General features: G+C 45.6%; 36 protein-coding genes. 12 read left to right on the forward strand and 24 right to left on the reverse strand.

All coding sequences use genetic code 11. The features are described 5' to 3' along the window. Nucleotides 1–706: 706 nt before the first annotated feature. Nucleotides 707–1,000, forward strand: a complete 294-nt coding sequence (locus B0180_RS09370) for a 4a-hydroxytetrahydrobiopterin dehydratase (protein ID WP_078256671.1) — start codon at nt 707–709, stop codon at nt 998–1,000. Nucleotides 1,001–1,094: 94 nt separating this feature from the next. Continuing rightward, complete coding sequence (gene parC / locus B0180_RS09375) at nt 1,095–3,320, forward strand: DNA topoisomerase IV subunit A (RefSeq protein ID WP_078256672.1); 2,226 nt, start codon at nt 1,095–1,097, stop codon at nt 3,318–3,320. A 63-nt stretch (nt 3,321–3,383) separates the two neighbouring features. Here the strand turns inward: parC and B0180_RS09380 are convergent, their stop codons facing one another. From B0180_RS09380 to B0180_RS09390, 3 genes are all read right to left on the reverse strand, one after another. Further along, nucleotides 3,384–4,190, reverse strand: coding sequence for a putative RNA methyltransferase (locus tag B0180_RS09380; protein WP_078256673.1), 807 nt, complete (start codon nt 4,188–4,190; stop codon nt 3,384–3,386). 98 nt (nt 4,191–4,288) lie between these two features. After that, nucleotides 4,289–5,158, reverse strand: a complete 870-nt coding sequence (locus tag B0180_RS09385) for a DMT family transporter (RefSeq protein ID WP_078256674.1) — start codon at nt 5,156–5,158, stop codon at nt 4,289–4,291. A gap of 99 nt (nt 5,159–5,257) precedes the next feature. Further along, nucleotides 5,258–5,620, reverse strand: coding sequence for a helix-turn-helix domain-containing protein (locus B0180_RS09390; protein ID WP_078256675.1), 363 nt, complete (start codon nt 5,618–5,620; stop codon nt 5,258–5,260). Between the two features lie 481 nt (nt 5,621–6,101). On the opposite strand from B0180_RS09390, the gene B0180_RS09395 reads away from it, so the two are divergent. Then, nucleotides 6,102–6,569 carry a DUF2846 domain-containing protein gene (locus tag B0180_RS09395; protein ID WP_078256676.1) on the forward strand — a complete coding sequence of 156 codons (468 nt, stop codon included), beginning with the start codon at nt 6,102–6,104 and terminating at the stop codon, nt 6,567–6,569. A 39-nt stretch (nt 6,570–6,608) separates the two neighbouring features. Here the strand turns inward: B0180_RS09395 and B0180_RS09400 are convergent, their stop codons facing one another. Next, the gene (locus tag B0180_RS09400) at nt 6,609–8,192 is read right to left on the reverse strand and encodes a peptide chain release factor 3 (protein WP_078256677.1); all 1,584 of its coding nucleotides are present in this window, start codon (nt 8,190–8,192) and stop codon (nt 6,609–6,611) included. 240 nt (nt 8,193–8,432) lie between these two features. Here B0180_RS09400 and B0180_RS09405 point away from each other — a divergent pair, with 240 nt between their 5' ends. Continuing rightward, entirely contained in the window at nt 8,433–8,756 is a 324-nt protein-coding gene (locus B0180_RS09405) for a hypothetical protein (RefSeq protein WP_078256678.1), read from the forward strand. Nucleotides 8,757–8,858: 102 nt separating this feature from the next. Beyond that, nucleotides 8,859–11,747 (forward strand): DNA polymerase I, encoded by a 2,889-nt coding sequence (polA, locus tag B0180_RS09410; RefSeq protein ID WP_078256679.1) that lies wholly within the window; start codon nt 8,859–8,861, stop codon nt 11,745–11,747. A gap of 321 nt (nt 11,748–12,068) precedes the next feature. On the opposite strand, the gene topA is transcribed toward polA, so the two are convergent. From topA to B0180_RS09435, 5 genes are all read right to left on the reverse strand, one after another. Further along, nucleotides 12,069–14,696 (reverse strand): type I DNA topoisomerase, encoded by a 2,628-nt coding sequence (topA, locus tag B0180_RS09415; protein WP_078256680.1) that lies wholly within the window; start codon nt 14,694–14,696, stop codon nt 12,069–12,071. 159 nt (nt 14,697–14,855) lie between these two features. Continuing rightward, on the reverse strand, nt 14,856–15,452 hold the full coding sequence (locus B0180_RS09420) for a hypothetical protein (RefSeq protein WP_078256681.1): 597 nt from the start codon (nt 15,450–15,452) through the stop codon (nt 14,856–14,858). A 9-nt stretch (nt 15,453–15,461) separates the two neighbouring features. Further along, entirely contained in the window at nt 15,462–18,074 is a 2,613-nt protein-coding gene (locus B0180_RS09425) for a DNA translocase FtsK (protein ID WP_078256682.1), read from the reverse strand. 197 nt (nt 18,075–18,271) lie between these two features. Next, nucleotides 18,272–18,676, reverse strand: a complete 405-nt coding sequence (locus B0180_RS09430; protein WP_049236961.1) for a carboxymuconolactone decarboxylase family protein — start codon at nt 18,674–18,676, stop codon at nt 18,272–18,274. Nucleotides 18,677–18,713: 37 nt separating this feature from the next. Then, nucleotides 18,714–20,003 carry a glutamate-5-semialdehyde dehydrogenase gene (locus B0180_RS09435; protein ID WP_078256683.1) on the reverse strand — a complete coding sequence of 430 codons (1,290 nt, stop codon included), beginning with the start codon at nt 20,001–20,003 and terminating at the stop codon, nt 18,714–18,716. A gap of 223 nt (nt 20,004–20,226) precedes the next feature. Here B0180_RS09435 and B0180_RS09440 point away from each other — a divergent pair, with 223 nt between their 5' ends. The 7 genes from B0180_RS09440 (at nt 20,227) to glmU (ending at nt 26,584) form a co-directional block, all read left to right on the forward strand. Further along, nucleotides 20,227–21,000: an ABC transporter ATP-binding protein gene (locus tag B0180_RS09440; RefSeq protein ID WP_049236955.1), complete on the forward strand. Its 774-nt coding sequence runs from the start codon at nt 20,227–20,229 to the stop codon at nt 20,998–21,000. Nucleotides 21,001–21,041: 41 nt separating this feature from the next. Continuing rightward, nucleotides 21,042–21,818 (forward strand): transporter substrate-binding domain-containing protein, encoded by a 777-nt coding sequence (locus B0180_RS09445; protein ID WP_078256684.1) that lies wholly within the window; start codon nt 21,042–21,044, stop codon nt 21,816–21,818. Nucleotides 21,819–21,899: 81 nt separating this feature from the next. Then, entirely contained in the window at nt 21,900–22,700 is an 801-nt protein-coding gene (locus B0180_RS09450; protein ID WP_078256685.1) for a transporter substrate-binding domain-containing protein, read from the forward strand. An 84-nt stretch (nt 22,701–22,784) separates the two neighbouring features. Next, complete coding sequence (locus B0180_RS09455; protein ID WP_078256686.1) at nt 22,785–23,582, forward strand: transporter substrate-binding domain-containing protein; 798 nt, start codon at nt 22,785–22,787, stop codon at nt 23,580–23,582. A gap of 182 nt (nt 23,583–23,764) precedes the next feature. After that, on the forward strand, nt 23,765–24,487 hold the full coding sequence (locus tag B0180_RS09460; protein ID WP_078256687.1) for an ABC transporter permease: 723 nt from the start codon (nt 23,765–23,767) through the stop codon (nt 24,485–24,487). Beyond that, nucleotides 24,484–25,209: an ABC transporter permease gene (locus B0180_RS09465; RefSeq protein WP_078256688.1), complete on the forward strand. Its 726-nt coding sequence runs from the start codon at nt 24,484–24,486 to the stop codon at nt 25,207–25,209. Before B0180_RS09460 ends, B0180_RS09465 begins: the two co-directional genes overlap by 4 nt. Before the next feature lie 13 nt (nt 25,210–25,222). Continuing rightward, a complete protein-coding gene (glmU, locus tag B0180_RS09470) occupies nt 25,223–26,584 on the forward strand; it encodes a bifunctional UDP-N-acetylglucosamine diphosphorylase/glucosamine-1-phosphate N-acetyltransferase GlmU (protein WP_078256689.1) in 1,362 nt (453 codons plus the stop codon). An 81-nt stretch (nt 26,585–26,665) separates the two neighbouring features. Here the strand turns inward: glmU and mscL are convergent, their stop codons facing one another. The 15 genes from mscL to B0180_RS09545 all read right to left on the reverse strand — a co-directional run bounded on the left by mscL (nt 26,666) and on the right by B0180_RS09545 (nt 45,371). Beyond that, nucleotides 26,666–27,100 carry a large conductance mechanosensitive channel protein MscL gene (gene mscL, locus B0180_RS09475; RefSeq protein ID WP_078256690.1) on the reverse strand — a complete coding sequence of 145 codons (435 nt, stop codon included), beginning with the start codon at nt 27,098–27,100 and terminating at the stop codon, nt 26,666–26,668. 137 nt (nt 27,101–27,237) lie between these two features. After that, the gene (gene typA / locus B0180_RS09480; RefSeq protein WP_078256691.1) at nt 27,238–29,082 is read right to left on the reverse strand and encodes a translational GTPase TypA; all 1,845 of its coding nucleotides are present in this window, start codon (nt 29,080–29,082) and stop codon (nt 27,238–27,240) included. Between the two features lie 218 nt (nt 29,083–29,300). Next, nucleotides 29,301–30,593: an OmpA family protein gene (locus B0180_RS09485; protein WP_078256692.1), complete on the reverse strand. Its 1,293-nt coding sequence runs from the start codon at nt 30,591–30,593 to the stop codon at nt 29,301–29,303. 254 nt (nt 30,594–30,847) lie between these two features. Next, on the reverse strand, nt 30,848–31,597 hold the full coding sequence (gene pdxJ / locus B0180_RS09490; protein ID WP_078256693.1) for a pyridoxine 5'-phosphate synthase: 750 nt from the start codon (nt 31,595–31,597) through the stop codon (nt 30,848–30,850). 24 nt (nt 31,598–31,621) lie between these two features. Continuing rightward, nucleotides 31,622–32,431, reverse strand: a complete 810-nt coding sequence (gene recO / locus B0180_RS09495) for a DNA repair protein RecO (RefSeq protein ID WP_078256694.1) — start codon at nt 32,429–32,431, stop codon at nt 31,622–31,624. Nucleotides 32,432–32,454: 23 nt separating this feature from the next. After that, a complete protein-coding gene (era, locus tag B0180_RS09500; protein ID WP_078256695.1) occupies nt 32,455–33,450 on the reverse strand; it encodes a GTPase Era in 996 nt (331 codons plus the stop codon). Between the two features lie 45 nt (nt 33,451–33,495). Further along, nucleotides 33,496–34,284, reverse strand: coding sequence for a ribonuclease III (gene rnc, locus B0180_RS09505; protein ID WP_078256696.1), 789 nt, complete (start codon nt 34,282–34,284; stop codon nt 33,496–33,498). Between the two features lie 17 nt (nt 34,285–34,301). Continuing rightward, the gene (gene lepB, locus B0180_RS09510; RefSeq protein ID WP_078256697.1) at nt 34,302–35,396 is read right to left on the reverse strand and encodes a signal peptidase I; all 1,095 of its coding nucleotides are present in this window, start codon (nt 35,394–35,396) and stop codon (nt 34,302–34,304) included. 56 nt (nt 35,397–35,452) lie between these two features. After that, complete coding sequence (gene lepA / locus B0180_RS09515; protein WP_049236924.1) at nt 35,453–37,267, reverse strand: translation elongation factor 4; 1,815 nt, start codon at nt 37,265–37,267, stop codon at nt 35,453–35,455. Nucleotides 37,268–37,537: 270 nt separating this feature from the next. Next, entirely contained in the window at nt 37,538–38,755 is a 1,218-nt protein-coding gene (locus B0180_RS09520) for a capsule biosynthesis protein (RefSeq protein WP_233424966.1), read from the reverse strand. Nucleotides 38,756–38,843: 88 nt separating this feature from the next. Then, nucleotides 38,844–41,057, reverse strand: coding sequence for a capsular polysaccharide biosynthesis protein (locus tag B0180_RS09525; RefSeq protein ID WP_078256699.1), 2,214 nt, complete (start codon nt 41,055–41,057; stop codon nt 38,844–38,846). 20 nt (nt 41,058–41,077) lie between these two features. Then, complete coding sequence (locus B0180_RS09530) at nt 41,078–42,787, reverse strand: polysaccharide biosynthesis/export family protein (RefSeq protein WP_078256700.1); 1,710 nt, start codon at nt 42,785–42,787, stop codon at nt 41,078–41,080. A gap of 9 nt (nt 42,788–42,796) precedes the next feature. Further along, nucleotides 42,797–43,900: a KpsE/RkpR family capsule polysaccharide export protein gene (locus B0180_RS09535; RefSeq protein ID WP_078256701.1), complete on the reverse strand. Its 1,104-nt coding sequence runs from the start codon at nt 43,898–43,900 to the stop codon at nt 42,797–42,799. Next, entirely contained in the window at nt 43,878–44,549 is a 672-nt protein-coding gene (locus B0180_RS09540) for an ABC transporter ATP-binding protein (protein WP_078256702.1), read from the reverse strand. Before B0180_RS09540 ends, B0180_RS09535 begins: the two co-directional genes overlap by 23 nt. Nucleotides 44,550–44,558: 9 nt before the next feature. After that, a complete protein-coding gene (locus B0180_RS09545; RefSeq protein ID WP_078256703.1) occupies nt 44,559–45,371 on the reverse strand; it encodes an ABC transporter permease in 813 nt (270 codons plus the stop codon). Nucleotides 45,372–45,460 lie beyond the last annotated feature (89 nt).

A 45,460-nucleotide genomic window follows, 5' to 3' on the forward strand; every position in this document is an offset into this window, starting at 1 on the left:
TTGAGCTATGTATAGTTGGTCAACAATGCCTAAATTTCCAATAGTTAAATTAAAAGTAAATATCGGGCATATGAAGGGTTTTGAAATTGGCTTAGTAGAGGATAACAAGATCTAAGCCTGTATCGGCAAAATGAATGTCATTGATAAGAAGTGTATAAAATATTCTTTTTTATAAACAAGTCAACCATTATTTTGGAGCATTTTAATTAAAATTTTAATTTTTTTTGGTTGAATTTTGCCTTGGGCATATTGTAGTATATTAAGTTGGGTAAATCTAGTACCAAAAGTTAAAAAAATATACTTTTTTAAGTCCTTTTTGTTATGAATTGTTTCAAGCCATGCTAATGAGCAATAATTAAATTAAAATCAGTCTCTTAACTGAAACAAATCAATCGACTCCATTTTCATATCTTAATTTCTTAAATCATAAGCCATCAGATCAGCAGTTAGAGCCTGGCTTATGAATGACAGATTGATGCATTAGCACAAAACCCCACATCAACCCTATTCATTTTAATAGGGTGTTTATTCTTATCATCCTAATTCCCTTAAGATTTAAGCATAAAAAATAGATGGTTTTTAAGCCAGTAACTCATTGTTGATGACTATTATAAAAGGCTTCTCACTCATCAGTAAATATTATGATACATATTGCTACATCTGTGTTAAACTTAAGTCATTATCTGTGCTTATTTTTGGAGTTATTATGAGCAGTCTTACCTCAGATCAAGTCGCCCTTCAGCTCGAGGGCTTGCCAGGATGGTCACTTGATGGTCATAGCCTGGTAAAAACCTTTCATTTTGAAAGCTTTGCCGACGCCATCAGCTTTATGGTGCGTGTGGCATTTTATGCTGAGATACTTGAGCATTATCCAGTTTGGCAAAATGACTACACCGCACTTTCTGTGCGTATCGGTGCCGCAGATCAGCGCGCTGTCCAAAGCCGCGATGTACAGCTTGCCAAGCGAATGCAAAGCGCCTTATCCGCTAATCCTGTCTGATTGACACCCATTCAAAGCAATGATCCTGAGCCGTCATTGCTTTTTTATTGTCAATCTTGCTATCATAGCCGATAAATTTTGACCAAAGTATGTTATGACAACACAGATTGACACTCGTTCGGTGAGTGATTTTACCGAATATGCCTACCTAAACTATGCCATGTATGTGATCATGGATCGTGCCCTGCCGCACATCGCCGATGGGCTCAAACCCGTGCAGCGGCGCATCGTCTATGCCATGAGCGAGCTTGGGCTCAAGCATACCGCCAAGCCCAAAAAAAGCGCACGAACGGTTGGTGATGTTTTGGGTAAGTATCATCCGCACGGCGACAGTGCTTGCTATGAAGCGATGGTACTGATGGCGCAGCCTTTTAGCTATCGCTATCCGCTGATCAGCGGTCAAGGCAACTGGGGTTCGCCTGATGACCCCAAGTCGTTTGCAGCGATGCGCTATACCGAAGCTAAGATGAGTCATTACGCCAACACGCTATTAAGCGAGCTTGAGCAGGGCACAGTGGATTGGCAGGATAATTTTGATGGCTCACTGTCAGAACCTGTCACCCTACCTGCACGCCTGCCCAACATCTTATTAAATGGTACGACAGGCATCGCAGTCGGTATGGCGACAGACATTCCGCCGCATAATTTGAACGAAGTGGTCAAAGCCTGCGTGCGTTTACTAAAAAATCCTGACTTATCCGTTAAGCAGCTTGCACAGACCTTGCCTGCCCCTGATCTGCCGACCACAGCTGAGATCATCACACCCAAAGATGAGCTGATCGCCTTATACGAAACTGGCAAGGGCAGCTATAAAATGCGCGCCACTTACCAAATTGACCCAAAACAAAAAAACTGGATCATTGTCAATGCTCTGCCTTATCAAGTCTCAGGCAATAAAATCGTCGAACAAATCGCCAAACTGATGACCGACAAAAAACTGCCGTGGGTTACCGAGATTCGCGATGAGTCGGACAATAATAACCCCTGCCGTATCGTGATTGAGCTTAAAAAAGGCAAGCTTGACAGTGATACAATCATGAGTCATCTGTTTGCCAATACCGATCTTGAGACGAGCTATCGAGTCAATATGAACATGATCGGCGTCAACGGCAAGCCTGAAGTCAAAAACCTAAAAACCATCCTAACCGAATGGCTGTCGGTGCGTAGAAGCGTGGTGACTCGCCGCCTAGAGCACCGCTTAGATAAAATTGATCAGCGGCTACATATCTTGGCAGGCTTATTAATTGCGTATTTAAATATCGATGAAGTGATTCGCATCATTCGTGAAGAAGATGATCCAAGGCTTGAGCTGATGACGCGTTTTGGGCTGACCCAAATTCAAGCTGATGCAATTTTAGACATCAGATTGCGTCAGCTTGCCAAACTCGAAGAAATCGAACTCAATGCTGAGCGTGATCGCCTAGACGCCGAGCGTGCGCTGATCAGTGAGCAGCTGAATAACCCCGATGCGCTCACCAAGCTACTCATCGACGAGCTGACAGCGGATGCCAAAGAGCATGGCGATGCTCGCCGCTCGCCTGTGGTTGAGCGTGAAGAAGCAAGCAGTCTAAAAGCGGTGGACTTGATTGCCAGTGAGCCGATCACCGCCATCTTATCTCAAGCAGGATGGATTCGTGCTGCCAAAGGTCATCACACAGACCCTGCCGAGATGAATTACCGTGCAGGCGACGGCTACCTGACCCATGCGCTTGGCAAATCCACTGATCGGCTTATTTTGATTGATAATACTGGTCGCAGTTATGGGCTTGATAGCGTGCATCTGCCTTCGGCGCGTACCCAAGGCGACCCAATCACCAGTTTATTGAACTTGCCTGCAGGTGCAAAGATAGATCAGCTGCACTTTAGTCATGATCAAAATATTTTGATGGCAAGCAGTGCAGGCTATGGATTTATCAATCAGTTAAGTAATTTGGACACTGCCCAAAAAGCAGGTAAAGCCAGTATCAATCTTGGCGAGGGGGCGCTGCTGCCCATTGTGCCGATGGCAGATGATGATACTTTGGTGGCGGTCAGTCTGTCTAATGGTAATTTACTGGTGTTTGGGCGTGATGAGCTGCCCACGCTCGCCAAAGGCAAAGGCAATAAACTTGCCAATCTAAAACAAGGCGAAACCATCACAGCCATCACTGCTCTGTCTGACTCTGACAGCTTGGTCATCACCGCAGGCAAGCGGACTTTGACGCTCAAGCCCAGCGATGTTGCCAATTATATCACTCGCCGTGCCAGCCGTGGTAGCGCCTTACCAAAAGGTTTTGGCAAAGTATCGCAGATGGCAAAGCTTCAAAAAGACAGCGAATAGTCCCATTTGGCACCGCTTAACTTTCCCGTATTGCACTTAGGCGGTGCTCATCACCAACAAGGATCATTTCACCTTTTGAAAGACAAAAAGGCAAAATTCGCCCTGCACCGAAAAACGCTCCAAGCTTTCAAGCATGGCACGGCGATCAGCTTTTGCCTTATAGGCATAAGGTGTCATGGCGATTAGCTGTTTGAGTGCGGTATTATCAAGCTGCATCGGCGCGATGATGTGCGCTTGATCGATGAGCTCAAACTCAGGCGCAAGTTTTTGGATGGATTTGGCAGGCTCATGCACGATGACCGTCCCAAAAAGCGCCTCTCGCATGGCATACAGATGATTAGGCGCCGCTGACGCCACCATCAGATAGCCACCATCACGGAGCACTCGCAGCATCTCATCTTTGGGCAGTGGGCTAAAAACACTGGTGCACAGATCCACCGATCCATCCGCCACAGGCAGCACAGCACCTGTGCCCACCACCCAAGTGATGCGATGGGCTTTGTCGGCTTTGGCAGCAGTTTGGATGGCAGATTTGGCAATATCCAGCCCAATGACCTGACCTGCCTCTTTGATCAGACCTTGGGTGTAATACCCTTCACCGCAGCCGATATCAAGGGCGGTATTTGGATTGAGCTTTTTTGCCATCTGTGAGATCGCATCTTTGAGCGGCTGATAATATCCTGCCGATAAAAACGCTCGCCTTGCCTGTACTGCTTCGGGCGTATCGCCAGGATTTTTACTTTTTTTATGTTGGACGACGTGCAGATTGACGTAGCCTTCTTTGGCGACATCAAAACTGTGCTGATTGGCACATTGGTAGGTTTTATTTGTAAGATTTAGCGGCAGATGACAAATTGGACAAATAAGCATAGCATTGAGAATTGAGGAATGTGGCAGATAGTTTAACACAGTTATCAATAAACAAAAGGCTTAAGCGACTTGGGATTAATGCGCTTAATCTTAAGGGGTTATTTTTTACCTGCCAAAATACCACTGACAATCACAAGCACAATGCCAATAATCGCCATCATCGGCAAAATCTCATCAAAAAACACCACGCCATACAGTGTGGAGAGCACGACAACCAAATAGCCAAGCGCCGATACCATGAATTTGCGTCCGACCTTATAAGCGTGCGTCATCGCCAGCTGACCACCCATGGCTGACAGACCGATACCAAATAAATACGGCAGCATCTGAGCCTGTATGGGCGTCCAGCCCACGATGGTACTGGCGATCGCTGAGATGATCGTTGCAAGTAAAGAAAAATAAAACACGATGCGCCATGACGGCTCACCCAAAAGTGACAGCTCACGCACCTGCAAATACGCATAGCCTGCGATCGCACCACTGGCAAGTCCGACCAAAGTCGGTATCAACCCATGTCCAAGAATACTTGGGCGCAAAATCAGCATGATACCAAAAAGCCCGAGCAGCAGCGCAAACCAAGTCAGGCGGCTGGGCATTTGTTTTAAGAGGATCACTGAAAAAATCGCCAAAAATATCGCTGATGTATGGCTAAATGTGATGGCAGTCGCCAGCGGCAGGTGCACCAGACCAAAAAAGAACATAAATAAGCTGATCGTGCCTGCCAATGAGCGCCAAAAATGCGCTTGTGGATAGCGTGTCGCAAATTGCCGCTTCATCAGCACGGCTTGGGCGCCCAAAACAGCCGCCGCAAATACAACGCGCCAAAACACCAGCTCGTACTCGTGCATCCCAAAGCGTGCGCCTGTCATCTTGACAAGCAGCCCCATGATACTAAAGCAGACAGCGCCTGCCACCATCCATAATGAGCCAGCAAATGAGCCTGTGTCAGTGTGGGGAGTTTTGGGCATGATATTCTTCGATGGATACAATTTGGGGTATTGTATCACAAGCTAGAAGAGTGCGAATTGATAAGATGTTAATTAGGCAGTCAAAAAAACAAAAACACTTTAGGCGTCAAGCAATCGTCTTAGCAGCTCAATTTCTTTGTCTTTTTGTTCAAGCAGTTGTTTTTGGTGGTTGATGATAAGTTGTAATTTTTCAACTTCTTGGGCGTTATCATAGTATTTATTGGCGTAATTACCGTGATTATCTCCAATAAGCAGTGAAAAATCACGCTCTTCTTTTAATAAATCTGCAATATCAATATTAAACACATTGGCGATATTTTGTAAATGCTCTACCGTAATTTTGCTCTCACCACGTTCTAATTTGCCATAGCCGTTTTTTGACATATTCAGCATTTCCGCCATTTGTTCTTGGCTTAAATCATTAAGTTTTCTTAATTTTTGCAAGTTGTCAGAAATTGCCATAAAAGTACCTTTTTGTGGGTTTTGATAACGGATTTGTGATAATTTGTGTCGGATTAGTTGGTTGATCTGCAAGTTATATTTGTTATTATATATTAAACAAATTCCATTTGTTTTTTAAACTTTCAAGGAGCTTTGTAATGAAAAAATCTTTATCCGCAATACTGTTCTCGGTAACTGCCGCAATCACTTGCTCAACTGCTTCAGCCAGTACCATGTGCCCAGATGGTTCTTATGTGTCGGGGACAAGATGTAATTAACACCAAATGGCACTTATGTTGGTAGTGGCAATGGTGATAACAGAATGACTATGTGTCCAGATGGTTCTTATGTTTCTGGAAATCGATGCAATTTAACTCCAAATGGCGGTTATATTGGTGGCAGAAGTTCAAGGAATATGAATTTATGTCCAGATGGATCTTATGTTTCAGGTAACTGTAAATTAACCCCAAGCGGTCGTTATGTTGGCGAATAAGAGGCTATTATGCTAAAAAATATTTTTGCATTAGTATTATTACCTGTTTTGATGGTAGGTTGTGCAACTGTTCCAACTTATACTGGAGCAATAGTAGAAAAAGCAAAAAGCTTTCAAAGTCCGACTAATGGCAATGCAGGTCTTTATGTCTATAGAGATTCAATGATTGGACAGGCTCTTAAAAAAGATGTTTGGGTTGATGGTGAATGCTTGGGAGAAACCGCACCCAATACTTTCTTTTATACAGAAATTACTGGTAATAAAAATCATCGAATCTCAACTGAATCTGAATTTGGTAATAATCACTTGGATTTATACACAAATGCCAATCAAAATTATTTTGTTAAGCAATCTATTAAAATGGGTGTCTTTTCAGGTGGTGCAAAATTAAAAATTGTACCAAGTGATGAAGCAATGCAGGACATTACAAAGCTAAAAATGATACAAATAGGCAATTGTAGCAAAGCATTCAAATAAAAAAATAAAACCGCCTTTGGGCGGATTTATTTTTAAAAATCAATGCTCCCTTGTACTTCTAAACTCCACTTCTGGATATCGCTCTTGCATGAGCTGCAAGTTCACACGGCTGGGCGCCAGATAAGTCAGATAACCACCGCCGTCAATGGATAGCTGGTCGTGGGCTTTTTTCTTGAATTTTTCAAACGCCACTTTGTCATCACAATGCACCCACCGCACCGTGGCGATACTAATCGGCTCAAAGGTGCATTGCACTTTATATTCTTCTAATAGGCGATGTGCCACCACTTCAAATTGCAGCACGCCCACCGCGCCCAAAATCAAATCATTATTAATTTGGGGCATAAACACCTGCGTCGCCCCTTCTTCGGAGAGCTGCTGCAAGCCTTTTTGTAGCTGTTTGGATTTCATTGGGTCTTTTAAGACCACACGGCGAAACAGCTCAGGGGCAAAGTGTGGAATGCCAGTGAAATTCAAGGTCTCACCACTGGTAAAGCTGTCGCCAATTTGTATCGTGCCGTGATTGTGCAGACCAATGATATCGCCTGCATAAGCTTCGTCCAGCGTCTCACGGTCGCCCGCCAAAAACATCAATGCGTCCGATACTCGCACCTCTTTGCCAAGTCTGACATGATTCATCTTCATGCCCCGCTCGTATCTGCCCGAGCACACTCGCAAAAACGCCACACGGTCGCGGTGCTTAGGGTCCATGTTGGCTTGGATTTTAAAGACAAACCCTGTAAAATTTGGTTCATCTGCCTTGACAGTACGCTCTACTGCTGCATGGTCTTTGGGGGCTGGGGCGTATTGGGTGAGCACATCTAGTATCATGTTTACGCCAAAGTTGCCCAGTGCCGTGCCAAATAGCACAGGCGTTTGGCGACCTGCCAAAAACTCATCCACATCCCAATCGCCAAATGCCATTTCGGCAAGTTCCACATTTTCTAAAAATTCATCCCAAAGGATTTGCCCCAGTCGCTCTTTGATGTCATCATGGTCATAGCCGTCACGGCTTTCAATGTCAGTGATTTTTGAGCCAAAGCCTTTTTTATAAAAGTAGGTTTTGCCGTCCACAAAACTATACACCCCCACAAAATCCTGCCCCATACCAATGGGATAAGCAAAGGGCACACATTTGATTTTTAGGACACTTTCAATCTCATCAAGCAAAGCCAGCGGGTTTTGAATCTCACGGTCAAGCTTATTGACAAAGCTGATAATCGGCGTATCACGCATTCGGCACACGTCCATGAGCTTAATCGTCCGCTCTTCGACGCCCTTTGCACCGTCAATCACCATCAAGGCACTGTCCACGGCGGTCAGCGTGCGATAAGTATCTTCTGAAAAGTCGGCGTGCCCTGGGGTGTCTAGCAGATTTACCATGTGGTCTTTATAAGGAAACTGCATGACCGATGTGGTGATAGAAATCCCACGCTCTTGCTCCATACTCATCCAGTCGGACGTGGCGTGGCGGTCGGCTTTACGCCCACGCACTTCACCCGCCACTTGGATAGCCTGCCCCCACAGTAGTAGCTTTTCGGTCATGGTGGTTTTACCGGCGTCAGGGTGAGAGATAATGGCGAACGTGCGGCGAGAATTGATGTGGTCGTGAAAATCGGTCATAATCAGTCTATCAAAATAAAAAGGGGTATTTTAGCAGATTTTGGCTTACTTGAACATGATAATAATGATGCCAACGATGGGAGAATAGTTCATATATTCTAATCGTGTATAAAAATAAATTTAAGAATCTTAAGTTGATTTTGTTACAATTTGACACATATTACAAAAACTTATGTTGTAATTGGCTTATATAATACCGCAACTTTTTTATCATGTTTCATTGAAACTTAAGGTTATGTTATGAATAAATTTGCCCTTATCATCGCCGCCACTTTGGGTCTGTCTGCGTGCGTGGCGCCGATGGATGAGCCCAATGGCGCCGTCATTATCCCTGTGCCAGTAGGCGTGCCTGTCATTATCCACGACAAAACCGACATGACCAACAAAAAAGACACAGAAAAAAACAGCGTCCATGTGTGTAAAATCAAGGCATTCACAGACACTTTTACCGCTGAACATGAAAGCCGCGGTAAAGCACGCTTAGCTGCCAAGAAAAAATGCACCGCCGCTCATCATGAAATGTTTTGCCGCGATGACGACATCGAATGCACCGAGTATAAATAATCCTAAGTCAAAGCCCACCCAAGCGGTGGGCTTTTTGACATCTGATGCCCCAAGCGATGGTTTTTTGGTTATAATAGTTTAAATTCTCATTCAAATACGACCATGACAAATCTCATTTATCCAAACATCGCTGACATCCCAAACCTTGCCAAGCTACCGACCGATCACATTGACCGCTCAAGACCGCCTGTGATTTTGGTGGATGGCTCTTATTATCTGTTTCGCTGCTTTCATGGTCTGCCGCCCCTATCAAACTCCCAAGGACTGCCGACCAATGCCATTCGCGGCGTCCTAAATGCAATCAATAAACTCATCAAAAAATACAATCCTACCTACATGGCGGTTGCATTTGACACCAAAGCGCCCACTTTTCGCCATGATTTGTCCGAAGCTTATAAGGCGCATCGTCCGCCGATGGATGACGATTTGCGCGTGCAGATTCCTTATATCCATGACATGATCGAGAAACTGGGCATTCCACTTATCAAGATCGATGGCTTTGAAGCAGATGACATCATCGGCACACTCGCTCGCCAAGCCTGCCAAAATGGGTATCCTGTGGTCATCTCGACAGGCGATAAAGACATGGCGCAGCTGGTCAATGACTGTGTGATACTTGAAGACAGCTTTACTGGCAAACTAACCGATAAAGCTGGCGTGGTTGAGAAATTTGGTGTCACCAGTGAGCAGATCGCCGATTATCTGACCCTGATGGGCGATGCGTCCGATGGCATCTCTGGCATCCCCAAGGTCGGTCAAAAAACCGCCGCCAAACTGCTCAATGAATATCACGACATCGATGGCATCTTAGCCAATCTTGAGCACATCAAAGGCGCTGTCGGTAAAAGCATCGCTGACAATCAAGACGATATCCCGCTTAATCGCGTACTAGCCACCATCGTCACCAATCTTGAGCTTGCCATCGGTTTTGATGACATCGCACTTGATCACAGCCAAGCTGCCGAGCAAAAGCGCGCGCCTGCGTTATATACACTTTTTCAAGAATTAGAATTTAAAAAAGAAATCGCCGACGCCGCCAAGCTGCTGACTCAGTCCAATAATCAAGCAAACAAAAGCCTTCCGCCGACCGAAGATTTATCATCTGATGCTGACAGCGCCGATACACCAAGCGGCGTGTCAACACTGCCCGCAGGTGAATTGTCCTACCATACCATCACAACGAAAGCTGCCTTTGATCAGCTTGTAAACAAGTTAGCATCAGTGCCGTATTTTGCCATCGACACCGAGACCACTAACATTGACTGGCAACAAGCAAAGCTAGTGGGCATCTCGGTGAGCACTGCCAATTATGAAGGCTATTATATTCCTGTGGGGCATACAGAAGATTTTGATGTATTGATCGATGATCAGCTGCCAATTGATGAAGTGTTATCCGCTCTTAAGCCCATTTTAGAAAATCCAAACATCGGTAAAATCGGACAGCACTTAAAATATGATGCGCATATCTTCAAAAAATACGGCATCACCCTAAACCACTGGGCAATGGATACCATGCTTGCCAGTTATGTCATCAACGCCGCCGCGACACGGCATGGCATGGATGCTTTGGCGGAGCATTATTTGGGCATTCAGACCACTACTTTTGAACAAGTCGCAGGCAAAGGCGCCAAGCAGCTTAGCTTTGATAAAGTCGCCTTAGACGTGGCAAGTCGCTATGCGTGCGAAGATGCGGATGTCACCTTCCGATTGTTCAGTGTCTTTAGCGACTATCTAAGCCGTGATGACGCTGCCGCTAAGCTACTACATCAGCTTGAAATCCCCACCGCGCAGATTCTGACGCAAATGGAGCATGACGGGATTTTGATTGCCACAGATTTTTTGGGGCAACTATCAGGCGAATTTGACAAAAAAATCATGGCGCTTGAAATCGAAGCCGAGCGCATCGCAGGCGAGCAGTTTAATTTGGCAAGCCCAAAACAGCTTGGCGAGATTTTATTTGAAAAATTGGGCATCGCAGGTGGCAAAAAAACCAAAACAGGGCAATATTCCACATCAGAAGCCGTCTTATCAAAAATTGATCATCCGCTGATTGATGTGGTGCTTGAGCATCGCAGCTTATCGAAGCTCAAAAGCACCTATACCGATGCACTGGCAAAAGCCGCCGACAGCCAAGGGCGTGTGCACACCAGCTATCACCAAGCGCTCACCAGCACAGGTCGCCTGTCATCATCAGATCCAAATCTACAGAACATTCCCATTCGAACAGACACAGGGCGACTGATTCGTGAGGCGTTCGTTGCGCCGCCAGGTCGCGTGATTTTGGCAGCGGATTATTCACAAATCGAGCTTCGACTGATGGCGCATTTTAGTGGCGATGAAAGCTTGATCCGTGCTTTTAATCACAATTTGGACATTCACACCGCGACTGCAGCCGAAATCATGGGCAAAGACATCAGCGAAGTTACGCCAAGCGAGCGGCGCGCTGCCAAGGCGGTGAATTTTGGGCTATTGTATGGCATGAGCGCTTTTGGGCTTGCCAAGCAGCTTGGCGTTGATAGACCGGTTGCCCAAGAGTATATCAAGCGCTATTTTGCGCGCTACCCTGCCATCGCAGGCTATATGGAAAATACCAAAGCCATGGCAAAACAGCTGGGCTATGTACAGACGATTTTGGCGCGTAAGCTGTATTCGCCTGACATCCAAAGCAGCAATCGCATGGTCAAAGATGCTGCCGAGCGCGCAGCGATTAATGCCCCGTTGCAAGGCTCAGCAGCTGAGATTATCAAGCTTGCAATGATTGCCGTGGATGAAGTACTGCCAAAAGCGCACGCAAAACTGCTACTACAAGTTCACGATGAGCTGGTTTTTGAAGTTGATGCTGACAAGGCGGATGATATCGGCAAGCTGATCAAAACAGCGATGCAAAATGCCTTGACTGACACCGCCAAGCAGCTGGGCTGGGAAGTTGATTTTGCTGTGCCACTCGTGGTTGAAGTCGGTATTGGCGAGAATTGGGATCAGGCGCATTAAAGCGATTAGCTGAAAGACATACTGTGCGGCTCAATCAGTCGCATATTTTTTTAATTTTAATATGAGCCAAGGCAGGGTTTAATTTTAATCAACACAAAAACAACAAGCTGTACCGTCACCGATACAGCTTGCCATTTTCCATGATTTTACCACCGTAAAATCCGTATCCTTACCAACCTTCCATGAATAGCACTTCATCCTTGCCCTGCTCCATCAGGGTTTTCCTTTGCTATGGGTGTATTATGCAATAAAACCGTGATGATGAAAATACGCCAAAATCGTCAATATTTGTGCGATATTTCCTACAACTTTTATTTAAGGTCATTCTTCCACCCAAGCGCCTTGACGCCAAACGAGTGCAAAGCGTGTCGCCTTGCCGTCTTTTTCTGAGCCGATATATTGCTCTGAATTTTTGCGGCTCCATCGCAAGATCGTCGGATTACCTGCTTCATCTGCATCTGGCGCATCGAACAAATAATGGAATTTAGGCTCAAGCTGATCTTTGATCTCGCGCAGCTCGCTAAGCTTAGGCGGACGAGTTTCACGTACTTTGGGGAATTTGGATGCTGCCAAAAACAGCCCCGCCGCCCCTTCGCGCAGCACATAATGATCATCAAATTTTTGTGAGCGCAGATTAGGCATATCAATCGGCGTCATACGCGGCGGCGCAGCTTGACCATTTTTGAGCACTTTACGGGTATTATCACACTTTCTGCATGCAAAATATGCCCCAAATCGCCCCGTTTTCAGCTCCATTTGACCGTCACACTTATCACAATCAATGGTCGGTGCATCACTGGTCGCACCGCCTACTTCAAACACGCCTTTTTCAAGCACATAGCCATCGCAATCAGGATTATTACCACAGATATGCAGCTTAAGTCCGCCATCGACGATATAGCCATCCATCGCGGTATTGCATTTTGGGCAGCGTTTTTTCTCCATAAGTGCATTGACTTCGGCTGAATCATCATCGGCATCAAACTCAAATGCCGATACAGGCATCAGATTTTTGGTGCCCTTACAGCGCTCTTTGGGCGGTAGATTATAGCCAGTACAGCCCAAAAATACTCCCGTTGAGCCAGTGCGCACCTGCATAGGACGGCTGCACAAATCACAGTGAATATCAGGCACATTGGTCGGATCATTTGGGCGCATCCCATCAGAAGCTTTGGCGCTATCAAGCTTTTGCTTAAAGTCATGATAAAATTGATCCAATACCGCTTTCCAATCTTCATCACCGACCGCCACTTCATCAAGCTTATCTTCTAGCCCTGCGGTGAACGCATAATCCATCAGATCAGGAAAGCTCTCCACCAACCTTTCTGTGACAATGTCGCCCATTTTTTCGGCATATAGGCGTTTATTTTCAAGTCGCACATAGCCGCGCTCTTGGATGGTTGAGATGATTGACGCATAGGTGGACGGTCTGCCAATGCCACGGCTTTCAAGCTCCTTGACCAAGCTTGCTTCGCTGTAGCGAGCAGGTGGACTGGTAAAATGCTGCGTTGGCAAAATCTCAATCAGTGGCAGCTTTTCACCCACTTTGACAGCAGGCAATAAGACATCGTCAGTCTTAGCAGGAGGCTGCACGCGTGTATAACCATCAAACACCAATGTGCGCCCTTTGGCTTTTAATTCCACATCACCAGCGGTGACGATCAGATTCACTGACTGATAGCGAGCAGGCGTCATCTGACACGCCACAAACTGTCGCCAAATCAGTTCATACAGTCGCTGAGCATCACGCTCCATGGCGGTTAGCTGCGCTGATTTGACCGAAACATTTGAGGGGCGAATCGCTTCGTGCGCTTCTTGGGCGTTTTGTTTATTACCATAAAAATTAGGCTTTTGGGGCAAATAAGCGTCACCAAAATTCTCAGTGATATAATCCCGCACAGAGTTCAGGGCATCTTGACTCAAAAAGGTCGAGTCAGTACGCATATAAGTGATATGCCCTGCTTCGTATAGACGCTGCGCTAAGATCATCGTCTTTTTGACACTAAAGCCAAGACGCGTACTGGCAGCTTGCTGAAGCGTTGAGGTGATAAATGGCGCAGATGCCCGTGATTGAGTGGGCTTTTCTTCGATCGCCGAAACTATAAAATCTGATGAATCTAAAGCCAAGACCACTTCGTTAGCTTGATCTTTATTGCCAAGCTTGAGCGTTTTACCGCCGCGTTTTACCGCTTCAAGGTTCAGCGTCTCGCCTGCTGCGGTGTTATTGGTATGAATTTTCCAATATTCAACGGGCACAAAGGCGCGGATCTCACGCTCACGCTCCACCACCAAGCGCGTCGCCACGCTTTGTACGCGCCCTGCTGATAATCCGCGCGCGATCTTCGCCCACAGTAGCGGCGACACCATAAAGCCCACCACGCGATCCAAAAAGCGACGCGCCTGCTGCGCATTGACACGATCGATATTCAGTTGATCAGGATGCTCAAAGGCGGTTTGGATGGCGGACTTGGTAATTTCGTTAAATACCACGCGGCTGTATTTATCATCACTGCCACCGATGACTTCTTTTAAATGCCATGCGATTGCCTCACCTTCTCTATCCAAGTCGGTGGCGAGATAAATTTTATCAGCGTCTTTGGCAAGCGCTTTGAGTTCGCGGATGACTTTGGTTTTATTGGGTAGTACTTCATAGACAGCTGCCCAATCATGATCAGGATCAACACCCATGCGGCGAACGAGCGCCTTTTGGGCTTTTTCTTCACGAGACAGTCCTGCATCCTCGGTCTTATTGGCTTTGGATGTGCTGCCACTGACAGGCAGATCGCGCACATGACCGATACTTGAGCGCACCACATAATCCTTGCCCAAATATTTATTAATGGTTTTGGCTTTTGCAGGCGACTCCACAATCACTAAGGATTTGCCCTTAGCATTGGCTTTGGTCGATGCCGCCTCAGCTTTGGTGGTCGTTTTTTTAGAAGTTGCCATGATTATGCCTTTATTTAAATGTGATAAATGTCTGAAAAATCACCCCACATTCCTTTGGATGATTCTGTATCAATTTGCATTTATAGGGTGCAAATGTGGTTTTGTCAATCATTTTATAAAAATTTGCCCAAAGTTTTATCAAATGACCGATCACGATTATCAAGATGCCATATCGCCATCAATTAATTTCGCCCAAGCTATCAGCTGGGTTTTGATGTCATTTAGGTCAGCTTGGGCTTTTACTTTATCGAGCTTATAGGCTTTGTGGCTGTGCTGATATTTATCATCTAGCCAGTACAGCGAGATGTGATTTGCCTTGACCGACAATCCCAAAACTTGGGTCTTGATGTGATCGGGCAGATGTATGGGCTGCTCATCAAGGTGGCGCACCTGCGTTAGCATCTTTGGTGTATAAAACTGCTGCGGTATCAGCTGCCAACGATCTGCCATGACATGATATTGAGCCATTGGTAGCCGAAGATCTTCTATGATCACAGTGTACTGGGCAATCAAAGGTGTGTTGCCAGCTCTAGCATACACATCTTTTTTGGCAGGTTTGAGCGCATCATACCGATCTTTGAGCCAGACTGGGCAAGCAATGAGCTTAGGAAAAATGCCAAAACCACGTGCCATCAGCCGAAAATCAGCCACTCGCACTTCATTGGCATTGGGGCGCGCCGCCATAAAATTGCCCACCAAAAAACCAGCAACGACAAGCACAACAATAACAGCGATACTTCCGCTTGATAATGACATCACACCATCCTACAAAAGCAGCTGACGCTTACCGCTGTTATCCATCGATGAGACCAATCCACGCTCTTCCATCTGGTCAAGCAGACGCGCCGCGCGATTATATCCAATGCTAAACTTGCGCTGCACTGATGAGATGGATGGCTTTCTGGTCTCCACCACAAAAGCTGCCGCCGCTTCGTACAGCTCATCGCCATCAATGCCGCCGCCCATATCGCCACTGCCTTCGCCCTCAAATGAATAGCTGTCAGATAGATCAATATAGTCAGGCTTACCACGCTCACGCCAAGCATCACAGACTCGATTGACCTCATCATCATCCACATAAGCGCCATGTACACGCTCAGGATGATTTTTACCCGGTCCAATGAACATCATATCGCCATGACCCAGCATATCTTCGGCGCCGCCTTCTTCGATGATGGTGCGGCTATCGACTTTGGAGCTGACGCGCAGCGCAACACGAGAGGGAATATTCGCCTTGATCAAGCCTGTCACCACATTTACCGTTGGGCGCTGTGTGGCAAGCAGCAGATGAATGCCTGCGGCACGCGCTTTTTGAGCCAGACGCACAATTGGCTCTTCGGCAGTTTTGCCAAGCTGCATGATCATATCAGCAAATTCATCCGCCACAATCACAATCGTTGGCAGTGGCTTGAGCTTAGGCGGCTTATCTTGGCTGACACTGTGATTAATATTCCATAAAGGATCATAAATCGGTTCGCCCTCAGCTTCGGCGGCTTCTACTTTTTTATTAAACTCGCTGATTTTACGCACTCTCAGCTTACTCATCAGCTGATAGCGCCGCTCCATTTCATTGACGCACCACGTCAGCGCCGCCACGGCATCTTTCATGTCGGTGATGACAGGGGTCAATAGATGCGGAATATCGCCATAGTTGGCAAGCTCAAGCTGTTTTGGGTCAATGAGTACAAGTTTCAGCTCATCGGGCGTATATTTTAGCAGCATTGACAATAAAAATGAGTTCACCAGTACTGATTTACCCGATCCTGTCGTGCCTGCCACAAGCATGTGAGGTGCTTTGGCTAAATCAGCAATCACAGGCTTACCGCTGATATCTTTACCGACGGCGATGGCGATTTGATTGTTTGGGCTTTTATAATCTTCTGTGTCCAATAGCTCAATCAGATGCACCATCTCACGCTTTTGATTGGGCACCTCGATACCAATATAAGGCTTGCCTGGAATCACCTCAACCACACGCAAAGATGCTTTGGACATCGAGCGTGCCAAATCTTGAGATACGCGCGTGACTCGGCTTGCCTTGACCCCTGGCGCAAGCTCAACCTCAAAGCGTGTCACCACAGGACCCACCATCGCCGAAATCACTTGGGCTTGGATATTAAATTCTTGAAGCTTAATCTCCAAAAGCTCTGAGGCTTGCTGAAGTTCATCCTCACTAACCTTGGGTTTGTTGGATAAATTGGGCTTATCCAACAAGTCTAGCTCAGGAATCGGCGTCAAGCTCAAACGATAGCTTAATGTATCCATCGCACGCGACTGCACAGGCGCTGGGGATTGTTTTGATTTGGGCGCTTGATCAGTCTGCTCTTGGGAAGGCTGCTCATCTTCCAAGATATTGGACTTAGGTGTGGTGTCCTTGATCGCTTCTAGTTTTTCGCTCCGATCTTCATCAAGAGCCGGGGCGACTTTTTGAATCGTTTTAAAGCGCTCCACTGTCGATGGGCTCTTCTGTGCCTGATCGGACGGCTGATTTGGCTCATCCAAACCCTTGGTATCATCCGACTGATGATTGTATGCCATTGGGTCAGTTTTGGCTGCTTGTGCAGTTTCTTGGCGCATTTTTTCTGCCTGTGCTTCGGCAGCTTGTTTATGAGCTTCATTCTCACGCTCAGCGATCAGCTCATCGCGCAGTCCAGAATGGCGCAAAAAGCTCTCAAGGGCGCCGTCATGATTATGTGGCGTGCTCACCACGGCTGGCGCTGCAGGGCTGATCTCTTCATCCAACATGGCGCCGTCTGCATGCTTTGGCTTAGGCTCTGATTCTGTTATAGAGGTATGTTTATCGCCGCCAATCCACTGAAACGCCAGACCCATCAGATGACGCCAACGAATCTCAAAGCTTAGCAAAGATATGATGACAATCATACCAACTAAAAGTAGAGCTGTCACCGTCTCACCAAAGATGGCAGCAAGACTTTTTTGAAGCTCAAATCCAATCGCCCCACCCATCCGCGTAGCAAGTAAAGCATCCGTAATCTCGCCGATATAAGCAAGCAAGGCACTGACAAACAATATCAACAGCCCATAAGCAAATAATCTTAGCACCCAAAATAGCTTCACATGCGTCCACCACAGCCGCACCAACTCATACGCCAGCACAAGCACAGCCACCCACGCCCCAAAACCAAATAAGGTATGCAAAATGTCCGCCACCCACGCACCAAGCGGTCCACCGACATTATTAATGGTCGAATGACTGCCAACATGCGACCATGCCGAATCCGCTGGATCATAAGACAAGAGCGATAAAAATAAAAATACCAACAATACGATACCAAAGATACTAAAAATCAGTTGCTTGATGGTTGGCAGCTTACCCATGAGACGGGTAATGGTCGGATTTTGAAATAGATTACTCATGATGACTCGTCGGCAGGCGATGGGCGTCTTATATTTGACATAACTGTCTATTATAGCGAATTTGATTCAATTAGCCAAACATTTGCAGCTTGTCAAATAAAGCCACGCCTTATTTGACAAGCTTAGGCGGCTGATCGACACACAATAGGCTGACTCTTCAGCCATCTTTAAGATGAGCAGACACGCCCATTGATCATTTAGGGCTTAGGCAACAGACCCATCTCAGTCAAGATTTCATTTGCCGCACGATAAGCCTCTTGGGTGGCAGGTGCGCCGCAATAAGGCAAGCTGTGTAGCAGCACTTCTTGGATTTCTTCAAGGCTTGCGCCATTATTCACCGCTCCGCGAATATGACCTTTGAGCTCGGTTGGGCTTTTTTGAGCAATCAAAAACGCCATCGTCACCAAAGAACGCGTTTTTTTATCAATGCCGCCGCGTTGCCAAGTCGAGCCCCACGCGTGCTCATTGATCCAATCTTGTAAAGGCTCATTAAAAGGCGTCACCTGCCCCATCGAACGCTCAACGTGCGCCTCGCCCATCACTTGCTTGCGCACTGCCACGCCATTTTGATAAGTGCTGTTTTTATCGTTGATACTACTCATGTCATTTCCTTATTGATTAAAATGAATATCAAATATCTTAAGGGCGTATTTCCCCATGCCCAAAGACCACCCATTTTTCGCTCGTCAAACCGTGTAAGCCCACTGGACCACGCGCATGGATTTTATCGGTAGAAATGCCAATTTCTGCACCCAAACCGTATTCAAAGCCATCCGCAAAGCGGCTTGAAGCATTAACCATGACACTGGAGGAGTCGACTTGGCGGATAAATGTATTGGCAGCGCGGTAATTTTCAGTGATGATCACATCCGTATGGTGGCTGCCGTAGTGATTAATGTGAGCAATCGCCGCCGATAAATCATCAACCACTTTCACTGCCAATATCGGCGCCAGATATTCGGTGTACCAATCTTCTTGTGTGGCTTGAACCAAATTCAGCTGGGCATCTTTTAACAGCGCAAGCGATCGCTCACACACGCGAAATTCCATGGCGTCATTGACAGCGTGCATGGCGGACAAAATCTTGGGCAGCGCTTGATCGGCGATTTTTTCATGCACCAGCAGCGTCTCCATAACATTACAAGGCGCATACCGAGATGTCTTGGCGTTCACGGATACCTCGATCGCCATTTTTAGGTCAGCATCTTGATCAATGAACGTGTGGCAATTACCATCTAGGTGCTTAATCACAGGCACTGTCGCACCGCGGCTGATCCGCTCAATCAGACCTTTGCCGCCGCGCGGGATGATGACATCGACCGTTTGTTTCATGGTAATCAGGCTATCGACTGCCGCGCGGTCTGTGGTGGTGAGCACCTGCACAATGTCGGTAGGCAGATTGACCTTTGCTAAGCCTTCATGAATACACAAGGCGATCGCTTGATTTGAGTGATAAGCTTCTGAGCCGCCGCGCAGGATGATGGCATTGCCTGATTTGATGGCAAGACTTGCCGCCTCAAGCGTGACATTAGGACGAGATTCATAAATCATACCAATCACACCAAGCGGCACACGCATCTTACCCAGCTGAATACCCGATGGGCGGTAGGTCAAATCGCTGATCTCCCCAATCGGATCAGGCAGCGTGATCACATCATCCAAAGAAGCGATCATGCCCTCAAAACGCGCATCGTTTAAGATCAGCCTATCCAATAAGGCAGCATCAAGCTCATTATTTTTTCCATTTTGGACATCGATGGCATTCGCAGCCAGCACGTGATCTTTTTGAGTGAGTAGCACTGATTTGATGGCGGTCAGTGCGTGATTTTTTGTTTTGGTATCAGCCGCCGCCAACACAGCAGACGCCTGCTTAGCTTTGGTGCCGACCGATTGCATATAAGCAGCAACATCAAACGATTGAGCAGTCATAACTTTCCCTAATAACAGTGACAACCATCAATTGTAAGCATAAAATTATCAAAATACCACCCCGAATGATTGCAAATCTCAATAAATACAGAAAAAATTGCGAAAAATATTTTGTCTTTATGGCTTTTTGGGGTAAAATTATAGTGCTAAATTTTGTTTTGATGAAATTGTATAGATATTTGCTGGCCTTTTGTGCTGATTTTCACCTGTTTTAGGATTTTTCATGACCGATTCACGCCCCATTGCCCTGGATTTACAAGACATTCATAAAAGCTATGGCTCACTTGAGGTGTTAAAAGGTGTGTCTTTGACTGCGCACGATGGCGATGTGATCAGTATTTTGGGTTCATCAGGCTCTGGCAAGTCCACTTTACTACGCTGCATCAATCTGCTTGAAAAGCCAACGTCTGGCAAAATCATCGTCGGTCAAGAAGAACTAAAACTGAAATCGCACAAAGGCGAATTGGTCGCTGCCGACAATAAACAGCTTGAAAAATTTCGCTCAAAAATCGGCTTTGTGTTCCAAAACTTCAATTTGTGGCCGCACAAAACCATTTTACAAAATATCATCGAAGGTCCCACCCAAGTGCTTGGCATCTCAAAAGCCGATGCCATCAAAGACGCCGAGCGTCTTTTGACTAAGGTCGGGCTTTTGGATAAAAAGGATGCCTATCCTGACAACTTGTCAGGCGGTCAGCGTCAGCGCGTGGCGATCGCTCGTTCGCTTGCGATGCATCCACAAGTACTGCTGTTTGATGAGCCGACCTCTGCACTAGATCCTGAGTTGGTCAATGAAGTGCTGTCGGTGATGCGTGAGTTGGCTGCCGAAGGTCGCACCATGCTCATCGTCACGCATGAGATGCGCTTTGCTCGTGAAGTCTCAAGCAAAGTGGTGTTTTTACATCAAGGTCGCATTGAAGAAATTGGCACGCCTGAAGAAGTGTTTGACCACCCAAAATCAGCGCGCGTACGCGAATTTATGGCATCGCACCGCTAATTTTATTTTTGCCAAATTTTTATTAACCCAAGGAATTTATCATGATGAAACCATTTGCCACTTTGGCAGCTGTTGCCTGTGTTGCTTTGGTTGGTTGCACCAAAGAAGAAGCCAACACCCAAACAGCGGCGCCTGCCGAACAAGCCCAAAAAAGCATTGTTATCGCAACTGAAGCTGCCTATCCTCCCTTTAATGATACCGATGCCAGTGGCAAGATTGTCGGTTTTGATGTGGACGTGATGAATGCCTTGTGTGCCGAGATGAATGCTGACTGCCAAATCATCGCTCAAGATTGGGACGGCTTGATCCCAAGCTTATTGGCAGGTAAATATGACGCCATCATCGCAGGCATGTCTATCACTCCTGAGCGTCAGGCGCAGGTGGATTTTTCGGATTCTTATTTTTCAAATACCATCGTTTGGCTTGCCAAAAATGACGGCAGTTTTGATCCAAATGACATCACCAACAAAACTCTTGCCAGTCAGCGCGGTACCACTGGCGCTGCCTACATCACCGAAAAATATGATGGCAAAGACGGCAACCGTGTTCAGCTACATGACACCTACACCAACTCTTATTTGGATATGAAAGCCGGACGCAATCATGCAGTCATGGCTGAAAAGGTCTCGGCTGCCGATTGGCTTAAGCAAGAAGGCAATGGTGAGTTTGGCTTAATCGGTGAAGAGATTGACAATAACGACCACTTGGGTATCGCCGTGCGCAAAGGCGATAGCCTAAAAGCTGAATTTGATGCAGCTTTAGCCAAAATCAAAGAAAGCGGTAAATTGGCAGAAATTGAAAAAGCGCACTTTCAATAAGCTGATTTTTAGGTTTGGCGCATCTGCCTTTGGGTGCGCTGATTATCCATTCTTACATATTAAGCGTATTAAGGGGTTATCATGAAAACACTGTTAAAATTTACCGCAGCCACACTTTGTGTTTCTTTACTTGCCGCGTGCAGCAACGACCAGCCTGCGGCTAATACCGAAACTGCCACCAATCCCAATAGCTCAACCGCCCAAAGAGAGCTCATCATCGCGACCGAATCTAGCTTTAAGCCATTTAGCTATCTGGACAATCAAGGTCAACTGGTGGGCTTTGAGATTGACTTGGCAAATGCGCTGTGCGAGCAGATGCAAGCCGACTGTCAAATCGTCAGCCAAGACTGGGACAGCCTGATTCCAAGTTTAAATGCCAATAAATCTGATGCCATCATGGCAGGCATGTCCATCACCGAAGAGCGCCTAAATGCAGTGGACTTTAGCGAGCCTTATTTTGATAATACGCTTGTGCTGATTGGCAAAAAAGGCAATGCCGCTACCATCGATGACATCGCAGGTAAAACTGTTGCAACACAGCAAGCAACCGTTTCGGCTGAATATCTTCAAAAAAATTATCCAGACGCCATCATCAAAACTTATGATAAACAAGACAATGCTTATCTTGATTTGACTGCTGGTCGTGCTGAATTCATGCTGTCTGATGTCGTGCCTGCCGCTGACTGGCTGACCACTGATGCTGGTTCTGAATTTGAAATCAAAGGCGCGCCCATTGACATCGGCGATAAAGTTGGCATCGCTGTGCGTAAAGGCAATCCTTTAAAAGCAGACTTTGACGCTGCGCTTGCCAGCCTAAAAACTAACGGCAAATATGATGAAATTGTTGCCAAATACTTTGACAGCCAAGCGGTAGGTCAATAAGTTTGGCTAATGGCGCTGTCGCTTTGAGGTGATTCAAAGCGACACCATCGAGAATTTTAGTAACACCAAATCAAGGAGTAGATTGTGAAATTTAAAACATTTGGACTGATGGCAGCCATTATTGGCGCATTTAGTATCTCAGCTTGTAGCGGTCAAAATGAACAAAGCGCAGCGGGCAGTGGTGACGCCCTGCGTATTGCCACCGAAGGCGCTTATGCACCGTTTAACTACACCAATCCAGACGGTAGTTTAGGCGGTTTTGATGTGGATATCGCTAATGCCTTATGCGAAAAAATGCAAACCAAATGTGAGATCATCGCTCAAGATTGGGACGGCATCATACCATCTCTAAAAACAGGCAAGTTTGATGCCATCGTTGCGGCAATGTCAGTGACCCCTGAGCGCAGCGAGCAAGTGGATTTTAGTGAGCCTTACTATATCAACTCTTTGGTATTTTTGGCAAAAAAAGGCTCAGATTTTGATCCAACCAGTGCGGACGCGATCAATGCCGCCAAGATCGTCGCTCAGCGCTCAACCATCTCAAGTCAGTGGTTGACCCAAGCTTATCCAGACAGCAAGCCGCAGCTGTATGATACGCTGGACAATGCTTTTATTGACTTGGGTAATGAGCGTGCTGATGCGATGATTTCTGATAAGCTGCCAGCATTGACTTGGCTTAGCTCAGATTTGGGTCAAAATTTTGAGATCAAAGGTGAGGATATCGATATCGACGACAAAATCTCAATCGCTGTCGATAAAGGTAACACCGCATTATTACAAAAGCTCAATGAGGCTTTGGCTGCAATCAAGGCTGATGGCACTTATAAACAAATTGTCATTGAGCACTTTGGCGAAGCAGGTATGCCAAACAACATTGAATAAGGCTTCTAAGAAGTCATAAAAAACTCTGCGCTTTCGGCGGTAAAACCCATCGCCGAAAGTTGCTTTTTGTATGGCAATTTGATTTTTGCTAAACCATCCTTTGATGATTGGCTGAGTGGTTTACCCAAAACCAATCAATCTCAGCGATCAACTGATGGTATTTTTTAATTTAAGGTACTGGCGTGTTTGACTTACAAGGCTACGGCCCCATTTTATTGCAAGGTACAATTTTAACCATAAAACTTGGGCTTGCCAGTTTGGTGTTTGGTCTGTTATTTGGTTTGCTTGGTGCGCTTGCCAAGCTTTCTGGCGTTTGGATATTACAAAAAATTGCCAATGCCTATACGACGATTGTCCGCGGTATTCCTGAGCTTTTGATGGTTTTTTTCATCTTCTTTGGCGGTAGTGTCATTTTGGCCGCCATCGCAAGACAAATGGGCTACGCAGGGCGCATTGATGTGAGTCAATTTTGGGCAGGGGTTGCCGCCCTATCTATCATGTTTGGTGCTTATGCAACCGAAGTTTTTCGCATGGCGATTCAGGATATCCCCAAAGGGCAATGGGAGTCCGCTCAAAGCATCGGCATGACGCCAGTACAAACTTTGACGCGCATTATCCTACCTCAGATGTGGATGGTGGCATTGCCTGGTCTTGGTAACTTAACTTTGGTACTGCTTAAAGACACCGCCTTGGTTTCGTTGATTGGTTTACAAGACTTGATGTATTTTTCACAGCGTGCCGCGCAATCCACCCAAAAACCTTTTACCTTCTATTTGACTGCTGCTTTCATCTATTTGGCTTTGACGTCAGTGATTACGCTTTTTACCATGTGGTGTGAATCTCGCGCCAACCCTGCTGCACGGTATGCTAAGCTACTTCACAAACACTCAGGGGGTCGATCATGAACTGGAACTGGCAAGCAATTATTAAATATTTTCCAGATTTGCTCGCTGCATCGGTCACCACCATTGAGCTTGTGGTGCTGTCTTGCGCTTTGGGTCTTGTGTTTGGTGTCATTCTTGGTCTGTGGCGACTTTCTCCAGTATTGTGGCTTCGAGCCATTCCGGCAGCTTACATTTTTTTCTTTCGCGGCACGCCTTTACTGGTTCAGATTTTCTTAATTTACTATGGCTTGGGGCAATTTAGCGCCCTAAAAGAATCCTTTCTTTGGGAGCCTGTTTTTAGCCAAGCCTACTGGTGCGCCATCATCGCCTTTACCTTAAATACTTCAGCCTATATCGGTGAAATCGTCCGCGGTGCAGTCATGGCCGTGCCTGCCGGAGAGCTGGAAGCTGCTGACGCCATTGGTATGTCGAGACTGCAAAAATTGCGCCGCGTCACTCTGCCGCGCGCCTTTGGCATCATGATACCTGCCTATAGCAATGAAGTGATATTCATGCTCAAGGGGAGTGCTTTGGCAGCGTCCATTACAGTGGTTGAACTGACGCATAAGGCTCGAGACATCATTGCCGTCACATATCTTAATTTGGAGATGTTTTTTGCCGCTGGTGTGATTTATTTGGTCATCAGTTGGGTATTTTTATTTATGTTCCGCCAATTTGAGCGCCATGTGAATCGCCATAAACGCTATATTCCGCCTGTGGTGAATCCAAATCCACCGATTTAATTTAGGAAGACTTATGACATTACATACCATTATTTTGGCTGCCGGAAAAGGCACCCGCATGAAATCTAGCCGACCCAAAGTTTTGCAAACCTTGGCAGGCAAGGCTTTGGTTCAGCATGTTTTAGATACCTGCACACAAATTCAAGCAGATGGCACGATTTTGATTTATGGCTTTGGCGGTGAGATGGTCAAAAAGGCACTGTCTGCCTATCCGATCACCTTTGCTGAACAAACGCAGCAGCTAGGCACAGGTCACGCGGTCAAGATGGCACTGCCCTATCTGCCAAAAGAAGGTAAGAGCCTTATTTTATATGGCGATGTACCCCTAACTCAAGCCGACACCTTACAAAACCTTGTTAAGGCCAATACCAGCGGCATCTCGATGCTGACTTTGAATGTTGAGCATCCGTTTGGTTTGGGGCGGATTGTCCGAGATCAGGGCAAGGTCGTTGCCATCGTCGAAGAAAAAGACGCCGATGCCCAACAACAGCTAATCACAGAAATTAACAGCGGTATCTATTGTGTGGACAATGCACTGCTACACAAGTACCTACCCATGCTCACTAATGACAATGCCCAAGGCGAATATTATTTGACAGATATTGTTAAATTGGCTGTTAATGATGGCATTGAGATTGCGACCATTGAGCCTGAGTTTGCCTTTGAGATTGAGGGCGTTAATGATCGCATTCAGCTTGCTAATCTTGAGCGAGCCTTTCAATCACACCAAGTTTATCAGCTACAATTGGCTGGCGTACAGTTCGCCGACCCAAGTCGAGTCGATATTCGTGGCACATTGACCTGCGATCAAGATGTTTTTATTGATATTAATACAGTGTTTGCAGGCGACGTCCATTTGGGTGAAGGCGTGCGGATTGATGCAGGCAATGTCATTACTAACAGTCGCATTGGCAACCAAACCCACATTAAAGCCCACTGCGTCATTGATGACAGTCTAATTGGTCAACATGTGGCTATTGGACCATTTGCCCATCTAAGATCAAAAACCGTACTGGCAGATGATGTCAAAATTGGTAATTTTGTCGAAACTAAGAAAACGACCGTCGGTGTCGGCAGCAAGATTAATCATCTCAGTTATGCTGGTGACAGTATCATCGGACAAGATGTGAACGTTGGCGCCGGTGTGATTACATGTAACTATGATGGCGTAAATAAGTTTACCACGACAATTGGTGACCGCGCTTTCATTGGCAGTAATTCAAGCTTAGTCGCTCCTGTGACGATCGGCAGTGATGCAACGATCGGCGCAGGATCGGTCATCACCAAAGATGCCCAAGAAAATGCTTTGACACTAGCCAGAGCAAAACAAGCCACCATCACAGGTTGGTCTCGCCCTACTAAAAAGACCAAATGATGACCACTGAATATTTGGTCCATGCCGCTTAACCAAAAATAAATGCCGCTAAGTTTAGCGGCATTTATAATGGCAAAAAGCTTATCTTTTTTCGCCAAGTTTTGCACTGATCTCACGCAGCAGTAGAATCTCCTCTGCTGGCTCTTCTGGCGCTGCTGGCTCTTCTGCCTTACGGCGTAATTTGTTCATCGCCTTGACCATCATAAAGATGATAAATGCCAAAATGATGAAGTTGATAACAACTGTAATAAAGCTGCCATAAGCCAGCATCGGTGCGCCCGCTTCTTTAAGCGCTTCATAAGTCATCGGCACGCCAGCTGGCGCATCACCCAACAATATGAACATATTTTTAAAGTCGAACTCACCACCCATGATGAATGCAATGATCGGCATGATCACATCTTCAACCAACGATGTAGTGATCTTACCAAAAGCCGCACCGATGATTACACCGACCGCCAAATCCATCACATTGCCTTTTAAGGCAAATTCTTTAAATTCTTGAACTAAACTCATGATATATACTCAAATATCAATTAAAATAAGCACATCCGACCATCCAAATCCATACAACCGGTTTAAAATCGCATGCACACAGCAGACAATAAAGTCATCCACAGCGGCGCTGAACTTCAACACCGCCGCCAAGGCTATCAATCTTTTTTACGACTAAAGCGCTTGCGCTCATTTTCAGTCAAATAACGTTTACGAATGCGAATCGATTTGGGTGTCACTTCAACCAATTCATCATCTTCGATGAACTCAAGCGCCTGCTCAAGCGTATAATCCAGCGCCGGCGTCAAAATGATCGCATCGTCAGAGCCTGAAGCTCGAATATTGGTCAGCTGCTTGGCTTTGGTTGGGTTCACTACCATATCATCGGAGCGTGAATTGATGCCAATGATCATGCCTTCGTACACTTCAAGCTGCGGCTTGGCAAATAAACGGCCGCGCTCTTGTAAGCTAAATAACGCATAAGCCAAGCAAGTGCCTGTGACCATCGATACCAGAACACCATTTTGGCGCTTAGCCACCGTACCTTCTTTGGCAGGACCATAGTGGCTAAAGCTAGAAGTCATGATACCTGTACCTGACGTCATAGTCAAAAAGGCTGAACGAAAACCGATCAAGCCGCGAGAAGGAACAGTCGCTTCAATGCGAATACGACCTTTGCCATCAACTTCCATATTGGTCAGCTCGCCCTTACGGTTGCCCATCTCCTGCATGACCGCGCCTTGATGCTGCTCCTCAACATCAAAAGTGACATTTTCGAATGGCTCGCACACAACGCCATCAATTTCTTTCATGATCACTTGCGGGCGAGAAACACCAAGCTCAAAGCCTTCGCGGCGCATATTTTCAATCAATACTGACAAATGCAGCTCGCCACGACCTGAAACTTTAAATTTTTCTGGACTGTCCGTATCTTCGACGCGCAGCGCAACATTATGAATCAATTCACGATCAAGGCGCTCACGAATATTACGCGAAGTCACGAACTTACCCTCTTTACCGGCAAACGGTGAATCATTGACCTGAAAAGTCATCGAGACCGTCGGCTCATCAACAGACAGTGCCGGCAGCGCTTCAACATGCTGAGGATCACAAATCGTATCAGAGATGTTCAAAGCATCGATACCTGTAATACAGACAATATCCCCTGCCTGAGCGGATTCAACATCAACACGCTCAAGACCATGATAGCCCATGATCTTTAAAATGCGACCATTTCGCTTGTTACCATCTTTATCGATGATTGCAACCGGAGTATTTGTTTTGATAGACCCTCTTTGGATACGACCAACCCCAATCACCCCAACAAAGCTATTGTAGTCAAGGCTTGAGATCTGCATTTGAAATGGTCCATCAACATCAACTTTAGGCGGCTCAACAATGTCCACAATCGTCTCAAACAATGGTGTCATGTCTTCGGCAAGATTATCTGGCTCAAGTCCTGCGATACCATTAATACCCGATGCGTAGACAATGGGAAAATCCAGTTGCTCATCAGTTGCCTCAAGGCTGTCAAATAAATCAAATACTTGATCAATTACCCAATCTGCACGAGCCGCTGGTTTATCAATTTTATTAATGATTACAATCGGCTTAAGCCCACGAGCGAATGCTTTTTGAGTCACAAATCGCGTTTGTGGCATGGGACCTTCTTGAGAATCCACCAATAGCAGTACGCAGTCAACCATCGACATAACGCGCTCAACCTCACCACCAAAATCGGCGTGCCCTGGGGTATCGACGATGTTGATACGGTACTCGGTATTAGTGCGCTTATCTGTCCATCGGATAGCGGTATTTTTTGCTAGGATAGTGATCCCTCGTTCAGACTCAAGGGCGTTTGAGTCCATTACGCGTTCAATTTCACCAGAGCGCTCACCCAGCGCCCCTGATTGTTGTAGAAGTTTATCAACTAAGGTAGTTTTACCGTGGTCAACGTGAGCGATAATTGCGATATTACGCAAGTGCTTAATGTCGTTTGCCATATATACTCATATAAATTATGATCGTGCGATTTGCTCGATGTAATGAAAAGCCAATTGTTGGGCACAATAACCCAATTTTTTAAAGCCAAGAAAACTGTTTATTATAACATAAGTTCAGATTGTATAATTAAAAAAGATTTAAACAACAAATACAAAAAGCCACCTGTCATGGGTGGCTTTTTGTTGTGCTGCTTACATACTACAAGCAACTTTCTAAATTATGGTTGAACAACCATATCTTTAGTTTGATCTACAGTAGTAGTTTTGCTACCAGTGATCACAGCTTCTACACGGCGGTTCATCGCTTTGCCTTCAGCAGTGGTGTTTGGAGCGATCGGACGATCGAAACCATAGCCTACAGCATTCAGACGATTTGGAGCGATACCAAACTCGTTAGATAGCATTGACTTCACAGCATTTGCACGAGCTTCAGATAGACGTTGGTTATAACGTGCATTTGAGCGTGCTGAGTCACGTGAAGCGTGACCTTCAATGGTTGCTGTTGCATTTGGGAACTCGCGCATTTGAGCAGCGACTTTAGCAACTTCTTCACGATATTGTGGCTTGATCGCTGATTTATCGTAATCGAAGAATACGCGAAGCTCTTGACGTAGCTCTTCTACCAGGTTAACTTGAACTGGGCAGCCACGTGCATCAACTACAGTGTTCATTGGAGTGCCTGGGCATGCGTCTAGATGATCAGGTACGCCGTCTTGGTCTGAGTCAACGATAGTATCTTCAATAACCACAGTATCAACCACTGGAGCTACTGGCTCAGCCACTGGAGCGACTGGTACTGCAGGTGCCAAACGACCACCTAGAGTCACTTCTAGACCAGCCAAAGCTAGACCTTCCCACCATTTGTTATCAAAATTATGGATGGCACGAGCTTCACCACGGAACGCAAGGGCATCATTTACTAAGTAACGAGCACCAAGACCTAAGTTACCGATAGTGTCTTTAGACTCAGCGACTTCTTGACCTGCGCGAACAAGCTGACCTGCTTTAATATCTTGACCGTTAGCTGCGTCAGCAACATATGCTTCAGTTGCTTCTACTTTGATCTTAGATTGACCAGCACCGATCAATACATATGGTTTGAACTTATTAGCTGGATTATAACCAGTGAACTGCTCGGTACCGATCAAGAAGTTACCGCTGATGGTTTCTTGCTCTGCATCAAAACGATGTGCAGACTTGTCTGAAGACTGTGCATCACGGTTAGATACACCGTATTCAACTTGGAACTGAGTTGATGGGGTCAATTCAATACCGATTGCCGCACCAGTCCATAGATCGCTGTCTAATGCAACACCACCATTTTGTGGGTTATTAGTATTGCTACCAGTATTAAGCTGTTTACCAGTACGAAGGATTTCGCGCTGATCATCATGAGCTTCGTCAGTGTAGTGATAGCCAAGTAACAATGGGCTAACAGTTACGCCAGCTTGAGCAGCAACAGGCGCTGCAGCTGCAGCGATTACCGCAAGAGCGATTTTGTTAAATTTCATAAATTCCTCCAAGGAATGGTTGGTTTTTCAAGATTACCGCACCTATTTTAGCATAGCTATCCAACACCTGCCAATAATCTGTTACAAAATTCTTCAGATTCTGGGCGACCAATGAGTCACGCTGCTAATAGGTATTTATTGTGGCTTGTAGGCTTAGCTTAATAGCAAATGAATTTATTTACAACCTTTTTTTGAATAAAAATACATAATATTACACAACCATCATCATTGTTTACGATTTTCTTTCTAAAGGGTTAATTATTTATCATTTTACCTTCAGTAAAGGCTGCCTTCATCGCTTTCACTGCACTCTCAAGACCCATAAACACCGCATCAGCAATCAATGCATGACCAATATTTAGCTCATGGATGCCTTCAATTTGGGCAATGGCTGCAACATTATCACGCGTCAAGCCATGACCGGCATTAACCAATAGCGAAGAATTGGCTTGCGCGTAGGCAGCTGCTTGTTTGATGCGCTCAAGCTCATGGTCAATCTTGGCTTGATCATTTTGTAAAGTGGCATGGGCATAAGTGCCAGTATGCAGCTCGATGGCATCAGCACCCAAAGCAATTGCAGCATCAATTTGATTTAAATCTGGATCTATGAATAAAGACACCCGAATGCCTGCCTGCTGAAGGCTGTGTACGAATGCTTGAAAATTTGGCAAATTGACAACATCAAGTCCGCCTTCGGTGGTGAGCTCTTGGCGTTTTTCAGGAACAAGGCACACCCATGCTGGACGCACTTTAAGTGCGATACCAAGCATCTCATCTGTCACCGCCATCTCAAGATTCATGCGAGTCTTGAGCCGCTTAGCCATTTCATACACATCGGCATCGCGGATATGTCGACGATCTTCACGCAGGTGCAATGTAATCCCCGATGCGCCCGCCTGCTCGCAGATGAGCGCTCCTTCAATAGGACAAGGATAATCCACGCCGCGCGCATTTCTTAATGTTGCAATGTGGTCAATATTAACGCCTAATAATGGTTGGTTCATCATATTCCTTAATAAATTTAATCGCTATTGCAAATATTGGATGCTTTGCTGCCACAAGGTACGGCTGTGCAAGGGCTGATAGCCCAACAAATCATCCAAAAGCTCCTTTTGGATTTGGCTAAATTGATTCAAAAAACGCAAAGCAAGTTCTGGATCATCTATCGCAGCACCCATCTGTAAAATCTGGGCACCCGTATAGCGAGCACCACCGACCTTAATCTGGCGATCGGTCTGAGTCAGTGCAATGTGATCCAAAACAAAGCCCATTTGAGGGATATAGTAATAAATGGCATCAGCATTGATCGGTGCCCCATGCCCATCAACATAAAAATCCATCCCCACCCCAAGCTCTGAAAATAGCGCCCTTTCAAAGCTTCGTAAGTAAAGCTTCATGGCTTGCATCTCATCTGCCGGTGATAGTGACAGCCGATCAAGTGCGTGAAGTTTGGCAGTATTGGCATGATACACTTGCCACAGCTCAGGACAAGGGCTTTCGGTAGCAAGCAGCTTATAAAGCACTTCATTCATATATAAAAGCGCATACTGGACTCGCCCCGTGGTCAAGCCGTAACTGGTCTGACTCCAAGTGTCTTCACTTGACTGCGTTTTTAGCTGCTGCGCAAATTCACCTGAAAATCCCAAGCTGATTTGACTGAAACTTTTTAGTGATTTTGTGCCACTTGACATCAGCCAAATCGGCGCAAATAAAGGCATACCACGCGCGCCAACACCATGCACCACCCCCTGCTCATATGAAAAAAATTGATAAATCGCTCGCTTTTCTTGATAGGGACGCTGATGAAGCAAATAACCATTAAGCGCAGTGGCACGCATAAATCTGTCTCAAAATGTTTGGCTTAATAGCCCAAACTGTTCAGCGCGCGCTCATCATCACTCCAGCCACGCTTCACTTTTACCCAAAGAGTGAGCATGATCTTGCGATCAAACAGTACTTCCATATCTTTACGAGCGTCAATACCCACCTGTTTGATGCGAGCGCCTTTATCTCCAATAACGATCGACTTTTGACCCGCTCTTTCTACAAAAATCGTGGCATCAATGAATGTGACCGCCTTACGCCATTTGCCTGTTTCTGGATCACGGTGCGCAGGCTCATCCTTAAAAGTATCAATCTGCACGGTCAAATCATAAGGCACTTCATCACCTGAAGCACGCATGATTTTTTCGCGGATGATCTCCGATGCCAAAAAACGCTCTGAACGGTCAGTGATTTGCTCAGCATCAAAAATTGCAGGTCTGACCGGCAGATATTCACCAATGACAGACTGCAAGCGATCAAGATTATGGCGGCGGAGTGCAGAAACAGGGATAATATCTGCAAAGTCAAAACTTTCACTGAAGCTTTCGATCACGGGCAGTAGCTGGGCTTTATCTTTGATCGTGTCTGCCTTATTAATTACCAAAATAACGGGCAAATTGGTCGATGACAATTTCTCAAGCGTCAAAAGATCATCTTCTCGCCATTGAAGCCCATCGACCACGAACAGCACCACATCCACATCTGACAGCGCAGAGATTGCTGCTTTATTCATCCGCTCATTGATGGCGCGCACTTCTTTACTGTGAATGCCTGGGGTGTCAACAAACACGATCTGCATGTCTTCATCGGTTAAGATGCCATGAATGCGATGACGGGTTGTCTGCGGCTTTCTAGAAGTAATGGACAGCTTTTGTCCAAGCAGATGGTTCATGAGCGTCGATTTGCCGACATTGGGACGCCCAACAATCGCGACAAAACCCGCCTTAAAAGACTCATTTTTCGGCGTTGATTGACCTTCAAAAAACGCCGAGATGGTGTCTTCATTGTTGTGAGTTTTAGTATCGTCAGACATATTTTTCCTTATAGTTACTTTTCAATCAACCTGCTTAAAGCAAATTTAATTGTTAAGTGATAATTTATTTAATTGATTAATCATTCTTTCAGCGCATTTTTGTTCAGCAATGCGGCGGCTGGCGCCCGTTTCTGTGATCGGACTTATGCCTGCCACGGCGCAGCGACATTGCACCACAAAGACTTGATTGGGTGCACTGCCTAAGGTCTGGATAAGTTCATAGGTTGGTAATGGTAAGCGATTGCCCTGAAGTAGCTCTTGTAGGCGGGATTTGGCATCTTTGAGCACCTGCTCTTGACCCACTTCTGTAATCAGATCTTTATACCAATCCATCACCATGCGATTGACGACATCTTCACCATCGCTTTTTAAATTATCCAAATACACAGCAGCAATGAGTGCCTCGACTGCATCCGCCAAAATTGATGCCCGGTGGCGACCGCCGCCTTTACGCTCACCAACGCCCAAAATCAAGTGCCGCGACAGCTCAAGGCGATCAGCGATTTGAACGAGCGTTTCTTGGCGCACCAAAGTCGCCCGCATCCGCGTCAGTTTGCCTTCGTCATGCTCAGGATACTGTGTAAATAATGCTTTTGCAATAATCAAACTCAAAAGCGCATCCCCCAAAAACTCCAGTCGCTCATAGCTTTGTTTGGGATCATATGAGCGGTGGGTCAAGGCGCGGCGTGGCAGCGAGCTATCCACAAACTGATATCCAAGCTTAGCGCAAAGCACGGGCAATCCTTGCTCAAAGTCGGTAAAGTATGGCAGCTGATCAGGCGTCTTAGTAGCTGATTTTGGTGCTTTGGTGATTTTTGAGGTTTTGTTATTCACAGTCAATTCCGGACAATTTAATCAATGGCACCATTACGCTCAAAACTTGGTAACTTAAACCCTGGCTCTTTATGCATCCAAATATAAGTTGCCTTGCCCGACAGATTGGATTCTGGCACAAAGCCCCAAAAACGCCCATCATCGCTACGATCGCGATTATCACCCATCACAAAGTACTGCCCTTTGGGCACCTCAATCGACCAACGCTCGCCGCCAGAAGCAGCCAATTCTTTAGAATGCGCCATCAAAAATGGTGCCTGTGCTGACGAATTCATATCAGCCAAATATCGGACCGTATAAGTATGACCGCCCAAATTTTCAGTTTGATAACGCGCCAAATGCTCTTCTTGACGCCCCCAGTTTGCTCGGTCTGCATCGCTGAGCAGTTGACCATGAATCATATTAGGCATCATTTTATCCAATAACGCACTTGGCATTTGATAATTTGCGGCTGCACTTCCTACTTTTTCACCATTAATCGACAACATCCCACGATCAAAACTCACGACATCGCCAGGCAAGCCGATCACGCGTTTGATAAAATAAATATTATCATTCACAGGATAACGAAAAACAGCGACATCGCCACGCTCAGGGCTGCCAGTATCCAAAATCTTGGTGTGTGTTATTGGCAAGCGCAGTCCATACGCCGATTTATTCACCGCAATAAAATCTCCAGTATATAGTGTCGGCACCATAGAAGACGATGGGATATTAAACGGCTCAACAATAAATGCACGCACAATCACAATCGCCAATAAAACCGGCAAAAACTCATAAGCCCAGCGCACCACTTTTGTTTCGCTGGCAGGATTGCCTTGTAAGGTGGCAAGCTTCACACGACTTGCCTGAAAATCCTGATAAGCTGCTTGCACATCGCTTGGGGCGTGAGCGTCAGGCGTATAACTTTGGGCATCGGCACGCATGCCATGACTTGCCAAAGCCGACTCAAGCCTTTGCTGATGCATTGAAAATTGAGTTTCGGCAAATTTGACTGCTTTGGCATGCTGCTTGACGGCAAGATGTTGTTTTAGGGCAAGCTTATCCACCAGCCAAATCACCAAAAACGCCAAAGTTATCGGTACGATAATTAAATTAATGTCAAAATTCACCAAACTCTCCTACGGCAACTGTGCCAAGCTTTATGCAGCGATACACGATCAAATACTTAACTGTCAACTTTCAAAACAGCCAAGAATGCTTCTTGTGGAATTTCGACACTGCCGACCTGCTTCATGCGTTTTTTACCTGCTTTTTGTTTTTCAAGCAATTTTTTCTTACGGCTGACATCACCGCCATAGCATTTCGCCAAAACATCCTTACGCATGGCTTTAACCGTACTTCTGGCAATGATTTGGCTGCCGATCGCCGCCTGAATCGCCACATCAAACATTTGACGAGGAATCAGCTCTTTCATTTTTTCGACCAACTGATTGCCGCGGCGGCGGGCGTGTTCTTGATGGCAAATCATCGCTAGCGCATCGACTTTCTCACCATTAATCAGCACATCAACACGCACCAATTTATCAGCTTCATAGCGCTCAAAGCCATAATCCAGCGACGCAAATCCGCGACTGGCAGATTTTAGCTTATCAAAAAAGTCCATGACAACTTCACCCATCGGAATATCAAAGATCACCTGCACTTGACGCGCCATGAACTTCATATCCACTTGGACGCCTCGACGCTCAATCGCCAAAGTGATCACATTACCCAAATACTCTTGAGGCACCAAAATATGGCAGCGAGCAATCGGCTCACGAAACTCAGCAATCACTCCTGTATCAGGCAGTTTGGATGGGTTATCCACATAAATGATATCGCCATTTTTCTTGACGATTTCGTAAATCACCGATGGCGCTGTGGTAATTAGGTCAAGATCATATTCGCGCTCAAGTCGCTCTTGGATGATCTCCATGTGCAACATGCCCAAAAATCCACAGCGAAAACCAAATCCCAGTGCCTCAGAAGTATCAGGCTCAAAAAATAGCGCCGCATCATTAATTTGAAGCTTTTGCAGGGCTTCACGGAATTTTTCAAAATCGCTAGAATCAATCGGAAACATCCCTGCATAGACTTGAGGTGTGACTTTTTGAAACCCTGGAATATTTTCTACATCTGGCGTTTTGGCGTGCGTAATGGTATCACCCACAGGAGCGCCTTGGATGTCCTTAATCCCTGCAATCACAAAACCCACTTCGCCTGCGTACAGCACATCTGTTTCTAGGGATTTTGGGGTAAAAACCCCAACCGAGGTAACAATGTGTGTCTCACCAGTCGATTTAATGAAGATTTTATCCCCTTTGGCGACCTGACCTTCGCGGACGCGCACTAGTGATACTACACCCAAATAATTATCAAACCAAGAATCAATGATCAAAGCCTGAAGCGGCGCCTCGCGATCTCCTGTCGGCGCAGGGATGGTATTGCACAAGGTTGTTAACAATTCCTCGATGCCTACGCCCGTCTTAGCAGACACTCTTGGCGCTTCGACAGCCTCAATGCCGATGATATCCTCGATCTCTTCAATGACGCGCTCAGGCTCAACCTGGGGCAGATCAATCTTGTTTAAAACTGGCAATACTTCCAGCCCTTGCTCCACGGCGGTGTAGCAGTTAGCCACACTTTGAGCTTCAACCCCTTGAGCAGCATCGACCACAAGCAGCGCCCCTTCGCAAGCTGCCAATGATCGAGAGACTTCATAACTAAAATCTACGTGACCAGGCGTATCAATAAAATTAAGTTGATACGTTTCGCCGTTAGGATGATTGTAATACAAAGTCACCGACTGCGCTTTGATCGTAATTCCACGTTCGCGCTCGATATCCATGCTATCTAGCACCTGGGCTTGCATCTCACGATCTGACAGACCACCGCAAACTTGAATAAAGCGGTCAGCTAAAGTGCTCTTACCATGATCAATATGAGCAATGATAGAAAAATTACGAATATGAGAGATATCGGTTGGTTTTTTTGCAGTCATATAAAGCGCTTATCAAAAGAAAATAAAAATAAGATAACAGAATATTTTACCTTATCTGACAGTGTTTCGCCATCAATTTCACAGTTTTTATGGGAAATCGGCAGCTTAAGATCACCAGGATTCAAGATTACGCACCCTTTTAAGAGCTTATTCGGTAAGCAGATATTTTACGAAAAAGGAGTATGGATTTATTGGGCTGATGCGGTTGTTTTGAGCGCCTTTCACTGATAGGCAGAGACAAATTTAAGCGCTCAAAATACGCTAAACAGATCAGCTGTCTTTTTCAGGAGGTACGCCCACTTCTTGGGGATGAATATAAGGTAGTGCCCAAGGAGAGGCGCCATAAAACGAGCCATTGAGCTGCGTTTGCTCAATCAGGTATTCACGAAATTTTAGATAAAATTCATGATCAGGGGCAACTGGATCTGTCCAAAATTCATCCAATGGTTTTTGATCGGTCAAACCATCAATATCATACAACGCCCGACCCATCACCTTGGTAGGTTTTTTGTGGTAGATAGACTGAAGACCGGTGGTACTATTAACAGTGATCATGCCAATACTATGACGAATCAAGCTGGGCAGGTGCATGTCACAGCCGTAGTGTGCACGGCCTTGGATTTGGTAGCGATCGGACAGCGCTTGAATAAACGCTTTATAGTCTCGATGTCCACGATCGAGTGGATGATGTTTAAATAAAATCTGTGTATGTTTAGGGGCGTGCACTGCGAATGATTTAAGCACAATTTCGATAAATTCAGTCACATCCTGATAATCACTATGATGCGTGATTTGTGAATCGTTATGAACTTGCAAGCTCACCAAAAAATACTGCTGACTTGAATGCTTGATAAGACGCTGTTGCAAAAGCCTGTCTGGCAGATAACGCATGGCTTTACGGATCGGCGCTCGCATCCACGAGATCATCTCCTGAGATATGGATAAGCCCCGATAATGAGAATAGTAAGGATACTTTTTACCACCCAAAAAAACCACAAGATAATAGACAATGCTTGCCACGCACAGTCGCCAAAAACGATTAGCCGTATATTTCGGACGGTCATTGGCTTTATCAAAACTGTCTATCATGGCAGGATTCAGACGAGAATAGCCGTTAATACCATGCTCTTCTAGCGTGATATAATCAGGGCGCAAATAGCCTTCTTCAAAAACAAAAAATGACACACTCAACAACGCACACACATCTTTGGCGATCATGTGATAAGGGCGACAATCATTAAAGCACACCACCGCATCAATGTCATACTGAGCAATTACTGCCTTGAGAAAGTCATCAAACTCATGCAGCTGCCCCCGATAATTGGTCATCATATCTTTGTGGCAATAAAAAAACGCATCACCAGCATTGAAATTGATTTTGTGGACTGTGCGCCCTCCATCCATCAAAAAGCTGGCAAAACGACAAAAAAACGTACCCATCTTACCTTGTAAAAGCAAGATATTACGATGTTTTAACAGTCGTTTCATGGATGCAGACATAAAGACTCGGCACAGCAAGTTAAGAGGGATGATTTAAAATAACTCGCTATTTTAACATGATTTTTTGTAAGATGTTTTATCGAATCGTAAACTTGCGCAGCTGCATCAGTCGAGTTTTAGTCATGCGCTTCACACGATGAATCACAGAGGGCGGCTTGGCATTTGCCGAGTGCTGATAAATATATTCAATCACCTGCTCGCACTGCGCAAGTCCATATTGATTTGGCAAATGATAAATTGGGTAATCAATCAAAACGCCGTATATCAATGCCTCTAAAGTCAGCGGCTGATTACGCGACCGCCGAGTCAGTGCTGCTTGTTTTGGAGTGTTATCAGGCTCGATCACATCTTGGGTCAGCCCAAATCCTGCATAAAATGGCATACCATAGCACACCACATCCAAGCCGCGCAATAATGCCTCAAATCCTGTCAAAGAGCTGATCGTGTGCACGACATCACAAAGCTCTAGACACATCGGCATGGCGGCATCATGAGCGATTACATCAGCCAGCTGCTGTGTTTTATCATCAAGTTTTCCGTGTCTAAGCCCTGCCTCAACATCTGGATGAGGCTTATAAATAATGATGTCTTGGGGAAATTGTTGCCGAACTTTGTTAAGAAGTTCTCCATTTTTTTTGATTAGGCTTGCACAGTTTTGTACCGAGGCATCATCTTCTACTTGACCAACCACCAAGTGAACTTTAGCCTGAGGCTTAGTTGCTTTAAGCTCATCAATACGCTCAAGCAAGGTGTGATTTTTATTGCCAACATTATATTTGCTGACTTGATGGCTAAGTAACAATTGATGCAGTCTTTGTGCTCGCTGCCTCTGTTTGTCATCCAAATGAATAGTTTTTAAAATAGTTTCAAGGCGAGAGTGGCAAGTAGCGTCAAAGTAGATACCCAAATCATCAATGACAACTGATAGCGGCTCGATCAATGTTGCGCCAAGTCCATTAGATCGAATAAATCCATCTTCCATACACAAAATATCGGCGCAAGCACGATCTTGGTAATCTAAAATTTTTTGAGCAAGGGATTGTTTGGCAGCCAAACCCCAAACCAAGTAGCGCTGATGATCGGGCAATGCTCTAAGAGATTTTTTGTCATCTTGCTGGGCACGCCAAGCATTATAACGATCGGTATAAAATAATCGCATTTTGGTTTTTGATTTGAATACCAAGTCGGTCTGCGGAAATTTAACAAAGCCCTTGACAAATGACACTTTCCAGCGGCTAAAATCATAAGCAAGTAAATCACCTGCCAGCCGATCTTGCCAATGTCGATTGGTGATCAAATAGTCCATGACCGTCTCAATATCCGAGCACTTGCCAGTAGCAGGATCGGCATAGTAACTGTATTCAATATAACTGGCATAAAACAGCTGTGCGACATTTGGACATGGATGGCCAAGATATTGGGCTTGTACTTGACGATAAAGCTTAGAGTCTTTGATAAAATCATCTATCGTCAGACCAAATCCTGAATACCAATTGACGCCAAAACAGTGGACAGTTTTGCCAAGCATTAGCGCCTCAAAACCCATGTGGCTACTGACAGTGAAGACTGCCTCCGCCTGTTCAAGCAGCGCAATGGGATTGCAAGATTCGCCAATTACCAAGGCGTCACGGTGTTGTGTACCAAAATATCCTTGGCCGGCAGGATGTGCCTTAATCCAAATATTAGCTTCTGGATATATACGGCGAGCCGCATCATACATCGCAAAAAAACTTTGGGCGTCAGCACCCGCCCCTGTGACGGACGCATCACCCACCACTTGATCAACAATGATCACATGGGGCTTGTTATTTTTAGCAAGCAAAGACAGGTTTGGTGCGGTACTAGAGGCATTATATTTGGACAATTTATGGTTAATCAGCTTATCAATCAGCGCATCAGCGTAAGCTTGTTTAACTTCATTCCAGTCTTGAACAGTATGATAAATCAAGCTTTGCAAGCGATTGGGACGAGTTAGATCAAAATAAATGCCCAAATCATCCAAAACAAAACTGGCAGCATATCGACTCTTTGTACCGCCATCTAGCGAACGCAAAAACCCATCTTCAGCTCGCCAAAGAGGCAAGTTTAGCCGTTTTGACAAACGCTCTGCTTTTTGAGCAGATGGTCTTAGCCCCCAAGCTAATATTGCTTGGTGATCAAAGGCTTGATGTTTATTTAAGTGATGCTGCCATCCCAAAACTTGGATGGGCGCATCCAAAGCAGCCGAAAGCAGGCGATTATTGTTAATAATCGCCTGAGAAGTAAAAAACACTTGGGGCCGTGCGCGCATCTGACACCTAACTTCCAGTCTTATAAGGCGGCGATAACGCCTGCTGCCACGGCAATTTGATAAAAAATCTGCGAGATGCCGCGGGCGATTTCCACACGACGGGTCTTCACTTTCGGCAAGACCATGATCTCATCACCTTCCTGCACGCGGTATGCCAAATTCACCACTTTGGTTTCGCCATTTTGTTGCATGACCAAAATATTTTTCGGATCGGCGCTATCATCCATTCCGCCTGATTTAGCGATATAATCCGCAACGGTCAGGCTTGGATCAAAGGTCAAAGCACCTTGGGCGCGTACTTGACCATTGACTGTGATGATGGAGGTTTGCTCAGGAATGTGAATAACATCCCCTTGCTGAAGAATGATATCTTGCCACGAGTTTGGCACAACAACAACTCGCCCTGTGGGCTCAATACGCCGCGCCTTAGCAATGAACTGCTCCACAAGTTTCGCATCTTCAGCACGTAGCTGAGCCTCTTCTCGAGTCACCGATTGCGTCGCTAAAGTCATTTCCTCCAAGCGATTCAACGCTTGATTGATCGCCTGCTTTTGCTGCTCGGCAACCGATTTGCGGTAGATGGATAAATTTTGTACATTTGCCAAACTTGATGGCTCTAGCTGCGCGATGACATCTTTGAGGCGAGCGCCATGAGGCAAAATGACTGCGCCATTTCCTCGGTGCGCTCCCGTTACCTGTACAGCGATTGTACCCGCATAACGATCTGAAGTTACCACCAAAGTATCGCCGTGATTCACAGGCACCCGATCAGCTTCAGACAGCGGATAATATTCTGCCGTCTGTGCACGACCTGCTGCTCGAGTGATGCTGATGTTTGTTGCATCAGCCAGCGGATTTGCCACAGACAATACATCAGCGACGGTAAGATTGTTCACATTGTATTCAAAAATGTACTCGTTTTGTACACGACCTGAGATGCTAAATGTCCGCTTTTGTGGTGCAACGGTAATGACATCACCATCTCGAAAAGCAAAAGGCTGCAAACGACCCGCGATTAAAAAATCATACAGATTCACTTGCTGCACCACTTGACCATTACGGCGAATTTGAATATCAATATAACTGCCGCGCTCAGGATCGACGCCGCCTGCTCGATCAAGATAACTCAGCACCGAATCCGCCGCAAGACCACCATAATATCCCGGCTGATTCACAAAACCCGTGACAAAAACTTTGACAGGCTGCGCTTGCTCAAGAGAGGCGTAGACACCGACATTTGAGCGATAAATTCTAGAGATTGCCGTTTGTACAACTGATTGCAATTGACCGTTTTGAATACCTGCCACGCGTACAGGACCCACATTTGGCAAGAAAATATTACCCTGCGGGTCGACTGTCATTGTTGCTGCATATTGATATGCGCCCCACATTCTCACCTGCACATTATCGCCAGGGTTGATCACATAACTGTCATTAAAAGTAGACCCAGAGGTTGTCGAAAATGCCCCTCGAAACAGTTGCGCGCCAAAGATCTTAGGCTGATTGATATTGGCATCTACAATTTCTTGATATGCACTAGAATTGTTGATCACCGCACTACTACCAAGACTGGCAGCAGCGACCGCTTCTGCTGCTGTTGCCTCGGCAGGCACTTGCCCAGTGGCGGCCAGTACCGCCAAACGACCATTATTATTAGACGGGCTATTGGCTGATGCTGCGCCAACAGATAGCGTCGCAACCATTGAAAGAACTAAGGTTTTTTTTAACATAATCTCATCCTATTTTGAATGGTCACGAATAATTGCCAAAATCAATACTATAAAACCATATAAAATCAGTAAAAGCGCTAACGACGTACCAATGACATAAGCATAACGAGGATATCGAGCATCTTCGGCAGCATGCGGCGATGAGATGACAACCAAGTTTTTCATCTTACGGATTGCTTCGATACGCGCGCTTTCAAGCGATGTTAAAGCCAGTTTATAAAGCTCATTTGCAAATTCAACATCCGCTTTGATAGATTCAAATTGCGCCGTCTGTGTATTCAATCGACTGTTACGCGGCGATGTTAATTTGGCTTGCTCTTCACGAATTTGTTTTTCTACTGACGCAATTTGGCTGCGCAAGCTTACCACTTGCGGCGCCTCAGGATTCAGATAGCTTAGCAGCTGACGCTCTTCTGTGCGCAAGCTACTTAACTGACCTTGCAAAGTTGCGATGACCTGATTGACGATTTGAGCATTGGTTTGAGGGTCAAAGATTTCATTGGTATTTTGGTAATCAAGCAGTGTTTGCTTAGCTTCATTCAAGCGATTTTCCGCATCCGCCACCTGAGTCGTCACAAAAGCAAGCTGCTCACTGGCGACTTTTTTGGAAATATCATTAACAAAAATCTCTGACTCATTTAAGATCGCTTGGTTCAACTCAAGAGCAAATTCAGGCGTGAACCCTTCGGTTGATACGGTAAGTACTGAGCTTACGTCATCTAAAGACACCGAAACACGTTTTTTATAATATTTAACGAGCTCTTCTTGAGAAGCTTCTTGATCAATCTCACTGACAAAGTCGCGGCCATTGATATAATAGTTATTACGAAAATCAAAGCGCTCATCAAGCCGTTTGATCAGATCGGTAGATAAGATATATTCTGTCAGATAGACCGCATCATCACGATTTGTGTTATTAACGCCTAATAAAGCTGAAATACCCGTTGCCGAAACCCCTTGCTCGCTTACTTGTTTCACCACAACACTTGAAGTGCTGACATAACGCGGTGCAGCAAATAATAGCAAATAGCAAATGATCGCAATCCAAGGCGCAATCACTACAATGACAAACAACCATTGATTGATGCGTTTATTTCTTAGCTTGATGGACATGCTTGTTATATACCTCGATCGCTTCTTTTACATTTTCAAATACATGTGCGGTTTGATCCATCAGCACAATCGCCAAATCACAGTTCCGCTCAATATCGCCCAAATTATGTGACACCACCAAAAAACCAGATTGCTCACGGCGAGCTTGCAGCACTTCCTCGCTGCGTTTGCGAAACGCGGCATCGCCTACTGCACTAACCTCATCCAGCATATAATAGTCAAAATCAAACGCCAAAGACAATCCAAAAGTCAGTCTAGAGCGCATGCCCGAAGAATAACTTTTAACAGGCATGTCAAAATATTTTCCAATATCGGCAAATTCTTCAACAAAGCGGATCTTTTCATCGATATAATTGCCACTTGAGTATAATCGGCAAACAAAACGAACATTCTGCCGACCTGTCAAACTGCCTTGAAAACCACCGCCCACACCCACCGGCCATGAGATCGTTGAGTTAGTTATGACTTCACCACTGTCAGGCTCATCAAGCCCACAGATAATCCGCAATAAAGTTGATTTGCCCGCGCCATTACGCCCAAGCAAACCCACCGACTGCTTATCTTCGATAGTAAAGTTAAGATCCTTAAACAGGTAATGGCGACCCTGTTTTGTCATAAAAGACTTGGTAATATTTTTAACTTGTATCATAGTAAGTAATTATTTAGTGCGAATCAAATCGCGCTCAAAGGCTTTATATAGCAGCAACCCCAAAAACATCACACAGATCGTCCATGAGGCAAAATATCCAAAGCTAACATGATATATCGGGTATGTAGGCGACAAAGCATGGCGCATCATTTCCAAATTATGGATAAAAGGATTATACATCAAATAACTCATGTAGGGCTCTGGAATCATGTGCACCGAATAGATAACACCTGATGCAAAATAAAGCATGGTAAATAAAATACTGATAATCTTACTGATTTCACCACCGTAATGCCCAATGATCATTAAAATCAGCGCCAGCCCCAAGCTAAAAAAGAACATGCCAACCCAACCAATCAACACTATGTGCAGATGAGCAAGACTAAAAGTCACCCCAAAAAAAGTCAGACCTAGCAGAAGAATAATAAAAGTAAAAAAGTAGATGACAAGTTCTAAAAATGAGCGGGCAAGAATAATATCTATGTGACGTACAGCGCGATACATTAACAAGCCTTGATTAGCTTCAACTGCCCCAAGAGATCTTAGTGCAATACGCTGCATCATAAAAAAAGGAATAATGCCAGCAACTAAAAAAAGCTTATAGTCTATTCCTGGGAGTACCCGCTCCATAATTGCGCCAAAAATAATCAGGAATATCATTACTTGCGCCAAAACCTCCAATGGCGCCCACAGATACCCCAAACGATAGCCCCCAAAACGTGTTTGCAGCTCACGCATTAATAACGCATGTATAGCAGCAGTCATCACTGCGATGCCGCTACGTTTTTTAATAGGTCGATAAGGCGGTAACTGTACTGACATGAATGATCGATTTTATAACAATTTGAAAATTGAACTATTGTACCACACTTCGATTCAAGGTAAAAACAACTTTAAACCCCCCCCAAACA

This window comes from Moraxella canis, assembly GCF_002014965.1.
Classification (GTDB): domain Bacteria; phylum Pseudomonadota; class Gammaproteobacteria; order Pseudomonadales; family Moraxellaceae; genus Moraxella; species Moraxella canis.

What these genes read in the sequence shown, in the direction of transcription:
- B0180_RS09370 (WP_078256671.1), top strand. Translation starts at nt 707, where the DNA reads ATGAGCAGTCTTACCTCAGATCAAGTCGCCCTTCAGCTCGAGGGCTTG.
- parC (WP_078256672.1), top strand. Translation starts at nt 1,095, where the DNA reads ATGACAACACAGATTGACACTCGTTCGGTGAGTGATTTTACCGAATAT.
- B0180_RS09380 (WP_078256673.1), bottom strand. Translation starts at nt 4,190, where the DNA reads ATGCTTATTTGTCCAATTTGTCATCTGCCGCTAAATCTTACAAATAAA.
- B0180_RS09385 (WP_078256674.1), bottom strand. Translation starts at nt 5,158, where the DNA reads ATGCCCAAAACTCCCCACACTGACACAGGCTCATTTGCTGGCTCATTA.
- B0180_RS09390 (WP_078256675.1), bottom strand. Translation starts at nt 5,620, where the DNA reads ATGGCAATTTCTGACAACTTGCAAAAATTAAGAAAACTTAATGATTTA.
- B0180_RS09395 (WP_078256676.1), top strand. Translation starts at nt 6,102, where the DNA reads ATGCTAAAAAATATTTTTGCATTAGTATTATTACCTGTTTTGATGGTA.
- B0180_RS09400 (WP_078256677.1), bottom strand. Translation starts at nt 8,192, where the DNA reads ATGACCGATTTTCACGACCACATCAATTCTCGCCGCACGTTCGCCATT.
- B0180_RS09405 (WP_078256678.1), top strand. Translation starts at nt 8,433, where the DNA reads ATGAATAAATTTGCCCTTATCATCGCCGCCACTTTGGGTCTGTCTGCG.
- polA (WP_078256679.1), top strand. Translation starts at nt 8,859, where the DNA reads ATGACAAATCTCATTTATCCAAACATCGCTGACATCCCAAACCTTGCC.
- topA (WP_078256680.1), bottom strand. Translation starts at nt 14,696, where the DNA reads ATGGCAACTTCTAAAAAAACGACCACCAAAGCTGAGGCGGCATCGACC.
- B0180_RS09420 (WP_078256681.1), bottom strand. Translation starts at nt 15,452, where the DNA reads ATGTCATTATCAAGCGGAAGTATCGCTGTTATTGTTGTGCTTGTCGTT.
- B0180_RS09425 (WP_078256682.1), bottom strand. Translation starts at nt 18,074, where the DNA reads ATGAGTAATCTATTTCAAAATCCGACCATTACCCGTCTCATGGGTAAG.
- B0180_RS09430 (WP_049236961.1), bottom strand. Translation starts at nt 18,676, where the DNA reads ATGAGTAGTATCAACGATAAAAACAGCACTTATCAAAATGGCGTGGCA.
- B0180_RS09435 (WP_078256683.1), bottom strand. Translation starts at nt 20,003, where the DNA reads ATGACTGCTCAATCGTTTGATGTTGCTGCTTATATGCAATCGGTCGGC.
- B0180_RS09440 (WP_049236955.1), top strand. Translation starts at nt 20,227, where the DNA reads ATGACCGATTCACGCCCCATTGCCCTGGATTTACAAGACATTCATAAA.
- B0180_RS09445 (WP_078256684.1), top strand. Translation starts at nt 21,042, where the DNA reads ATGATGAAACCATTTGCCACTTTGGCAGCTGTTGCCTGTGTTGCTTTG.
- B0180_RS09450 (WP_078256685.1), top strand. Translation starts at nt 21,900, where the DNA reads ATGAAAACACTGTTAAAATTTACCGCAGCCACACTTTGTGTTTCTTTA.
- B0180_RS09465 (WP_078256688.1), top strand. Translation starts at nt 24,484, where the DNA reads ATGAACTGGAACTGGCAAGCAATTATTAAATATTTTCCAGATTTGCTC.
- glmU (WP_078256689.1), top strand. Translation starts at nt 25,223, where the DNA reads ATGACATTACATACCATTATTTTGGCTGCCGGAAAAGGCACCCGCATG.
- mscL (WP_078256690.1), bottom strand. Translation starts at nt 27,100, where the DNA reads ATGAGTTTAGTTCAAGAATTTAAAGAATTTGCCTTAAAAGGCAATGTG.
- typA (WP_078256691.1), bottom strand. Translation starts at nt 29,082, where the DNA reads ATGGCAAACGACATTAAGCACTTGCGTAATATCGCAATTATCGCTCAC.
- B0180_RS09485 (WP_078256692.1), bottom strand. Translation starts at nt 30,593, where the DNA reads ATGAAATTTAACAAAATCGCTCTTGCGGTAATCGCTGCAGCTGCAGCG.
- pdxJ (WP_078256693.1), bottom strand. Translation starts at nt 31,597, where the DNA reads ATGAACCAACCATTATTAGGCGTTAATATTGACCACATTGCAACATTA.
- recO (WP_078256694.1), bottom strand. Translation starts at nt 32,431, where the DNA reads ATGCGTGCCACTGCGCTTAATGGTTATTTGCTTCATCAGCGTCCCTAT.
- era (WP_078256695.1), bottom strand. Translation starts at nt 33,450, where the DNA reads ATGTCTGACGATACTAAAACTCACAACAATGAAGACACCATCTCGGCG.
- lepA (WP_049236924.1), bottom strand. Translation starts at nt 37,267, where the DNA reads ATGACTGCAAAAAAACCAACCGATATCTCTCATATTCGTAATTTTTCT.
- B0180_RS09520 (WP_233424966.1), bottom strand. Translation starts at nt 38,755, where the DNA reads ATGAAACGACTGTTAAAACATCGTAATATCTTGCTTTTACAAGGTAAG.
- B0180_RS09525 (WP_078256699.1), bottom strand. Translation starts at nt 41,057, where the DNA reads ATGCGCGCACGGCCCCAAGTGTTTTTTACTTCTCAGGCGATTATTAAC.
- B0180_RS09530 (WP_078256700.1), bottom strand. Translation starts at nt 42,787, where the DNA reads ATGTTAAAAAAAACCTTAGTTCTTTCAATGGTTGCGACGCTATCTGTT.
- B0180_RS09535 (WP_078256701.1), bottom strand. Translation starts at nt 43,900, where the DNA reads ATGTCCATCAAGCTAAGAAATAAACGCATCAATCAATGGTTGTTTGTC.
- B0180_RS09540 (WP_078256702.1), bottom strand. Translation starts at nt 44,549, where the DNA reads ATGATACAAGTTAAAAATATTACCAAGTCTTTTATGACAAAACAGGGT.
- B0180_RS09545 (WP_078256703.1), bottom strand. Translation starts at nt 45,371, where the DNA reads ATGTCAGTACAGTTACCGCCTTATCGACCTATTAAAAAACGTAGCGGC.